Below are 48,595 nucleotides of genomic sequence, written 5' to 3'. Positions count from 1 at the left end.
CTTGACTTCGCTCGCGGGCCGTTCCGTCGCTGCGCGCCGGGCCCTGCGCGGGCGCGCCCGACAACGCGGGCGGCCGGCGGTCGCCGGCTCGGCCCTTGGCCGGAATGTCGCGCCTTGCCTGCGGTTTGCTGCTGTCCATTGCCCATGCTCCATCGCTGCCACGCCCGCCGAAGCGTCTGGCCATTGCGGTCGGGAGACGGCGGCCTTCGGCTCGCTCGCCTTTGCATTTCGTGCGATCCGAAGACCGCCGCCCGGCGTTTTTTCGTCCGCGTCCGTTCCGCTTCCGCCGTCCCTTGAGGGACGGACCGAGTGCACCGTCCGGCACGCGCGGGTCGTCATGCCCGCAGGGGAACCCTTGGACGCGGCCGCCCCGGCGCCGGCTTACGAGGCCGAAACGGAGGCGCCGGTTCCCCTCCGCGCAATCACCGTCATGATCGGCGTTCCCGCGAGAAGAACTGGGCAAAGGGTAAGCGAGGCGGCGAGGGGCGTGGATGAAAAAAGCGTGGGGAATGGGGAAGGGGGTTGGGGAGAGGGGGGTGGCGGGCGGCGGCGGCGGTTGGCGCGGGCGATTTGTCCGCGTGGTTCCGTCTCTCCGTTGCCATTTCGGTCAGGGGTTTTTGCGACCGCGCGCCGGGTTTTGTGCCGGAACGTCTGTGATCTGCGCCAGTTTCGCGGCATGGAGCCTGGACAGGCCGCGCTATCGCGTGGCTGTTGGGGTGGTTGCTGAGGTAGCTAAATTAGTTCAACAAAAAAAGACTTGTGTCCGACTGCTTGCGTAATCAATAATTCGAGGTGATATGCAAGAAGCACGGCCAAACTGACGAGGAAATTTTCTGATCGGGTTCCGGCCGATATTAAGATTTGTAGTGAAAAGCTGAAAATGTTGCTTGAAGGTGCGACGGCCAAGTGTGAGACAGTTGAAAGGGACAAGGCCAAGGAGGCGGCTGCGCGCATCAGCAAGGCGGCCAAGATGATGAAGCAGGCAAAGAGGAAAGAGCGGCGACGTCCTAAGCTTGTTCCTAAGGCTGCCTTGTGAGGCTATAGGAAAAGACCTTGTGGCACGTATAACAACCACGACGAATTACGTCGAACTCGATGGCCACCACGGAATGGTTGAGGGCGTCGAATTAACCTGCAATCGTTGCGGGCATACCGAGGAAAGCTACGGTACAGATGAGCCTTCAATACTCCGCTGCGCATATCTCCTACGTGAAAATTGTCCTCGTGGTGAGAAAAATTTCTATGACGTATCCCAGTAAATTTTTAGGTTCTGGTTAGTCGGCATGAGAAAGGAGGCCTGCAATCACACGGCTATCCATCACTAAAGACGCGGCCCCATATGCCTTTAGTAAAAACTCGCCAGTGTTGGATACATCTTTAAGAATGCCGATTTTCTCATATATTTTCCTTAAGGATCCATATGCCTTCTTGAGAACAGCTTCAGAATCGGGCGTTTTATTTGGAACGATCCCTCTTTCGAGTGCTAGATAAGCTCCTATGATGTCTCGCAACGAGGCAACGGTGTAACCCCATCCAAGCCATCCGATTCGCTCGAGGCGGAAACGAAATTGTCGGATTCCATCCAGTATCGCTTGTCTGATGAAGTCTTGTTCATTCAACTGATGTTTTGATAGCCATTTCTCAAGATCATCTGTTAATTTAAGTACCTCATCAATTTCTGAATCGTCAAGTTTAGGGTATGAAATTTTCTTCCTAACAAGAGGAGAAAGCATTTTTATTGGCTGGATATTTTCTCTGCTAAGGTATGTAATTCCTTGTTGATGCCATGTATGCATCATCGTTTCTCGAGAAAACGCCTTTTTTATATGCCTAATATGAATCAGAGCGTCCTTTTTGTAATCTTCGTCAATTTCTAGGTTATTTATAATTTCTCCTAATTGATCTGCTCGCTCGGAAAGGCAGAAGATAATCTGGAAAAATTCGGTAGACCATGTTGGTACAGAAAAGTGCTCTGCTAGATGGTCGTCACCACGTTTGTTGGAAGGTTTTGAGAGGCGTTCGCATGCGTCCGCAAGCTCACGCGCAGGGTCAGTCACTGATAGCATCAAAGCACCAATTTAGCATGTGTCATGTGTCGGTATCTTTGGCGAATTAACTTAGCGTGGATTACAGCACAAATTCAGCAGTTGGATAAGTACTTTGCGCTCTGCAGATTTGAAATAGCAGAGGAAAATTCTTCCGAAGTGGGAGTACCGGTCTTCGCCGCCGCTTGCCGCGAGCGGAACTCATTGGTGACCTGCCAAAATTTGGGGATGCTAAGCCTCGGCGAGCCTAGGAAGGCGTCGGCCTTAAACACGGCGATCACCTCGGCGGCGGCTCTCGTGGTGGCCAAGGTGATGGAAGAGGGCGCTTTCTGCACCAGCCTCGCCGCTGCTCATAGCGCCGTCGTCCTGCGGCCCTTCGACGGCGCTCAAGGCTCGGCATGCGGGTTCAGGCGGCGCTGGTCATGTCGCTGGCGGGCGCGGCGGCTGTGCCCCTTCGCACCCCTCTGTGCTGCCGTCGGCCGGGTCCCCGCTGCTCCACAGCGTGCCGGCGCTCGCCGGCCTTCCATCGTGGCGCCGGCACGATGGATACGCTCCGCGAACCGGCTGCGCGCCCCCTGCAAGGGGGGAGATCGGCCAAGCCGTCCCCATCCCCTCTCTTGCGTTTTCCAGGCACGTGCTCGGGGACAAGCCCCTCGCACATGCGGGAAAACGCTTTCTCTCCCGCAAGGGGAGAGACAGGGCGCCGGGCCCGGCCTTCGGCTATCCTGCCCGCAAGGGGAGAGGCTTAAAAATAATCCTGCAGCTTGCGGACCTCGAGCGAGCCGGCCTTCAAGGCGGCGATGGCTTCGGCGACGGCTTCGGCGCCGGCCATGGTGGTGTAATAGGGCACTTTCTGCATCAGCGTGGCGCGGCGCAGCGACTTGGAATCCGACACCGCCTTCTGGCCGTCGGTGGTGTTGAAGACCAGCTGGACCTGGCGGTTGCGGATGGCGTCCTCGATATGGGGGCGGCCTTCCAGCACCTTGTTGATCTTTTCGGCCTCGATGCCGTTTTCGCGCAGGAAGCGGGCGGTGCCGCCGGTGGCCAGCACCTTGAAGCCGATATCGGCAAGCCGCCTGACGGCCGGCAGCACGCCGGGCTTGTCGGCGTCGCGCACCGACACGAACACGGTGCCCGAGCGCGGCAGGTCGACGCCGGCGCCGAGCTGGGCCTTGGCGAAGGCGAGCGCGAATTCGCGGTCGAGGCCCATCACCTCGCCGGTCGACTTCATTTCCGGGCCCAAGAGGATGTCGACGCCGGGGAAGCGGGCGAACGGGAACACGGCCTCCTTGACGGCGATGTGGGCGAGCTTTTCGGGATCGGGCCTTCCGCCATAGGCGGCGAAGGTGGCGTCCAGGCTCTCGCCGGCCATGACGCGGGCGGCGATCTTGGCGATCGGCCGGCCGATGGTCTTGGCCACGAAGGGCACGGTGCGCGAGGCGCGCGGATTGACCTCGAGCACGAAGATCTCGCCGTCCTTGACGGCGTATTGCACGTTCATCAGCCCGCCGACCCCGAGCGCGCCGGCCAGGGCCGCGGTCTGGCGCTCGAGCTCGGCGACGGTGTCGGGACCCAGCGTGTGGACCGGCAGCGAGCAGGCCGAATCGCCGGAATGGATGCCGGCCTCCTCGATATGCTCCATGATGCCGGCGACATAGGTCGCGGCGCCGTCGGACAGGCAGTCGACGTCGACCTCGATCGCGCCGGCCAGATAGGTGTCGAACAAAAGCGGGTTCTTGCCGAGCAGGGTGTTGATCTGGCCGGTCTTGTCGTTGGGATATTTCTGCTTGATGTCCTCCGGCACCAGGCCGGGCACGGTGTCGAGCAGATAGGTCTGGAGCTGGCCTTCCTCGTGGATGATCTGCATGGCGCGGCCGCCGAGCACGTAGGAGGGGCGCACGACCAGCGGAAAGCCGAGCTCGCCGGCCACCAGCCGGGCCTGCTCGACGGAAAAGGCGATGCCGTTCTTCGGTTGCTTGAGGCCGAGCCGGGTCAGAAGCTTCTGGAAGCGGTCGCGGTCCTCGGCCAGGTCGATCATGTCGGGCGCGGTGCCCAGGATCGGGATGCCGGCCTTTTCCAGCGCCTCGGCGAGTTTCAGGGGCGTCTGGCCGCCGAACTGGACGATGACGCCGACCAGCCGGCCGGCGGCCTGTTCGGCGCGCAGGATTTCCAGCACGTCCTCGTCGGTCAGCGGCTCGAAATAGAGCCGGTCGGAGGTGTCGTAATCGGTCGACACCGTCTCGGGATTGCAGTTGACCATGATCGATTCGTAGCCGGCGTCGGCGAGCGCGAAGGCGGCGTGACAGCAGCAATAGTCGAACTCGATGCCCTGGCCGATGCGGTTCGGGCCGCCGCCGAGAATGACGACCTTGTCGCGGTCGGAGACTTTTGCCTCGTCGGCGGGCGCGCCGGCGAACGGCACCTCGTAGGTGGAATACATATAGGCCGTCGGCGAGGCGAACTCGGCCGCGCAGGTGTCGATGCGCTTGTAGACGGGGTGGACGGCGAGCGCGTGGCGCGCCTTCCTGACCGCCTCGGCGTCGAGGCCGGTGAGCGAGGCGAGGCGGGCGTCGGAAAAGCCCATCGCCTTCAACATGCGCAGGTTCTGCGCGTCGGCCGGCAGGCCGTGCTCGCGCACGCGGGCCTCCATCGCCACGATCGCGGCGATCTGTTCCAGAAACCAGGGGTCGATGGCGCACATGGCGTGGATGTCGGCGAGCGCCGTGCCCATGCGCATCGCCTGGGCGACCTGGCGCAGCCGGTCGGGCGTCGGCGTGCCGAGGGCGGCGCGGATGGCGTTGCGGGCGTCGTCGCTGTCGCTGCCGGGGCCGGCGCCCGGAATCTCGATCTCGTCGAGCCCGGTCAGGCCGTTTTCGAGCCCGCGCAGCGCCTTTTGCAGGCTTTCGGCAAAGGTGCGGCCGATCGCCATCACCTCGCCGACCGACTTCATCGCCGTCGACAGGACCGGCTCGGCGCCGGGGAATTTTTCGAAGGTGAAGCGCGGGATCTTGGTGACCACATAGTCGATCGACGGCTCGAAGGAGGCCGGGGTGGCGCCGCCGGTGATGTCGTTTTCCAGTTCGTCGAGCGTGTAGCCGACCGCCAGCTTGGCCGCCACCTTGGCGATCGGGAAGCCGGTCGCCTTGGAGGCGAGCGCGGAGGAGCGCGACACGCGCGGGTTCATCTCGATGACGACCATGCGCCCGCTCGCCGGGTCGATGGCGAACTGGACGTTGGAGCCGCCGGTCTCCACCCCGATCTCGCGCAACACCGCGATCGAGGCGTTGCGCATCACCTGGTATTCCTTGTCGGTGAGGGTGAGCGCCGGCGCCACCGTGATCGAATCGCCGGTGTGAACGCCCATCGGATCGATGTTCTCGATCGAGCAGATGATGATGCAGTTGTCGGCGCGGTCGCGCACGACCTCCATCTCGTATTCCTTCCAGCCGAGCACCGATTCCTCGATCAGCACCTCGGTCGTCGGCGAGGCGTCGAGGCCGCGCTCGACGATCTCGAAGAACTCGGAGCGGTTGAAGGCGATGCCGCCGCCGGTGCCGCCGAGCGTGAAGGAGGGGCGGATGATCGCCGGCAGGCCGACATGGTCGAGCGCGGTCGCGGCGACGGCCATGGCGTGGGCCATGTAACGCTGCTTGCGGTCGCCCTCGCCGAGATTCCAGCGATTCTCGAGCTCGTCGAGCGCGGCGTCGAGCGCGTCGCCCGACAGCGTCTCGCGCAGGCCGGCGCGCTCGGCCTCGTGGGTCTTGCGGTCGGCGTCCTTGACCTCGGTGGCGTTGGCGAGCACCGATTTCGGCGTTTCCAGCCCGATCCTGGCCATCGCCTCGCGAAACAGCGCCCGATCCTCGGCCATGTCGATCGCCGCGGCGTCGGCGCCGATCATCTCCACGCCGTAGCGTTCCAGCACGCCCATGCGCCGCAGCGACAGGGCGGTGTTGAGCGCGGTCTGGCCGCCCATGGTCGGCAACAGCGCGTCGGGGCGCTCCTTGGCGATGATCTTGGCCACCACTTCCGGCGTGATCGGCTCGATATAGGTGGCGTCGGCCAGTTCCGGGTCGGTCATGATGGTGGCCGGATTGGAGTTGACCAGCACCACCCGGTAGCCCTCGTCCTTCAGCGCCTTGACCGCCTGGGTGCCGGAATAGTCGAACTCGCAGGCCTGGCCGATGACGATCGGCCCCGCTCCGATGATGAGAATGGAGGCGATGTCGGTGCGTTTGGGCATGGCGATCTGTCCGTTCGAACGTTCTTGCGCGAGGACCCGGCGCGGGGCGTCTCCGGGGTGCGCGTGTGGCGCATCGCGGAGCCCGGTCGGTGCGCAAGAGAAAATCTTGTCAGGCTAGGCGGGCCTTATAGGGGAGAGAAAACCGCGAGGGAAGAGCCGAAAGCGGCCGCAACGACGCAATCCAACACACAAACCGGCCACACGGCCATGCGGGCCTATGCCGTTTCGCCGGCGCTGCGCCGCGTGGCCGGGTTTTCGCGGACACGGAAGCGGGGCGTTGGCATATTTCTTGGCGCCGCGCACGGAGCGCGCCATGCCGCGGCGGCCGTTGGAAAGGTCGAATTCGGCGGCCGCATGGATGCGCCTGTCGGCGAGCACGCCGTGTTTGGAAAAACCCCGTGCCGCCCTTGTGACGACGCGTGCCGGCCGGCTTTCGCCGGCGCATGTCCGGCGTATTTTTGCCGATCGCCGGACCGGACGGGTCGCGAATCGGGGGCGCGGGCTTTAGGACAAGGCTGTCGGCCGGCGCGTCCGGCCCTTTCAGACGAGAGCGAGGTGGGTCGTGACCCAAAAAACCGTCGGTGCGTGTTTGTGCGGCGCCGTCGCATTCGAGATCAGCGGCGCGTTCGAGGCGTTTTTCCTGTGCCATTGCCGGCGGTGCCGCAAGGATACCGGCTCCGCGCACGCGGCCAATCTGTTTTCCTCCACCGCGACGATCGCCTGGCTGTCGGGGCACGACAAGATCAGGACCTACCGGGTGCCCGGGACCCGGCACGAAAAGAGCTTTTGCACCGAATGCGGCTCGGCCGTTCCAACGCTACAGGCAGACGGCGCCCTGCTGGCGGTGCCGGCCGGAAGCCTCGACAGCCCGGTGGAGATACGGCCGACCGCGCATATTTGCTGCGCGAGCCGGGCGGACTGGGATACGGGGCTCAGCGCGGTTCCGACACTCGATGGGCTGCCGGGATAGGGCTTTCGAGCCGGCCGGACGCCTATTGCGCGGCGAGCAACGCGATTAGCGCTTTGGCCCGGGCGACGGCTTTTTGCGCAGTCGCGACCGCTTCGGCGTCGTCGATGATTTCGAGCTTCGCCAGACCGCTTTCGCACAACGCCAGGGCCTGGCGCGCGGCCGCCAGGTCGGCGTCGTGGCGGGCCTTTTCGGTGTGCACCTCGCAGGCGGTGTTTTCGAAATAGCCGGCAAAGGCGGGCAAAGCGGGCGCCCGCGCCAGGGCGGCCGCGGCCATCTCCTCGGCCAGCGCCAGGCGGCCGGCGTCGAAATCGGCGCGCAGGCCCTGGACGATGACGAAGGCCAGCGTGTTGGCGGTGAGCGCGATCCCCTGCTGGTTGTCGAAATCTTGCATATGGCGGTTGATCCGGGTTCCGGCCGCGACCGCGCGGTCGATGTCGCCGGGGCTGCCGGTCGCGATCGCCAGCCTCGCGGCCGCGTCGGCATAATGCGCGAAAAGCTCGACGAACGGGACCGGGTTGGTCGCCGGCGCCTGCCACGCCTCGTACTGCCCGATCGCGGTTTGCAGCAGGTCGACGCTTTCGCGCAGACCCTCGGCATCGCCATTAAGGGCCGCCAGCGCCTGCACCGCCTTGCCGAGCTCGGCCTGCGCGAAGGTCGCCAATTGCGGCTCGCCGGCCGGGTCGAAGCCCTCATGGGCGGCCCTGAGCCCGGCGACGGCCTCGTCCAACGTGGCTGCATCGCCCTGGCGCCGGCCGATGCCGGCGCGCACCCGCGCCTTTTGCAGCCGGACCAGCCGGAGCTGTCGCGGATTGGAACCGGCGAGAGGGTCGCGTTCGACGGCGTCGAGCGCGTCCAGTGCCGCGGCGAGGTGCCGCGTGCCGTCCTCGCGCAGGCCGATCGCCACCAGGGTCAGCGCGCGTTGCCACGCTGCGTCGAGGGCGGCGGCCCGCGCGCCGGCCTGGCGGAAGATCGCCAACGCGGCCTCGTGCGCCTCCAGCGCGGCGGAAAGCCCGGAGAGGTCGCCGAAACGGTCCGCCCATTCCAGGCCGATCCGCCCGCCGGTGGTGGCGATCTCGGCCCAGAGCAGGGGAAAACGCTCGCGGTCGAACAGGCCGGCGGTCATGGCGTTCATCTCGGTTGCCGTCGACAGGGCCTCGGTCGTGTTCAGGCGCATGGCGAGATCGAGCGCGATCTGCGGCGCGCGCACCGCGTAGCGCGCCGACACCGGATCGATGTCGCCGTCGGTGTCGAGCATGGCGACAAGCGTGCCGAGCTCGCCCTGCAAGGCGGCGAAAAGCATCAAAGAGGGCGCGGCCGCCCAGCGATAATAAAGCGCCTGCACGTGCCGGAAACGCGCCTCGGCCTCCGTCGCCCGATCCCCGGCCTGGCGGGCGAGGGCGGCGGCCGCGGCGAATTTCGTCCCGGCGTCGGCCAAGGCGGCGGCGTCGCCGGCCGTCAACGCGATTTGCCCGCCGGCGCGCCCCGTATCGAGCAAAAGCCTGGCGCGCTCGCCGGCCGGCAGCGCCTCGGCGTCGGCGCCGGCCGTTTCGAGCACGCCCAGCGCTTCGCGAACGGCGGCGTCGTCGCCGGTTTTGGCGCCGCGCAGCATCAGGGCGCGGGCCAGGCCATGCGCGAAACGGGCCCGCTCGCCGGCGGGCAGGCCATCGCCATCGAGCAGCGTCTCGCGCGCCAGGCGTTCGGCGGCGGCGAGCGAGGATCGCGATCCCTTCAACTCGGCGTCGGTCAGGCGCGCGGCGATTTCCGCGCGGCGGTAGTCCAGCGCTTTTTTGTCGTCCCAATCGGCGAGGATGGCGCGGGCCTCGGCATAGTCGTCGGCGGCCTCGGCGTGGCGGAAGAGCAGTTTTTTGGTCTCCGCGCTGCGGGCAAAGACCGCCGCATCCTCGGCAATGCGGTCGCGCAGGGCGGCGATCTGCCGGTCGCGGGTCGAGCGCAGCGCCGCGACACGCTGCTTGGCGCCGTCGCGCAGCCGATCGGCGGTTTCGAGCGCGCCTTCCAGTTCGGCCTCGTCGGCCAGGCGCGACAGGCGCTCGATCTCCGGATCGGGATTGGCGAGCGCCGCGTTTGCCCGGCGGTTTTCGGCGAAGCGGCCGATTTCGGCGCGCAGCCGCGCCTCGACGGCGGCGGGGTCGCCGGTCGCCTCGACGCCGAGCGCCTGCATCATGGCGAAGACGACGCTCATCGGCACCTCGCCGCCGCGGGCGAGGTTCTCGGCCTGGGTGCGCCGCACCGCCGGCAGGTCGGCGATGGTCAGGAGCAGGCGCCGGCGCTCGGCGAGGATCTCGCCCGGCGGTCCTTCGACCGGCGCGGGCGCCTCGCCGAAATAAAGCAGGCGGCGCAGACTGGCATTCGTCCACGGAAGCTGTCGGCCGTCGGTCTTCAGATAGACCTCCTCGGCCACCATGCGCATGACGGTGCCGAATTCGGTGCCCGCCATGGCGGAGACGTGGCGCAGCAGCGCGGCCGCGTAGGGGCTGTTGTCGCCGGTGCCGTCGAGGGCCGGGCGGCCCGGCTCGGCGGCGAAGCCGATCACCATGCCGAGCGGGCCCGTGGTCGTCCCGGCCGGCGTGTCGGCAAGGGCGCGGGCGCCGCGCGTCTCGGCCAGGCCGCCGGCCGAGACCGGCACCGGCTGGGCGCCGGCGGTGCGTTTCAGCGTCGCGCCGGGCGGGAACGGATTGTCGCGGCAGGCGTCGAGCAGCAGGATGGTGACGGCCACGCTCTCGCGCAGCCGGGCAAGAATCTCGTTGAGCGGCACGAGGCGCTCGGACGCCGCGCCAAGGGCCGACAGGTCCGCGTCGACGGGGATCAGGAAATTCTCGCCGCCGGCCTCGATGCCGTGGCCGGCATAATAAAACACCGCCACATCGGCCTCGGCGGCGTCTTCCACGAAGCGGTCGAGATCGCGGGCGAGGTCTTTTGCGTCGCGGTCGGTGCGGCGCACGGACTCGAAACCGAGATCGGCGAGCAGCTCCTCGATCGCGTCGGCATCGTTTTCGGGATTGGCGAGCCTTGGCAGATGGGCATAGTCGCCATTGCCGATCACCAGCGCCACGCCGCGCAGGGCGCGCGCGTCGTTCTGGGCGGCGGCGACCGCCGGCAGGGTGAAAAGGGCACACACCAGCGCCAGGCCCGCACAAAGGAGCCGCAGCCGCATGCCCGAGACAGAACCGCCCATCAAGGACCCCGGTTTGCGTTCACAGGCACTGTGCCGGGCGGCTGCGGCAAGAGCAAGGCGGCGGGGGCGGGACCGGCGCGGGCGGGCGCACCCACACGCGCCCCGCGCCGGCCGTCATCGGCCCGCCGCCGGTCGCGCCCGCTCAGGGGGCAGGCTGGCGCGCGCGGCCGAGGGCCGGCAGGATGCGGGCGAGGATGCGGTCGCGCTTGACCAGCTGGTGATAGAGTGCCGCGGCGACATGAAGGCCGGTGAGGACGATCAGCGCCCAGGCCAGAAATCCGTGCGCGCGGCGCGGGGCCAGGCCGGAAAAATCGGGCAGGGGAGCCGGGTCGCCGAAGAACAGCGGGCCGGCCGCGCCCGACACGGCGATGGTGGCGATGCCGCTGGCGGCGGCGAGCAGGATCACCGGATAAAACAGCCGGTGGACGAGGCGCGCGGCCCTGGCCTGCCAGGCGGCGCCGCCGCCGACGGGCTCGGGATGGCGGTCGGCGAAGACCCACCACAGGATGCGCGCCAGGGTGAGCGCGAAGACGATCACCCCAAGGCTAAGATGAAGGCGCAAGAGAGCGGCCGTGCCGGAGGCGCCGGCCATCGCCTCGAGCCGCAGGCCGCTCGCGACGAGGGCGAAAAGCACGAACGCGGACAGCCAGTGCAGGCTGGCCGCGACGCTGCCGTAACGATGTTTGGTGCTGGTGAGAGCCATTGCGATCGTCTCCTTGATCGACGCGGGAACTGCATGTTATATAGCATACGATGTAACTAAATAGCAAGCTATGTAATATGGATTTTGTCCGCAACCGATCGGCCGGCTACATGACCAACTGGGCCGCGCGGCTTTTTGCCCGCGCCATCGACCGGCGGCTGAAGCCGCTCGGGCTCGCGTCCGGCCATTTGCCGGTGTTTTTTGCGCTCGGCCAAGGCGCGACCATGACCCAGAAGGCGCTGGCCGCGGCCGCCGGCATCGAGCAGCCGACCATGGCGGCCACGCTGGCGCGCATGCAGCGCGACGGGCTGATCCGCCGCGACCCCGACCCCGCCGACGGGCGCAGCGCGCTGGTGTCGCTGACGCCGGCGGCGCTCGACAAGGCGCCGGCGGTGCGCGCGGCGGTGGCCGCGGTCAACGGCGCGGCGCTGGCTGCGCTCGACGAGGCCGAGCAGGCGGCCTATCTGGCCGCACTCGCCAAGATCGTGGCCGCGCTGGAGCGGGCATGACAATATGGGCCGCCTGTTGCCGTTGCGGCTTTCTTGCCGCCGCACGGCGTCGTAGGATCGGCGCGCGCTTCGACGGATTGACCCGGATCAAGGGCGAGCGGGCGCAAAGGGGGCATGAAACGGGGCGCACGCACGGAGGGTTTGCGATGTTCTTGACACGACGTGTTCTTATGGCCGCGATCGGCGCGGTGTTGGTCGCGGCTTCGGCCTCGACGGCGTCGGCCGATACTTATCTCGGCTCCTACGTGGCGCGGCTTTCGCCCCATGATCACGAGGCGAGCGACGGCTATCCGCTCGACAACGCCGCGCAGGTCGTGCGCCAGGATCGGGCCAACTACCACAAATTCGGCTGGATCGATGCGGAGGACACCGGCGATTCGTGGTTCGCCTCCGCCAACGCGCGGGCGCGTCTGCAAGCCATGCTCGAGCGGCGCGGGGCGATGGATGCGCGCACCCGCCGGGCGATCATGAACGGCACGCCGCTGATCGAGGTCGAGGTCTACCGGCGCAGCGTCAAGGTGTTCCTGCTGCGGTGATGCCGGCCCGTCCTGCCGCCGGAGGGGAGGCGTGACCAGCCGTCGACCGCTTGACCGGGCGCGCTTGCGCCTCACGGCCCTGCTCGCCGTCGCCGCGCTGTTGGCGGCCTGCGCCCATGCGCCCCAAAACGCGCCCGGCGATGCCGGGACCGGGCCGGACAACCCGCTGGCCGGGTGCTGCGAGACGCCCGAGCGCTCGCCCGCCTGGCTGGTGGCGCTCGCCGAGCCGGCGGCGCCCTTGATCGGAAACGTGATCGGCCGGATTGCCTGGCGCGGCGGCTACCTGGCCGGCGACGACGAGGCGCTGCGCCTGCTCGGCGAGCGGATGCGGCCGCTCGACGTCGTCGTTGTCAGTTCCAAGGGCCGGCTGTCCGGCAACACCCTGCCGGGCCTGTTCGTGCACGCGGTCACCTATCTGGGCACCGAGGCGGAGCTGCGCCGGCTCGGCGTGTGGGACCACCCGGCGGTGCGGCCGCACCAGGCCGCGATCCGCGCCGGCGCGGTGTTCGTCGAGGCCGACTATCGCGGCGTGCACCTGTCGCGGCCCGAGGCGGTGCTCAACACCGACCGGCTGGTGCTGCTGCGGCCGAACCGCACCGGCAAGGGCGGGCGCGCGGGCGCGGCGGCGCGGCTTGCCGGCCATGTCGGCGGGCCGTTCGATTTCAATTTCGACGGCGACGATCCCGACCGGCTGTTCTGCACCGAGCTCGTCGGTCACGTCATGCCGCAACTCGCGCTGGCGTCGCGCCACGCCTATGGGCGGCGCATCATCCTGGCCGACGAGATGATCGCCGACGCGCTGGCCGGGCGCAACGGCTTGCGGGTGGTGCTTTATCTGAAGGGCGATCGGCAAGGCGTGCTCAAGCCGGGCCGGGCCGCTTTGGCGCGCGATATCGGCGCGGCCTGGAACGGGCAGCGCCCGACCGGGAGACGATGCGCCTTCGGGCGTTGAGGGGCGGACGGCACGCGAGGCGAGACGAACACGACTTGATGGGTTAAAACCGTCGCGAAAGCATGCGTTCCCCCTTGGCGGCGGGCGCGGCGGACTGGCTGGGAGGGTCGACATGCGTTGGCGCGGCAGACGACAAAGTTCCAATGTGGAAGACCGGCGCGGCCGCTCCGGTGGCGGCGGGTTCGGACGCGGCGGCGGCGGCGTGCGCATCCCGGTCGGCCGGATCGGCGGCGGCGGCGGGATTTCGGGCATCATCGTCCTGGTGGTGCTGTTCTTCGCACTCAGGGCCTGCGGCATCGACCCGCTGGAAATATTGTCGCAAGACACCGGCGGCGCGCCGGCCGGCCAGCAGCAGACGCGGGCCAGCGACGAGGCGGCGCAGTTCGCCGGCGTGGTGCTGGCGGAGACGGAAGACGTGTGGAAAGGCATTTTCCAGGCCGAGGGCGCGACCTATGCCGAGCCGAAAATGGTGTTGTTTTCGGGCCAGGTGCGCTCGGCCTGCGGCTTCGCCTCGGCCGCGTCGGGACCGTTTTATTGTCCGGGCGACAAGAAACTCTATCTCGACCTGAATTTTTTCGACGAACTCGCCCGCCGTTTCGGCGCCTCCGGCGATTTCGCCCAGGCCTATGTGATCGCGCACGAGGTCGGCCACCATGTGCAAAACCTGATCGGCGTGCTGCCGAAATTCAACGCGATGCGCCAGACAATGAGCCAGGCCGAAGCCAACCAGATGTCGATCCGCGTCGAGCTGCAGGCCGACTGCTTCGCCGGCATGTGGGCGCATTTTACCGCGCAGAAGGGGCTGCTGGAGGCCGGCGATATCGACGAGGCGCTCAACGCCGCCAACCAGATCGGCGACGACACGCTGCAACGGCGCACGCAAGGGTATGTCGTGCCCGAAAGCTTCAACCACGGCACGTCGGCGCAACGGCGCGCATGGTTCTCGCGCGGCCTGGAGAGCGGCCGGCTCGACGCCTGCGACACGTTTAACGGTCCGGTCTGAGGCCGAAGCCGAACGCCGCGCCCAAGGCCGGGAAACCGCCCCGGTCCGGGGCCGTTCGCCAAAATTCGTTATGAAGCCGTTAAGCCTGCCGGTTATCCGCGCATTAATGCGGCTGTCCTACACTTGCCCCTTGCAAATTGCCGAGGGGGTTTGGCATGGCACGGTCTCTGCTTCAGCTTTTTTGCCGTGACGAAAGCGGCCATTACGGCATGATGATGGCGCTGGCGATGCTGCCTTTGCTGCTCGCCGGCGGCACGGCGCTCGACTTTGCCTCGATCAGCGCCAGACAGGCGCAGCTGCAGCAGGCGATGGATTCGGCCGCGCTGGCGATCGCGCGCGAGGGCGAATCGCTCTCCGACGCGGAAGCCAACACCATCGCCAATCAGTTCCTGACGACGAATTTCGACCCGCGCTTCGCGGAACTGGATATCAATCGCAGCGGCACCAAGGTCGACATCAAGGCGACGGCGCGTGCCAACCTGACCTTCGGCTCGCTGCTGGGCTACGAGAACTGGAAAGTGTCGGCGCGATCGGCGGCCGACCTTGCCTATACCAACTACGAAATCGCGCTGGTGCTCGACACCACCGGCTCCATGGCCGGCGGCAAGCTGACCGCGATGAAGGATGCGGTGCTGGGATTGGTCAACACCATGTCGGCCCAGGTCAAGGGCAAGGACAAGCTGAAATTCGCGGTGGTCCCGTTTGCCAATTTCGTCAATGTCGGCCCGCATTACGGCCCGCAATTCAAAAAGAACGGCAAGGTCAAGAACAAGACCGGCGCGAAGTGGCTCGATCTCAAGGGGGACGCGGAGCTTCCGCAGGTCGAGCTGCAGAACGGGCTGAGCCGGTTCGAGCTGTTCAACCATCTCGGCGAAAAATGGGCAGGCTGCGTTGAGACGCGCTACGGCGGCGGCAAGGTGGCGCATGACGTCGAGGACAGCGCGCCGAACAAGAAGGACGCGGCAAGTCTGTTCGTGCCGGCCTTCTCGATCGACGAGCCCGACGAGAAGGGTTATTCCAACAGCTATATCAACTCGGATGCGGACCCGCTCGACAAGAGCGCTGCCGGCAAGGCCAAGAAGCTCCTGAAATACGGGGTGACCGTGCCTGACCCGCTCGATCCCGGGCTCGAATGGCTGCCGGCGGATGCCGAGATGTCGGGCGGACGCGGGCCGAACCGCGATTGCGTCACCCAGCCGATCATGCCGCTGAACACCGATTTCAGGGCGATCGTCGACAAGGTCGAATCGCTGACGGCCAACGGCAACACCAATATCATGGAAGGGGTGGCCTGGGGCATGCGGGTGCTGTCGCCGCACGAACCGTTCACCGAAGGGCGCGATTCCAAGCAGATCGGCGTCGAGAAGATCATGATCGTCCTGACCGACGGCTCGAACGTGTTCGGCAACACAAGAAACGCGCTCGGGTCGCGCTATTCCAGTCAGGGCTATCTGGTCGACGGGCGGCTGGGCATCACCGCCGGTTCGTCCTCCGACACCAACCGGCTGATGAACGAAAAGACGCTGGCGGCGTGCGATAACGCCAAGGCGCAGAACATCATCGTCTACACGATCAGGCTCGAGGAGCCGGATGTGAAGACCGGCATGATGCTCAAGGATTGTGCCTCGAGCTCGGCGCATTTCTTCGACGCGCCGTCGCGCTCGCAGCTCGACGAGGTGTTCGAGGAAATCCGCGACCGGGTGGTGCGGCTGCGGTTGACATCGTAGCGCGAGGAGGCACGAACGGAGCGGGGCCGGGCGGCTTTCGGGCCGCCCTTTTCTTGTTTGCGGTTAAATTTCGCCCCAGCCCGCAATCACCGCATCGGCCTCGAATTCAACAAGCCATTCCGGGTTCACGAAACGGTCTATCGCCATGATCGTGTCGACGGGCCGCACATCCTTGAAATATTGCTTGCGGACGTCGATGGCCGCTTTCCAGTTGTCGATATCGGTGAGGATGACGCGCGTGCGCACGACGTCGTGAAGCCCCGATCCGGCGCGCTCGAGCGCGTCCTTGATGATTTCGATACACTGGCGGGTTTGCGCGGCAACATCTGCGATGCCGACGGTCTTGCCGTCGGCGCCGACGGGCGCGGTACCGCCGATCGAAATGAACGGGCCGACGCGCACCGCGCGCGAAAACCCGACGATCGCCTCCATCGGGTTGCCGTTGGATATCAGTTCCCTGTCGAATCGCATGGCTCGGTCCTCCAACACCTGCCGAAGCAGAATGCGGAGCCGGAGGCCGCGTTGCAATCGTCTTCGGTGCTAGCGCTCGGCGAGCGCGGGCTCGCCCTTGCGCGCGCGGATCAAATTGACGAAGCGGCGGAAGAGGTAATGCGAATCCTGCGGGCCGGGCGAGGCCTCGGGATGCTGCTGGACCGAAAACACCGGCCGGCCCTTGACGGCGATGCCGCAATTCGACCCGTCGAACAGCGAGACATGGGTCTCTTCCACCGTGTCGGGCAGCGAGGCCGAATCGACGGCGAAGCCGTGATTCATCGACACGATCTCGACCTTGCCGGTGGTGTGGTCCTTGACCGGGTGGTTGGCGCCGTGATGGCCCTGGTGCATCTTGACCGTGCGCGCGCCGAGCGCCAGCGCCAGCATCTGGTGTCCCAGGCAGATGCCGAACACCGGGATGTCGCTTTTCAGAAGCTCGCGAATGACGGGCACGGCATAGTCGCCGGTGGCGGCCGGATCGCCGGGGCCGTTCGACAGAAAGATGCCGTCGGGATGCATGGCCAGCACGTCCTCGGCGGTGGTCGTGGCCGGCACCACGGTCACCTCGGCGCCGAGACCGGCCAGAAGCCGCAATATGTTGCGTTTGACGCCATAGTCGATCGCCACGATATGCATGGTCGGCGCGTCCTGGCGGCCGTAGCCGTCGCCGAGCCGCCACGGCGTCTCGGTCCAGGTCGAGCTCTGGCCGGAGGTGACCTCCCTGGCCAGATCGAGCCCGACCAGGCCCGGCCACTCGGCGGCCCGCCGCTTCAACTCGGCGCGGTCGAACACGCCGTCGCGCGCATGGGCGATCACGGCGTTGGGCATGCCCTTTTCGCGGATCAGCGCCGTCAGCGCGCGGGTGTCGATGCCGCACATGGCGACCATGCCGCGGCGTTTGAGCCAGGCGTCGAGATGCTCGCCGGCGCGATGGTTGGACGGGTCGGTGAGATCGGATTTGAACACGGCCCCGACGGCCCCGGCGCGCGCGGCCGGCGTCAGGTCTTCGATATCCTCGTCATTGGCGCCGACATTGCCGATATGCGGAAAGGTGAAGGTGACGATCTGGCCGGCATAGGAGGGGTCGGTGAGGATTTCCTGATAGCCGGTCAAGGCGGTGTTGAAGCAGACCTCGCCGACCGCGATTCCCTCGGCGCCGAGGCCGGTCCCCTCGATCTCCGTCCCGTCGGCCAGAACGAGCAGGGCCGTGGCGGGCGTCACGGTCCAGGCCGCGGTCGATTGCGTCATCTCTACTCTCCGTCAGGTCGGCCGCCCGGGCTTGAAAGACGAGCGGCCAAAGGCCATATGGCGCGAAGAAACGCACGCGACCCACGGCAAGCCGTCGATCCGTGCGAACAGGTATACGTCCATGCAAGGCGCGGACAATAGGCGAAGCGCGGGCGCCGGTCAATCGGTGAAGATTGACGCAAGGGTAAAAGTTTTATCCAATAAAACCAATAACTTAAACTTTCACAAACGGTTTGCCTCAGCCGAGTCGGGGCGCTATGGTGCATGGCCGCGAATGGAGATGGATCCGATGCGCGAAAAACTCGCGTGCGCACTCAGGGACGCGCAAAAGACCCAAGACAAACGCCGGCTGTCGACGATCCGGCTGATCCAGGCGGCCGTGAAGGATCGCGACGTCGCGAACCGCGCGGCCGGCAAGGACCCGGTCAGCGACGAGGACATCACGGCGATCCTGGGCAAGATGCTCAAGCAGCGCGTGGAATCGGCGCGCACTTTCGAAGAGGCCGGCCAGCTCGAACTGGCCGAGCAGGAGCGCCAGGAGATCGCGGTGATTCGCGGCTTCCTGCCGCGGCCGCTGGAGGACGAGGCGGTCAAGCAGGCCTGCAAGCAGGTCATCAACGAGGTCGGCGCCGGCGGCCTGCGCGACATGGGCAAATGCATGAACGCGCTGAAGCAGAAATTCCCCGACCGGATGGATTTCGGCAAGGCGAGCGGCATCGTCAAGGGCATGCTGCGCTGAGTTCTCGGCGCGGGGCCTATCCCGCCTTCAGGCGCGTGTCGCTGAGCATGCCGTGTTCTTCCAGAACCGGGTAGGCGATCGAGGCGAGCAGCGAATTGATCTGCTTCAGGTCGCGCAGCGTGTCGAGATGGATCGAACTCGTTTCGAGGCTTTTCACCGTGCCTTCGCGCAGCCGGTCGAAATGGCTCTGGTTGGACGCTTTTTCCTCGTCGCGCAGCCGGTCCTTCTCGGCGACGAGCTGGCGCGCGGTCTCGCTGTCGCGCGACACCAGCACGTTGAAGGCCAGCCTGGCATTGGCGGCGACGGCGGCGTGGAAGCCGGTCAGTTCGCGCCAACCCTCATCGGTGAATTCCAGGCCGCGCTCCATCTTCTTGCGCACGTGAACGAGCATGTTGCGCACGATGATGTCGCCGACCTGCTCGAGTTTCACGCAGGCGCCGATGAGTTCCTGGCAGCGTAGCGCCTCGTCCTCGGTCAGCGGGTGGACGGTGGTTTTGGCCAGATAGAGCTTGATGGCGGCGTGGCGCCTGTCGACCCGGTCGTCGAGGGCGGCGAGCGCGTCGATGCCGTCCTTGTCGGCATGGGCGTAGAGCTCGATGATGCGCTGGAGCATGATCTCGACGATCTCGCATACGCGCACCACTTCGCGCGTGGCGTTGGCGAGCGCCTGGGCCGGTTTGTCGAGCGCGCTCTCGTTGAGCGCGCTGAGTTCGGTGGCGGCCATGAGGTCCGCGGCGGGGGCGGCGCGCGCCGACATCAGCGCCGTCGCGGCACGCACGACCAGGCCCGCGACCGGAACGCCGAGCACGGCCAAAAGCCCGTTGAACAGCAGATGGGCGTGGATGAGCTGTTCGGGCGCCGTCGCGCCCAGCCGCTGCAGCGGCGCGCCGAGGAGCGTGACCGCGACCAGGGCCAGGATCGCGCCGGTGGCGCGCACGACAAGATTGCCGACCGGCACGATGCGCGACAGCGGCGGCATGGTGCGCGCCAGCATGGCCGCGATGACGCCGCCGCCGAGATTGGCGCCGAGCACGAAGACCAGCCCGAGCTCGGCCGGAACCAGGCCGCGGCCCGCCAGCGCCACCACGAGCAGGACCGCGGCGACGGAGGAGTGAAACAGCCAGGTGGTGAGGGCGGCGACGATGAAGGCGGTGACGGGGTCGCCGGCGAGATAGTCGACGACGACCGGCAGCAGGCGGCTGTCGCGCAACGGTTCCGACGCCTCGCCGATCATGCGCAGCGACAGGATCAGCAGGCCGATCCCGATCAGGATGCGGCCGAACTGGCGCCAGCTGCGCGCCTGGGTGGCCAGAAACATGGTCGTGCCGGCGACCAGGCACACCGGCACCAGAAGCGCGAGATCGAAGGACAACAGCTTGACGACCAGCGCCGAGCCGATATCGGCGCCCAGAACGGCGATCAGTCCGGCGGTCGGCGACACGATGCCGGCGCCGGCGAACGAGCCGACCAGAAGGCTGACCGCCGTCGCGCTCTGCAGCGCCACGGCCAGGCCGGCGCCGGCCAGAACCGCCAAGAGCGGGTTGCGCAGGGTGGCGCGCAGCCGGTGGCGCAGAATGTTGCCGTAGGCGCGCTCGACGCCGGTGCGCACCATGCGGGTTGCCCACAACAGCAGCGCCACGGCGCCGGCCAGATGCAGCAGAACCAGCGAGCCGCTCATCGCGCCGCGTCAGAAGATGCGCTGTCGCTCGGGACCGGGAAAAACGGCGAGCTCATGGATTTCCACTCCGTGCCGGCGCGCCGCCCGGGGGCCGATCGTTTAGCCGGAGAACGGACGGGCGGGCGCACGATACGCCGCGCGGCGGCGTCGCGCAACGTGGCCGCGAGGGGCGTTTTTCGGCGGTTTTGCGCGCTCAGGCGGCGTCGGATTCGCGCCGGTCTTCGACATCGGGCCTGTCGTCGAGCGCGGCGACGGGGTCGGGACGACCGAGCAGGTAACCCTGGCCGATCTGGCAGAACTCGCCGGCCAGGAACTGCAGCTCCTCCGACGTTTCCACGCCTTCGGCCAGCACCGGCAGGCCGAGGCCGCGGCCGATGCCGAGCACCGCCTTGACGATGGTGGCGGCCTGTTCGTTGGTGTCGACCTGCTTGATGAAGGAGCCGTCGATCTTGATCTTGTCGAACGGGAAGGCGCGCAGGTTGGACAGCGAGGAATAGCCGGTGCCGAAATCGTCCATGGCGATGTGGACGCCGAGCGCCTTGAGCTGGCGCAGCGTCGTCAGGGCGCGGGTCATGTCGCGCACGAGCGCGGTCTCGGTGATCTCGATCTCGAGCCGGCTCGGCGCGAGACCCGTCTGCAGCAGGATCTCGTGCACGGTCTGCACGAAGCTCGGGCTGTGAAGCTGGATCGGCGACACGTTGACGGCGATCGTCACCGGCTTCTGCCAGGTGACGGCCTCCTTGCAGGCGGTGCGCAGAACCCATTCGCCGATCGGCACGATGATGCCGCTTTCCTCGGCGATCGGGACGAAAAGCGCCGGCGAGACATTGCCGCGGGCCGGATTGGACCAGCGCAGCAGCGCCTCGAAACCGATCGTCTCGCCGGTGTCGAGCCTTTTTTGCGGCTGGTAGACCAGGCGGAATTCGTTGCGGGCGACGGCATGGCGCAGCTCGTGCTCCATCAGCCGGCGGGCGCGCGCCTCCATGCCCATCGCCTCCTCGTAGAAGCGCCAGGTGTCGCGGCCTTCCGACTTGGCCCGGTAGAGCGCGGCGTCGGCGTTGCTCAACAGCGTCTCGCGGTCGCAGGCATCGTCGGGAAACAGCGCGATGCCGATGCTGGTCGACATCAGACCCTCATTGCTGGCGTCCTCGTTTTCCTCGCGGAACGCGCCCAAGACCGCCTCGGCGATGCGCGCGGCGTCCTCGGGGCGCGCCAGGCGCGGGGCGATGACGGCAAATTCGTCGCCGCCGAGGCGGGCCAGCATCTGTCCCTCGCCGAGCGCGCCCGACACGCAGCGCGCGACCTTCTTCAGCATCACGTCGCCGGCGGCGTGGCCGAACAGATCGTTGACCTCCTTGAAGCGGTCGAGGTCCAGGCACAGCAGCGCCAGATGGCCGCCCGTGTCGCCGATGGCGAGGATTTCCTCGTCCAGCCGGGCGGAAAAGGCGCGCCGGTTGGGTAGGCCCGTCAGCGCGTCGTGCAAAGCGAGCCGGCGAATGTCGGCCTCGGCCGCCTTGCGCTCGCGGATGTCGCGCACGGCGACCACGAGATGCGGCTTGCCGCCATAGTCGACGAAGCGCGACAACAATTCGACGGGCACGCTGTTGCCCTCGTTGATGACCAGCTCGGTCTCGAAGATTTCCTGCGAGCCGTCGAGCAGGGAACTGCATACGTCTTCGTCGGGAAACAGATCGGTGAGATGGCGGCCGGCCAGACTGTCCGGCGTCCAGTCCGTCAGCGCCATGAAGCTGGCATTGGCCGTGACCAGACGGGTGCCGCGGCACAGCAAAAGCCCCTCGATCGCCGCGTCGGCGAGATTGTGCATGCGCGCGGCTTCGCGCTCGGCATAACGATAGTCGCGCACGTCGATCCACAGCGCGGTGCAGACCAGAAGCAGGATGATGAAGCTTGCGGCCGCGATCGCACCGGCAAGCAGCGGCGCGGGGATGGCGCTTGCCGGCACGGCGACCGCGGCGTCGGGCAGGATCGACACCGCGCCCATGCCGGTGAAATGCATGCCGCAGATGGCCAGCGTGAGCACCAGCGCGCCGGCGACACGGGCAAGAATGGTCCGCGAGCGCAGCGCCACGAACACCGCGAGCGCGCCAAGACCGACGCCGGCCACGAGCGAGGCGGCGACGAAAAGCTGGTTCCAGGCGACCACGCCCTGGACCTGGAAGGCGGCCATGCCGACATAGTGCATGGCGGCGATGCCCGCGCCGATGATCGCGCCGCCGACCAGGCGGTTGTCGATGTCGGGGCGCGCGACGGCAACCGCGATGCCGGCGCCGGTGACCAGGATGGCGACCAGCAGCGACACCAGGGTCAGGCCGAGATGATAGCCGTTGGGCACGCCGGGCTGGAAGGCGAGCATGCCGATGAAATGGGTGGCCCAGACGCCCGAGCCGGTGGCGGTCGCCGCCACGGCCGTCCACACGTGGCGCATGACGCCGCGGGCCCGGCCGACATGGTGAAGAAGATTGACCGCGGTGAGCGACGCGATCAGGCAGGTCACGGCGGCAAGCAGCACAAGCCGCAGATCGTGCTCGGTGAGGATGCAGTTATAGACCGTCAACATATCGTGCCCCCGCGTCGATATCGGCGCATGGTCTAGCAGGTCGGGCTTGAAAAAGGATGAATCGCGCCGTTTTCGCCGCGATCAAGGCCTGGCGGCCGAACCCGCGACCGGGCCGAAGCTGTGAAAACCGGGTATGGCGGGCGATTGCGCTCGCGCGCGTCGCGGGGCGCGCCTATATGGGGGACGGAGACAGGTTTATGCGCTTTTCACCCTCCTTCCTCGACGAGATACGCGACCGGGTGTCGATTTCGGCCGTCATCGGCCAGCGCGTGACGTGGGACCGCAAGAAGACCAACGCCTCGCGCGGCGACTACTGGGCGTGCTGCCCGTTCCACGGCGAAAACACGCCGAGCTTTCACTGCGAGGACCGCAAGGGCCGCTACCATTGCTTCGGCTGCGGGGTGTCGGGCGACCATTTCCGGTTTCTGACCGAGCTCGACGGCCTGTCCTTCCCCGAAGCGGTCGAGCGGGTCGCCGACATGGCCGGTGTGCCGATGCCGGCGCGCGACCCCGAGGCCGAGCGCCGCGAGAAGAAGCGCGCCAGCCTGAGCGAGGTGATGGACCTGGCGGCGGCGTTTTTCCAGGAACAACTGCAGTCGGCCGCCGGGGCGGCCGCGCGCGCCTATCTGCGCGAGCGCGGCGTCAGTTCGGCCACCCAGCAGAATTTCCGGCTGGGCTACGCGCCCGACAGCCGCAATGCGCTGAAGAGCTATCTCGCGGCCAAGGGCGTGGGCAAGGATCAGATCGAGGCCTGCGGCCTGGTCGTGCACGGCGACGACATCGCGGTCTCCTACGACCGGTTCCGCGACCGCATCATGTTTCCGATCGAGGATGCCCGCGAACGGGTGATCGCCTTCGGCGGCCGGGCCATGTCGCCGGCGATCGCTGCCAAATATCTCAATTCCAACGACACCGAGCTCTTCCACAAGGGCAACGTGCTCTACAATCTCGCCCGTGCCCGCAAGGGGCAGGGGCGCGAGGGCACCGTGATCGCGGTCGAAGGCTATATGGACGTGATCGCGCTCGCCCAGGCCGGTTTCGCCAATGTGGTGGCGCCGCTGGGCACGGCGCTGACGGAAAACCAGCTCGCCTTGTTGTGGCGGATGTCGCCGGAGCCGATCCTGTGTTTCGACGGCGACCAGGCCGGACTGAAGGCGGCGTGGCGGGCGGCGGACCTGACGCTGCCGGAAATCGGGCCCGGCCGCAGCCTGCGTTTTGCCCTGCTTCCCGAAGGCCAGGACCCCGACGACCTGGTCAAGGCGGGCGGTAAGGAGGCGTTTTCGGCGGTTCTCGCCGATGCGCGGCCGCTCGCCGACATGCTGTGGCAGCGCGAAACGGCCGGCGGCGTGTTCGACACGCCCGAACGGCGCGCCGAGCTGGAAAAACGCCTGCGCGACCTCGTCGGGCGCATTCGCGACGAAAGCGTGCGCCGACATTACGGCCAGGAGATGCGCGAGCGCGTGCAGGGCTTTTTCGGCACGCCCGAGCGCGGTCGCCACCGTGGCGACGCGCCGGGCGGGTCCGGCCAGGCCGGGCGCGGCCGGGGCGCGCAGGCGGCCGGCCGTCTCGCCGTCTCGCAAAGCCTGGCACGCTCGGCGCTGGTGCGCCAGTCGGCCGGCATCATGTCGCTGCGCGAAACCGTTCTGGTCGTGTCGCTGATCAATCACCCGGCGCTGTTCGACGGCCATTTCGATGTCGCCGAACGGCTGGACCTGACCCATCCGGACCTGAAACACCTGCACGCGGCGCTTCTCGACGCCGTCGCCCACGGCGTGGCGGCCGATCGCGACGCGGTGGTCGGCTGGCTGGAAAAGGCCGGTCTGGGCGAAGCCTGGAAGCGGGCCGAGACGCTGGTGCGGCGGGCGCGGCAATGGCCGGCGCTTGCCGACGCAGCGCTCGACGACGCGCGCGACGCCTTCGAGCAGGCGCTGCACTTGCACCTTTCGGCGGGCACCCTACATAAGGAACTCAAGGTGGCCGAGGCGGCGCTCGCCTCCGACCCGACCGACGAGAATTACCGGCAACTGCTCGAAATCCAGGCCCAGTTGCGCAATGCTCAGGCGACGGAAGCGCTCATTGAAGGATTTGGTCTCTTGTCCGGCAAAACAGCCCGAAGCTGACGCTTGCGGGCTTTTTTCGCGCGAAGTTGCGCCGCACGGCTTGACCTCGCCGGGAAATGACGGAATCAGGGCGGGTTGAATTCGTTAACGATGGCCCCGCCCTCCCGGCCGGGGACCCCGACAGGGCGATGTCAGGGTTAAGCGGGCTTTAACGCGAGACGGTTACTCGCTGACGGGATAACGGACGGGCGCATCCGATCCCCCGAACGGAAGGCGGCAGACGACCTTCCGTGCAGTTGGAGACACACGCATGGCGACAAAAGAAAAGGAAGAGGCCGAGACCGAGCGCGAAGGCGGTCCGGACGGCCCGCTGCTCGATCTCTCCGACGACGCGGTCAAGAAGATGATCAAGGTCGCCAAGAAGCGCGGCTACGTGACCATGGACGAACTCAACGCCGTCCTGCCGTCGGAAGAGGTGACGTCCGAGCAGATCGAGGACACGATGGCGATGCTGTCCGACATGGGCATCAACGTCGTCGAGGACGACGAGTCGAGCGAGGACGGCGAGGGCGAGCGCGCCAATGCCGGCGGCGAGGAGGAATCGACCGAACTCACCGAACAGGCCGGCACTGCGGTCGCGGCCACCACGACCAAGAAGGAACCGACCGACCGTACCGACGATCCGGTGCGCATGTATCTGCGCGAGATGGGCTCGGTCGAGCTTCTGTCGCGCGAGGGCGAGATCGCGATCGCCAAGCGCATCGAGGCCGGCCGCGAAACGATGATCGCGGGGCTGTGCGAAAGCCCGCTGACCTTCCAGGCGATCATCATCTGGCGCGACGAGCTCAACGAAGCCAAGATCCTGCTGCGCGAGATCATCGATCTGGAAACCACCTATGCCGGCCCGGAAGCCAAGCAGGCTCCGGCGATCGAGCGCAAGGACGAGGACGACGCGGCCAAGAAGGAAGACCCGAAGGCCGCGCGCCGGGGCCGCGACGACGACATCACCAATGTCGGCGGCGAGGGCCAGCCCGAGGAAGAGGACGACGAGGAAGACGAGGCCAATCTGTCGCTGGCCGCGATGGAGGCGGAACTGCGTCCCCAGGTGATGGAAACGCTCGATTTCATCGCCGACACCTACAAAAAGCTCAGGAAGCTGCAGGACCAGCAGGTCGAAAACCGGCTGGCGGCGTCCGGCTCGCTGTCGCCGAGCCAGGAGCGCTCCTACAAGAAGCTCAAGGAAGAGCTGATCAAGGCGGTCAAGTCGCTGTCGCTCAACCAGAACCGCATCGAGGCGCTGGTCGAGCAGCTTTACGACATCAACAAGCGGCTGGTGCAGAACGAGGGCCGCCTCCTGCGTCTGGCCGAGAGCTACGGCGTGCGCCGCGAGGAGTTCATCAAGGAATATCAGGGCTCGGAGCTCGATCCGAACTGGATGAAGCGGATCGCCAACCTGTCCAGCCGCGGCTGGAAGGAATTCACCAAAGGCGAGGGGCAGGGCATTCGCGCCCTGCGCACCGAGATCCAGAATCTGGCCCAGGAAACCGCGATCTCGATCTCCGAGTTTCGCCGCATCGTCAACCAGGTGCAAAAGGGCGAGCGCGAGGCGGCGATCGCCAAGAAGGAGATGGTCGAGGCCAATCTGCGCCTGGTGATCTCGATCGCGAAAAAATACACCAATCGCGGCCTGCAGTTCCTGGACCTGATCCAGGAGGGCAATATCGGGCTGATGAAGGCGGTCGACAAATTCGAATATCGGCGCGGCTACAAGTTCTCCACCTATGCGACGTGGTGGATCCGGCAGGCGATCACCCGCTCGATCGCCGACCAGGCGCGCACCATCCGCATTCCGGTCCACATGATCGAGACGATCAACAAGATCGTGCGCACCTCGCGCCAGATGCTGCACGAGATCGGTCGCGAGCCGACGCCGGAGGAACTGGCCGAAAAACTCGCCATGCCGCTGGAGAAGGTGCGCAAGGTGCTGAAGATCGCCAAGGAGCCGATCTCGCTCGAAACGCCGGTCGGCGACGAGGAGGATTCGCATCTCGGCGATTTCATCGAGGACAAGAACGCGGTTCTGCCGATCGACGCGGCGATCCAGGCCAATCTGCGCGAGACGACGACGCGCGTGCTGGCCTCGCTGACGCCGCGCGAGGAGCGCGTGCTCAGGATGCGCTTCGGCATCGGCATGAACACCGACCACACGCTGGAAGAGGTCGGCCAGCAGTTCTCGGTGACGCGCGAGCGTATCCGCCAGATCGAGGCCAAGGCGCTCAGGAAACTGAAGCACCCGTCGAGAAGCCGCAAGCTGCGCAGCTTCCTCGACAGCTGACGTCCGACCCTGCGTCGAAAAAAGCCCGGCCACGCAAGGCCGGGTTTTTTGTTGGGAAAAGGGGAAAACCGCGCAGCCGGGTTTTCAAACCCGGCCGGCGATAAGGGCTGGCAGTTGCAAAGGTTCCGCTACATCGCCCGCGCGCATTCGCGGCAGAATGGTGTGTGCGGCAGGGCGTCGAGCCTTTCCTCGGAAATCTCCGCGCCGCATTTGACGCATTCGCCATAGGTGCCGGCCTCGATGCGCTTGAGCGCGGCCTCGATGGCGCGCTGCTCGTCCTGGCCGCTGGTGCCGAGCTGTTCGAGTACCTCGTCGCCCTCGCTCTCCACGGCGCTGTCTTCCCAGTCGGGATTGGGGGCGTCGTCGAGTTCGTCCTCGATGCGGGTGAGGCGGTCGTCGAGCTCGGCCAGCCGGCTGAGGAGCTGTTTCTTGCGCGTGTCGATATCGGTCATGGTCGCGTCCTTTTGCAGGTTCCAGGCACTGTACCGGCCAGATTGCGGCAACAGCTTGATTTCGGTCAAGAAACGGTCGAAGACGGTCGCGATTTCCGTCGCTCGGCGCCTGTCCACCATATCCGGCCTGCCCGCCCCTTGACAGGGCGTATCGTCGCCGCGCACGAAAACGCATGGCGCTGACTTTGATCATCATCGAGACCGCCGGGTCCGGCCTTTACGAATTCACCGACCGCGCGGCCGCGTTCGTCGGCAAGACCGGCGTCGGCGAAGGGCTTTTGACCGTATTCGTGCGGCATACGTCGTGCTCGCTGGTCGTCCAGGAAAACGCCGATCCGGACGTGCGGCGCGACCTCGACGGGTTTTTCCGCCGGCTGGTGCCGCCGGCGGACGACCCCGCGATGGACTGGATCGCGCACACGGCCGAGGGAGCCGACGACATGCCCGCCCATATCAAGGCGGCGCTCACCCAGACCTCGCTCGGCATTCCGGTGGCCGAGGGGCGGATGCTGCTGGGGACCTGGCAGGGGCTCTACCTGTTCGAACACCGGGCGCGGGCGCACCGGCGCGAAATCGTGCTACATGTGGCCTCAGGCTGACTTTCGAACCATGCCGCGCCGGCGCCACGCCGCGCGGCTTTCACAAGGCGGAGACGACGATGTCCTTTTTCAAACGGCTTTTCGGGCTCGGCGGCGGCGGGGATGCGCAGCCGGCCGCGGCCAAGGTGGCCGCCGAAATCGAGCACAACGGCTACGTGATCAAGGCGATGCCCTTCAAGGAGGGCGGCCAGTTTCAGACCTGCGCGCTGATCGCCAAGGAGATCGACGGCGTTGTGAAGGAACACAGGCTGATCCGCGCCGACCGTTTCGCGGCCGAGGAGGACGCGGTCGCGGTGTCGCTGCGCAAGGCCAAGCAGATGATCGACGAGCAGGGCGAGCGGCTGTTCGGGTGAACGGCGGCGCGACCGGCCGGTTGAACTTCGCGGGCCGGCATGTACATCTGACCCCCGACAGGCGGGCGGGGCGTCCGCAGGCGGGTGAGCGGGGATAGGCCGGTCTTGGAACGCAATCTGCTCAAATTCATCTGGCAGAACTCCCGGCTCAAGCAGGTCTGGCTCCTGATCGTCATCGTCGCCTCGATGCCGCTCTATTTCCTGACGCTGGAACTGCCCAAGCAGATCGTCAACGGGCCGATCCAGGGCGAGGGGTTTTCGGCCGCCGGCGCCGAGCAGCCCTTCCTGCGCCTGCCCCTGCCGTTTGCCGAACAGGTTTTCGGCCGCGAGATCGTGCTGTTCGAGGGGTTTTCCCTCGACCGGCTGGCGATGCTTTTCGCGCTCGGCCTGCTTTTCTTGGCCGCGGTCGTCGCCAACGGCGCCTTCAAGCTCTACGTCAACACCTACAAGGGCAAGCTCGGCGAGACGCTGCTCAGGCAATTGCGCTACACGCTGCTCGACCGGGTGCTGCGCTACCGGGTGGTGCGGTTTCGCAACTTGAAGGGGGCGGAGGCGGCCTCGGTGATAAAGGACGAGGTCGAGCCGCTGGGCGAGTTCGTCGGCGACGCGTTCTCGCTGCCGCTTTTTCTGGGCGGGCAGGCGATCACCGGCCTGTTGTTCCTGTTTCTGCAGAATTTCTATTTCGGCATCCTGACGATCGCGATCGTCGGCTTCCAGGTCTGGATCATTCCGCGCCTGCGGCGCAAGCTGATCCAGCTCGGCCGGCAGCGGCAATTGCAGGCGCGCCGGCTGTCGGGCCAGGTGGCGGAGACGGTGGAGATGGCGCCCGACATCCACGTCAACGACATCTCCAACTACACGCGGGCGCGCCATTACGGGCTTTTGTCCACGATCCTCGATATCCGCTTCGAGCTCTATCAGCGCAAATTCGCGGTCAAATACATCAACAATCTCTTGATGCAGTTCCTGTCGTTCCTGTTCTACGTGCTCGGCGGTTATTTCGTCATCACCGGCCGGCTCGACATCGGACAGCTCGTGGCGGTGATCGCCGCCTACAAGGATCTTCCCGGGCCGATCAAGGGCCTGATCGACTACGATCAGATCCGGCTGATCAACGAGGCCCGCTACGAGCAGACGATCGACAGTTTTCGCGATGACGGGCTGCTGCCGGCCGCGATCCAGCAAATGCCGGGAGAGGCCGTGCCGCGGCTGCGCGAGGGGTTCCGTGCCGAGCGCGCCAGGCTGGAGGACGAGACCGGCCGCGTGGTGCTGGAAAATCTCCATGCCGCCATCGCGCCGGGCGAACGGGTGGCGATCGCGACCGGCGGCAACGACGCCGCGCGGATCGCGGCGGGTGTGTTGTGCACGGCGCTGGCGCGGCTGACGACGCCGGTTTCCGGCACGATCACGCTCGACGGCAAGCCGCTCGACGATCTGCCCGAAAGCCTGACCGGACGGCGCGTCGCCTATGTCGATGCCGGCACGTTTTTTCCCGCCGGCACGATCCGCGACAATCTGACCATGGTTTTGAAGAACCAGCCTGTCGGGTTTGCCGAGAAGACGACGCCGCCGACCCCGCCCAAGGGCAGCGGCGGGCTGTTGCACGATGCGCCGCCGGACGAGACGCTGGACTGGATCGACCTTGCGGCGCTGGGTCTTGCCGACAAGCGGGCCTTCGACCGGCACGTGGCGGCCGTGCTCGACCTGGCGGGCCTGTCGCGGCAAATCCAGGATCTGGGCCTGCGCGGCACCGTCGATCCCGAACACAATCCCGCCTTTTGCGACAAGATCGTCGAGGTGCGGCGCGAATTCCGCGACAATGCGGCCGGGTTCGGCGTCGCCGGCATCGTCGAGCCGTTCGACCCCAAGCGCTACAACGCCCAGGCCGCGATCGGCGAAAACCTTCTGTTCGGCACCGCGCGCGTCCCCGGCTGGGAGCTGGACGCGCTGGCCACCAATCCGGTGCTCTTGGCGATCCTCGACCGGCACGGGCTGCGCGAGCGGTTTTTGGAGATGGGCCGGCGCATCGCCGAAGCGCGCATCGAACTGTTCGGCGACCTGGCGCCCGACAGCAAGATCTTCGAGACGGTGGCCGATGTCAGCTACGAGGAAGTGGCGCGGCTGAAGGAGATGATGGCCAGGCTGCGCATGGGCCGTCAGGCCAAGCAACAGCCCGCGCAACGCCGCCCCAAGGCGGGGGCGAAAGCGCTTTCCGACCGCGAGGAACTGCTGCGCATCACCTTCAATTATTGCGAGGCGCGCAGCCGTTTCGGCGTGCTCGACGCCGAAACCGAAAGCGACATTCTGGCCGCGCGGGCGGATGTGCGCGAGACCGTTTCGGAGATGGAGGCCGCGCCGGTGTTTTTCCACGATCCGGACCTCTACAATCCGACCGCAACCGTGCTCGACAACATCCTGCTGGGGCGTGTCAGTTCCAGCGCGGTCGATGGCCGCGAGAAGGTGCTGGCGGCGGTCCAGGAGCTGATCGCGCGCACCGGGCTTTCGGACGGCCTGCTCGATGTCGGGCTCGATTTCGAGATGGGCAATGGCGGGCGGCGGCTGTCGGAAACGCAGCGCCAGAAGCTGCATCTGGCGCGGGCGCTGATCAAAAAACCTGATATCATCATCTTCAACGAAGTGCTGGGCGCGCTGGACGTGGCCAGCCGGCAGGCGACCATGCGGCGGGTTCTCGCGCTCCCGCTTCTGGGCGACGAAGACTGGAAGCCGGGGATCCTGGCGGTGCTTCTCGACGACGAGCTTGCCGGCCTTTTCGACCGCGTCCTGGTGTACGGCAACGGCACGCTGGTGGAAGACGAGCCGGACGAGATCGCCGCGCGCGCGGGCGATGGCGGCGATGGCGAGGCCACGGCAGACGAGAAAGGGGCGGAAGACGATGCGCACGCTGAATGACGAGGTCGAGGTTCTGCGGCGGATTCCGCTGTTCGCCTCGATCGAGCCGTCGAAACTGAAACTGGTCGCCTACGCCGCCGATCGGGTCGAGCTGAACGACGGCGAGGTGCTGTTTCGGCAGGGCGACGCCGGCGACAGCGCGTTCATCCTGGTCAGCGGCGTCGCCGACATCGTTTCCGAAACGGAGGGCGCGCAGGTTGTGGTGGCGCAGTTGCGCGACCATGCGCTGGTCGGCGAGATGTCGGTGTTTTGCGACGTGCCGCGCTCTGCCACGGTGCGGGCCAACGGCAAGCTGATCGCGCTCAAGATCGGCAAGGATTATTTTCTCGAGCTGATCAAGGAGTTTCCGGAACTGGCCGGACGCATCATCCGCGAACTCGCCTTCCGGCTGGCCAAGACCACCGCCGATCTGGCCGCCAGCGAGCGTGCGGTGCGCAAATAGGCGCAGATCACGGGCCGCGTTCACGATCGGGCGCGGCCAGGCCGTCGACAAAGGCGGTAAGCACCGTCATGAAATCCCCGGGATCGGCGCCGGCCTCCACGGCCAGGGCGGCCCTGTCATAGGCCGACGACAGCAGCAGCGTGACGGCGCCGAGCGGCATGGGGCGCAGGGCGCGGGCGGCCATCGCCGCGGCCAGACCCTCGCGCAGGGAGCGCATGGCGCCGATCTCGGCGTCGATGGCATCCATCCCGGCGCGCCCGAGCACGGCCGGGCCGTCGAGCAGCAGGAGACGGGTGCGTCCGGGTTCGCGCATGGCGCCCAGAAACGCCCGGCCGCCGGCGATCAGCGCCTCGCGCACCGGCATGTCGCCCGATGACGCGGTTTCGATCTCGGCCGCGACCCGACTGGATTCCAGCTCCACAACGGCCCGGAACAGCGCCTGCTTGTCGGCGAAGTGGTGATAAAGCGCGCCGCGCGTGACGCCGGCAGCCGCCACGATCTCCGGCGTGCCGGTCTCCGCATACCCCTTGTCGACGAACAGCCGGCGCGCGGCCGCGATCAGCTGCGCGCGCATGGTCCGCGAGCGTTCGCGATTGGAGCGTCGTTTCGTTTCCTGTTGCATACATGCAGCCTGTATGTTAATTCAAAAATACCTACAGACTGTATGTGTGGTGCTGCGAAAAGGAAAGCCCGATGAAAACCACCTCCTATTATCCCGTGCTGATGAGCGACGACGTGGCCGCAACCGCGGCCTTTTACGTCGAGCATTTCCGCTTCCAGGCGCTGTTCGAGAGCGACTGGTACGTGCATCTGCAGTCGCGCGAGGACAAGCGGGTCAATCTCGGCATCGTTCGGGGCGACCACGAGACGGTGCCGCCGCAGGGACGGGGCACGACGTCGAACCTGCTGCTCAATTTCGAGGTTGCCGATCCGGACGCCGTTTACGAGCGGGTGCGGGCGGCGGGGCTGACAATCCTGCGCAGCTTGCGAGACGAGCCGTTCGGCCAGCGCCATTTCATCACCGTCGATCCGAACGGGGTGATGATCGATGTCATCAAGCCGATCCCGCCGAGCGCTGAGTTCGCCGCGCAATATCTGGGCGAGGTCGACGCGGGCTGAGCGTTATCGCCGTGGCGCCGCGTGCGGTTGACCTCGAGGGCGTGCGCCTCCATCTAAGCAAAGCCGGACCAGGGTGCCGGCTTTGCGGAGGAAAGAATGGCGCGGCGCGGATCGTCGATCGGTTTCATGGGACGGTTCGGACGCTCCGCCGACCTGCGTCAGCTCGACGGGGCGCTGCGCACCCTCGACCTGCATCCGGCGCTGGTGCCCGAAGGCGTGAAGCTGACCATCGCCAATCTCCTAAAAGACCATTTCGACGCCGACGAACCGCCCGCGCACGCCTATGCGCCGGCCGCCGCGCTGGTGGCCTATTGCGCGCTCGGGGCAGAGGCGTTTGCGGCCGCCAACGGCGCCGAACCGGCGGCCGGGGTCGAAAGGCGCATCGAGGCCGCGATCGCGGCCGGCGCGGGCCACGACGCCGACCTGGTGCTGCTTTGCCTGCATGCCGGCCTGATCCAGCCGGCGGTGGTCGCCCGCTTCGACCTGTCGGTCGAGGAAGGCTGACGGCCTGCCGTCAGCCGCCGACGATTTCCACAACCTCGATGTCGAAGACCAGGTCCTGACCGGCGAGCGGATGGTTGGCGTCGACCGTGACGGTGTCCTCGGTCAGCTCGACCACGGTAAGCGCCACCGGGTGGCCCTCCGGCGTGCTGGCCTGCAGCCGCACGCCGACCTCCAGTTCGATCGTGTCGGGGATCTGGGTGCGCGGCAGCGCCTGGATCTGGTTCTGGTCGCGCGGGCCGTAGGCCTCCGCCGCTGGAATGGTGACGCTGGACTTGTCGCCGACGTTCATGCCGTTGACGTGATTGTCGAGGCCGGGAATGATCTGGCCCGAGCCGACCTCGAATTCGAGCGGCTCGCGGCCGGCCGAGGAATCGAATTCCGTGCCGTCGGTGAGCTTGCCGGTATAGTGAATGCGAACGACATCGCCGCTCTTGACTTCGGCCATTGATTTGTCTCGATCTTGCTTGAGGAGATTTGCGGCGGCGAACCGGTGCTTGCGGTTGCGCGGCCGGACGGGAGGCGGACGCCGCGCGCCCAGCCTCAAGGACATCTGCAAACTTAGCGACCGGAGCGCGAATGTAAACCGCGCGCGGGGCCGCGCGGGCGATTTTACCGTGCGCGAACATCGGCTACAGTCCGGCCGCAATCATCAGGAGGTCTCGATGTCGCTCAAGGGCAAAACCATTTTCGTTTCGGGCGGGTCACGCGGCATCGGGCTGGCGATCGCGCTCAGGGCGGCGCGCGACGGCGCCAATGTGACCATCGCGGCCAAGACCGCCGAGCCGCATCCCAGGCTGCCCGGCACCATCCATACCGCGGCCCAGCAGATCGAGGCGGCCGGCGGCAAGGCGCTGCCGGTCCTGTGCGACATCCGCAACGACGAGCAGGTGGCCGAAGCCATCGAGGCGACGGCGAGCGCCTGCGGCGGCATCGACATCTGCATCAACAATGCCAGCGCGATCCAGCTCACCGGCACGCTGGAGACCGACATGAAGCGGTTCGACCTGATGCACCAGATCAACATGCGCGGCACCTATATGGTCTCCAAACTGTGCATTCCGCATCTGAAGAAGGCCGCGAACCCGCATATCCTGACCCTGTCGCCGCCGCTCGACATGCAGGCGAAATGGTTCAAGAACCACGTCGCCTACACGATGGCGAAATACGGCATGTCGATGTGCACGCTCGGCATGAGCGCGGAATTCGCCAAGGACGGCATCGCGGTCAATTCGCTGTGGCCGCTGACGGCGATCGACACGGCGGCGGTGCGCAACCTGCTCGGCGGCGAGGCGGTGGCCTCGATCAGCCGCACGCCGGAAATCATGGCGGATGCGGCCTATGCGATCTTGAACCGGCCGGCGCGCGAGTGCACCGGTAATTTCTTCATCGACGAGATGGTGCTGCGCGAAGAGGGCGTGACCGATTTTTCGCCCTATGCCCCCGGCGCGAAAGGCGCGCTGGCGGCCGATTTCTTCGTGCCGGACGCGGTGTTCGACCAGACCGACACCAAGGTGACCGGAAGGCTGTGAGACCGGGCTGGCGAGGCGAACGGGGGAGCGCATCGACGCCCATGCCGCGCGCAGGCTGACAAAAGGCCCGCATGGGCGCCTTGAGCCCGACCGGCAACGGCGGTTGCGCCGCCAGCCGCCTCGGCCCGGCTTGCCGCCTGCCTCGGCCGGCGGCCGCCCTAGGCGAACATCAGCGTGCGCGCGATTTCCGGCGCGAGCCGGGCCCGCTTCAGCGCCGTCTTCAGCGCGGCGCGCTCGTGGCGGGTCAGGGCGGCGATCTCGACCCGGTTCGAGACCGCCACGCCGGCCAGGAGATCGCGTGCCTGCTGGGCGAGCATCAGCCGCACGACAAGCGCGTGGGCCTCGATCAGCGCCCGCAGATCGGCCTCGCCGCCGATCTTCTTTGCGATCAGCCCTTCCAGTCGCTCGCGCGTGCCGCGCAGGCGCAGATCGTGGCGGATCGCCAGCGTGCGCGCCAGCGAGACGACCGGAAACAGCCCGTGCATCTTCAAGTCGATACGTCCGGCCACGGTGGCGAAACCGCCGAGCAGGGTGAAGGGGTCCGGTCCGCCGAGCAGGCGTTCGCCCAAAAGCTTGGCGAAGCCGATATTCGCGCTTGCCAGCCGAAAGGCGTGGTCGAACAGCGCGGTTGCCAGGTGCGCCGCGCCGTACACCGGCACCATGTCGAAAAAAATGTCGACGTTGAGCAGATCCTGCGGCCGCGAGTGCGCCACCCAGCCGGCGACGCGTTCGCGCCAGACCGCCTCGGAGCCGCGCCATGGCGGGTTTTTGGCCATCACGCCGCCGCTGCACAGCGGCACGCCGGCGGTATCGAGCAGCGGGGCGATCTTTTCGCCGAGTGCCGAAAACCAGGCGTCCTCGGGCCCGTCGGGCGCGCCGCGCGCGAAGACGATCGCATTGTCCTGGTCGGGCGCGAGCAGGCTTTCGCCGCGCCCGGCCGAACCAAGCACGATCAGCGCGTAGGGGCAGGGCGGCGGCCCCCGGCCCTCGGCCAGCATCGCGGCCTCGGCGATCTGGGCGGCGCGGCGGGTCAGCGCGCGCAGTTCCTCGCTGACGATCGCCGCGACCAGCCGGGCGTCGATCTCCTCGCCGATCAGGGCCTGGGCGACGGCAGGCAGGCCCGACCAGGCGGCCGCCATCGCCGTCGCGTCGCCGGCGGCCTCGATCGCGTCGTCGAGCCCGATCGCCGCGCCGGCCCGCAGGCGCAGCAGGTCGCGCGCCGAAACGATGCCGGCAAGCCGCCCGTCCTCGTCGCGCACCGCCAGATGGCGTATGCCGAGCCGGTCCATGCGCCCGACGGCGCGATAGGCGAAGGCGCCGGTTCGCACGCTGTGCAGCGGCCGGCTGGCGATCGCGCCGACCGGCACGGAGAAGGCGGCCGCGCCGCCGCCGGCGATCCGGCGCATGACGTCGCGCTCGGTGAGGATGGCGTAGTCGTCGAGCGGGCCGCCGGCGACGCCGTCGTCGGAGACCAGCAGCGCGCCGATGCCGTTTTCGACCATCAGCGCGATCGCCGCCTCAAGCGTCTGATCCGTGCGCATGACGACCGGCGGCGCGCTCATCAGGGCCGAGACCCGGTGGCGATAGGCGAAGGGGTCGAGCGCGCCGAGGGCGCCGGGCCCGGCAAACCGTTCGGGCCGCGACACCGGCGCGGCCCAGCCGGCGCGCTGGTGGCGCTCCAACTGGCCGGTGAGCGCCAGGCAGGCGCGCTCGGCCTCGGCCAGCGTCCTGATGCCGCGTTCGGCAAGCCGCGGCACGAGACGGACGAAGATCGCGCCGGCCGCGCGCGCGTCGCCGAGGGCGGAATGGCGGTCGGCGATCGGCACCTCGAGCCATTCGGCGAGCATGTCGAGCGACTGATCGGGAAGCTGCGGCGCCACGAGGGCGGCCAGGAGCCGGACGCACAGCGTGCGCGGCCTTGCCCAGGCGAGCCCGGTCCGCTCCGCCTCGGCCGCGATCACGGCCAGGTCGAAGCCGACCGCGTAGCCGATCACCACCCGCCCGGCGGCGAAGTCGTCGAACGCCCGCAGCGCGGCGTCGGCTGCGGGCGCGCCGGCGACCATGGCGTCGGTGATGTTGTGGATGGCGGTCGTTTCGGCGGGGATCGGCACACCGGGATCGACCAGGGTCTCGAAGGTCGCGTCGTCGCTCACGCGTCCCGCCGCAAGCGCGACGGCGCCGATCTGCACGAGGCGGGCGCTCGTCGTGTCCAGGCCCGTCGTTTCCGTATCGAGCGCCACCGCGTCGAGCGATACGAGCGGTGTCGCGCCGCTGGCCTTGCGCATGAAACCCTCCACGCCCGCTTCTTATCATGCCGATGTCGGCCCCGTCATTGATCCGGATCAGGCAGGTGCGGGCGCGTCGGCGGCAAAGAAAGGCCCGGCCGGAAAACCGGGCCGGGCCTCGACAGGCGCGCGGGCCGCCGTCAGTTCGCCCGCGCGACCGGCGTCACCAGCGGCGTGATGCGGCGGATGGCGACACGCCGGTTCTCGCGTTCGCGCTCCTCGGTGGCGACCTTCAGGTAGCGCTCGCCGTAACCCTGGGTGACGAGGTTTTCCGGCGGGATGGCGAACACCCGGGTCAGGGCGCTGGCGACCGCTTCGGCACGTTCGTCCGACAGGGCCAGATTGGCGAGGTCGGAGCCGACCGCGTCGGTGTGGCCCTCGATCAGGAAGGTCTCGCCGGGATTGTCCGCCAGCAGACGGTCGATAGCCGTCGCGACGCCTTCGAGCCTGGCGATCTCGCTTTCGGGGATCGAGGCGGAGCCGAACGCGAAGGTGATCGTGTCCAGGTCGACGCGGCGCACCGTGTCGCGAATGCGGGCGGAACGCTTGACCTCGTCGATCGAATAGAGCCGGCGGACCTTTTCAACCGGGGGCTTGTCGAGGAACTCGTAATAGATTTCCGGCCCCTCGGCCCGGCGCGCGTCGAGAATATAGTCGCGGGCCGGGATCGTCAGCCGCAGCGGCGGCAGGTCGGCGCCGGGATCGCGCCAGTCGCGCACACGCTCGTAATCGCGTTCGTCGACATAGGCCAGCACGATCTCGCGCCCGTCCGGCGTGATGCGCGAGCGCCGCACCACATCGCCGTAGCGGTTGCGGATGGTGACGATCTGCGAGCCGTTCGGCCGCACGATGGTCTCGCGTTCGCGGCCGCGCGGCAGGGTCTCGTAATAGACCTCGCGCGCGTCGCGGCGCAGCCGCGGGCGATCGGAACTCTCCACGAAGGTCTGGTTGTTGAACTGGATCACGAAGCGGTCGCCGAACTCCTTGACCACCTCGGCGCCTTCGGGACGCGCGCGCCGGGCGCGACGCTCTTCGCTGCGTTCGACCCGTTCGCCCTTTTCGGCGATGGCGGATTCGAGCGTTCGCGGTCGCGCTTCGGCATCCTGGGCAGCCGCGTCGGTCTCGGGCGGCGGCGCCGCCTCGCCGGCCGCGTCGGCGGGCTGTTCGATCGCCTGATCGTCCGTCGCTTCGCCGGCCGGCCGTTCGGCGCCGCCGGTATCCGGCGCCTGCTTGGCGCTGTCGAGAACCGGCGCGGTCTCCTCCGGCGGGGTTTCGGTCTGCCCGCCGATCGCCTGGTCGGGCGCCTCGTTCTCGGCTTGCGGCTTATCGGCCTCGGTGTCCGGTTTCGGCTCGGGAACCGGCGCGGCCTCCTCCGTCACGGGCTCGGGAGCGGGATCCGGCGCGGCCGCGTCGGGGGCCTGGTCGGCGGTCTCCGCGTCCGGCTTCGGCTCCGGTACCGGTGCGGCCTCCTCCGTCACGGGCTCTGGCACAGGCGCGGGCTCGGGCGCGACGGCCTCGGGTTTCGGCTCGGGTTCCGGGGCGGCTTCGGGCGTCTTCTGCTCGGCTTGCGGTTCCGGCTTGGGTTCCGGCTCGGGGGCAACCTCCGGCGTCTTCTGCTCGGCCGCTTCCGGCTCCGGCGCGGCGTCCGCCGCAGCCGGTGTTTCCGGCTCGGGTGCCGGCTGTTCCGCCTTGGGCGCAGGTTCGGGCTTGGGCGCAGGCTCGGCCTCCGGCGCCGGTGGTTCGGCGGCCTCGGGCTTTGGCGCGGGTTGCGCCTCGGGCTCGGCTGCGGGGGCTTCCGCCTCGGGGGCGGGCGCGGCCTCGGGTTCGGGTTTCGGGGCCGGCTCCATCGCGGCCGGCTCCTCGGTCGCCGCGCTGTCCTTTGTCGGCTTGGGCTCTTCCTCGGTTTGCTCCGCGTCCGCGGGCTTGTCCTGCACGAGCCGCAACAGGGGCGCGGCTTCGCGATCGGGCTTGGCGCCGACCGCTGCGGGGCCGGCGGCGTGGCCCGGCGCGGCGCCGAGCAGCAGGCCGAGCGCGGTGCCGGCGAGAATGCGTGCGTGAAGCTTCATCGGATCTGAATCCTCTTGTGATGCCCCTTCACGGGCTAAAACCCCCGGCGCGGCTTATGGTTCCGCGGCGCGCCGGCGCGCGGCGCTTGACGGGGCGCGCGCAAACGGCGAAACCGGCGCGATGACGAGCCGGTTCTGGAAAGACAAGACCCTGGAGCAGATGAGCGCGACGGAGTGGGAATCGCTCTGCGACGGCTGCGGCAAATGCTGCCTGGCCAAGCTCGAGGACGAGGACACGGGCGAGATCTACTGGACCAGCGTGGCGTGCCGGCTGTTCGATGCCGGACGCTGCCGCTGCCGGGACTACGACAACCGCCTGGAACGGGTGCCGGACTGCGTGCGGCTGACGCCGGACAATGTGCGCACGCTGTCCTGGCTGCCGGAGACCTGCGCCTATCGACTGGTCGCGGAGGGGCGTGACCTTTACGATTGGCATCCGCTCGTGTCGGGCCGGGCCGACAGCGTGCACGAGGCGGGCGTGTCGATGCGCGGGCGGGTAAGCGCGTCGGAGGACGAGCTTGCCGAGGTCGAGGCCTATTTCAATCACATGCTGGAACACGAGCCGTGACGACGCGCGCGACACGCAAGGCGGCGCGGCAGGCCGGCGGGACAGACTGCAAACCGAGACGGGAAAGACCATGAGCGAACACCAGAGCCGGGCGCTTATCGAGCGCTATTTCGACGCCTTCAACGCCGCCGACGACGAGGCGATGCTGGCGCTGCTTGCCGAGGATGTCGCGCACGACATCAACCAGGGCGGGCGCGAGATCGGCCTGGAAAAATTCCGCTGGTTTTTGGGCATGATGGCGCGCCATTATCGCGAGCACTTGTCGGACATCGCCATCATGGTCGCCGAGGGCGGCGGCCGGGCGGCGGCCGAGTTCACCGTGCGCGGCACCTATCTGGCGACGGCCGAAGGGCTGCCGGAAGCCAAGGGCCAAACCTATACGCTACCGGCCGGGATCTTTTTCGACATCGACGACGGCCGCATCTCGCGCGTGACCACCTATTACAATCTCGAGGACTGGATCGCGCAGGTGTCGGCGGGATGACGCTCGTCGTGCGCCGGCTGGATATCGCGGAGGCGCGCGCGCGCTTCGACGAGCTCGCCCGGCTGCGCATCGCCGTTTTTCGCGACTATCCCTATCTCTACGAGGGCGACGCCGCCTATGAACGGCGCTATCTGGCGACTTATTTTGCGACCGACCAGGCGGCGGTGATCGGCGCGTTCGACGGCGACAGGCTGGTGGGCGCGGCGACCGCCGCCCCGCTCGCCCAGCATTTCGACGCCTTCGCGCAGCCTTTCGCCGAGCGCGGGCTCGATGTCGCCACGTTTTACTATTTCGGCGAATCCGTGCTCTTGAAACCCTATCGCGGGCAGGGGGCGGGCGTGCGTTTCTTTGCCGAACGCGAGGCGGCGGCGCGCGGGTTCGGGTTCGGGGCCTGCGTGTTTTCCGCCGTCGTGCGGCCGGAAGACCATCCGCGCCGCCCGCCCGACTATCAACCGCTCGACGGCTTTTGGCGCAAGCGCGGCTACCGGCCGATCGACGGCCTGGTGACGGAATTTTCCTGGCGCGAGATCGGCGCGGCGGCCGAAACCCCGAAGCCGATGGCATACTGGATGCGCCGGCTCTAACGCCGTTCCGCTTTTCACACCATCGCGAACCGGCGTTCCTCTCGCCTGCAAACGCCCGTTGCCTTTGGCGATTTTTGGCGATGACGGGCCCGCCTTCCGGCGGGCGAACGCCGCATCGCATCCCCTCGTCGGCCACCGCGTCACGCAGGCCCGGCGTGCCGACCCCGGCGCGTTCGGGGCGGGCAGTCGGTGCGGCCCCGCGCGATCTTCTGCGTTTTGCCGGCCGGTGGGGTGCCATGAACGCGGCATGAACGGACGGTTCTCGTCCGGTTCAGGCAGGGGCGGCCAGTATCCGGGCATCGCTTCGGCGAGCAGACATCCGAACCCCGCTCACAGGAGACATCCCATGTTCACCTTCCTCAAAACCGCCGCTCTTGCATCCCTGATCGGCTTCGGCGCCATCGGCGCGACCTCCACCAGCGCGCTGGCCGACGGCATTTCGATCGGCATTGGCGGTTCCGGCGGCCATGTGTCGATGCGCTTCGGCGATGGCGGCCGCCACTGGCGCGGTGGGCGCCACTGGCGCGGCGGCCGCGATTTCCGCCGGCCGGCCTGCACCACCCAGCGTGCCGTGCGCAAGGCACGCGGCATGGGCGTGCGCCGGGCGCATGTCGTGCGCGCCAATCATCGCGTCATCAAGGTGCGCGGCCGCAAGTTCGGCCAGCGCGTCGCGGTCACCTTTGCCCGGGCGCCGCGTTGCCCGATCGTCGCGATGCGCTGACGCCGCGATGCACTGAGATGGGAACCAAAAAGGCCCGCGAACCGGTTTCGCGGGCCTTTTGCATGCGATCCGGCGGGCCTAATCTTGCGGGCCGATGCCGAAGGTGACGTTGACCTGGACGCGATAGCTGTTTTCGCCGGCTTCGACCGGCGCCGCCCCGGAGGCCATCTCGGCGCGCGCCATATAGGGCATCGGGCGCGGGGTATAGGCCTGTTCGGAAATCTCGATGATCTGGCCGAGTTCCACGCCGGCGGCCGCGGCCAGGGTTCCGGCCTTGGCGATCGCGTCCTTGACGGCGGCCGTGCGCGCCTGCGTCAGGGCGGAGGAGGGGTCCTCGTTGCCGAACAGGATGCCGCCGCCCTGGTTGACGCCGAGCGTGACGGCCTGGTCGAGAACGGCGCCGACGGCGGCGATGTCGCGCACGCGCACGCTCAGCGTGTTGGCGACCTGATAGGCGGCGATCTCGGAGGTCTGGCTGCCGTCGGCGTGTTTTTTGGCCTCGTAGCGCGGGTTGATCTGCAGGCCGGCGGTCTGCAGGTCGCGGGCGGCGATGCCGGCCTCCTTCATGGCCGCGATTACGGCCTCCATCGCCTGGTTGGCGGCGCTCATCGCCTCGCGCGCGCTGTCGGCCTCGCGCATCACCGACAGGGTCAGGACCGCGAGATCGGGCTTCAGCGTCGCCTCGCCCTCGCCGGACACCTGGATGCGCGGCGAGGGCTGGTCGGCGGCGATTGCGGGCACGGCGCAAAGCGACAGGGCGGCGGCCAGCGGCAGGACGGTGCGGATCATTCAGTTCACTCCGAGTTTGTCTCCCGCCGCAAGCGCTAGGGGGCGAATGTGGGTGGATTGCGGCGCCTGCTTGTGCAGGCGTCAAAAAGCCACTAAGTCACGCAGCCGGTGGGGCCTGTAGCTCAATGGTTAGAGCCGGCGGCTCATAACCGCTTGGTTGGGGGTTCGAGTCCCTCCGGGCCCACCATTTTCCCGATTTCACGGCAGTTGGCGTCGCGCGCGCCCGGGGTTGTCCCGTGCCGCCGGCGTTTCGCCTGCGTCGGGCAATTTTGCGTCGATCCTTCGCAGTCTGCCGCTTGCCGACGACGTCGCGACGGCCATGGCCCATCGGACAGGCGGGACTGCGCTCTGGTCAGATGCCGGCGGTGCGCCTAGCCTGTCGTCACGCAGGGCGGGACGCCGGAACGCACCAGAAGTCCCGCCGAAGCGGTCATCCACGCGCATGAGAGGAGCCATCCCGACCATGAACAAACCAGCCGAAATTTCCACCGCGCCGCGGCGCAGCGTCGTCGTGCAGGGATTTACCAACAGCGTGCTCGACCCGGACGCGCCGATGCTCGGCCCGGTCGAGAACGGCGGCACCATCATCGCCAACACCGCGCCTGGCTGCTGGGGGCCGATGATCACGCCGCGCCTGCGCGGCGGCCACGAGGTGACGCAGCCGGTCCATGTCGACGGGGCCGAGCCCGGCGACGGCATCGCGATCCGCATTCGCGACATCACCGTGACCGCGCTCGCCACCGCGTCGGGCCACGATTCCTCGCCGGAGGGGTTCTGCCTCGGCGATCCCTATGTCGCCGCGCGCTGCCCGACCTGCGACGCGCTGTGGCCGGAAACCCATCTCGAGGGGATCGGCCAGGACGCGGTCAAGTGCGACCGCTGCGGCAACGCGGTCAAACCGTTCGAGATCGTGCACGGTTACACGGTGGTGTTCGACGAGACGCGCCAGGTCGGCGTTACGGTGCCGAAGGCGGCGGCCGAGACGATCGCGCGCAACGCCCATCACTACGCCGCGCTGCCCGACCGCTCGGTGCAGCATCCGATCCTCGCCTTCGCGCCGTCGGACATGGCCGGCGTGATGGTGCGCATGCGCCCCTTCCTCGGCCAGCTCGGCACCACGCCGTCGCACGCTCTGCCGGATTCGCACAATGCCGGCGATTTCGGCGCCTTCCTGGTCGGCGCGCCGCACGACTACGCGATCACCGCCGAGCAACTGGCGGCCCACAAGACCGACGGCCATATGGATATCGATGCCGTGCGGCCGGGCGCGATCCTGATCGCGCCGGTCAAGGTGAAGGGGGCCGGCGTCTATATGGGCGACATGCACGCCGCCCAGGGCGACGGCGAGATCGCCGGCCACACGATGGACGTCGCCGGCAGCGTGACGCTGCAGGTCGAGGTGGTGAAGGAGTATCCGATCGACGGGCCGGTGCTGTTTCCGCTGCTGGAGGACCTGCCGCCGCTGGCGCGCCCGTTCAGCGCCGACGAGCGCGCCCGCGCGCTGCGGCTGGCCAAGGGGTGGGGCATGGATACGGTCGAGGAGCTGGCGCCGGTCTCGGTGATCGGCACGGCGGCCGACATGAACGCGGCGATCGACAACGGGCTGCAGCGGGCGGCGACGCTGCTCGGCCTGAGCGTTGCCGAGGTGCGCAACCGGGCGACGATCAACGGCGCGATCGAGATCGGCCGCGCGCCCGGCGTCATCCAGGTCACCTTGCTCGCCCCGCTCGCCCGGCTCGACGCCGTCGGTCTGGGCGGCTACGCGCGCGAGCAGTACAATCTGTGAAGCCGGCCCCGGCCGCGCGGGTCGCATCGCGCGGCCCGCGCGCCGGCGCCATCGCCGGTTTGTCCGGGCGGGCGCGATGCGGTGACCGCGCCCAAGCCGGACGATCGCATGCCGACCCCTGATTTTTCGCTTGCGCGCCGCGACCGCGCGGGTTAGACGACCGCAAGTCGAAATATCCGGATTTCTGGAATTATGGATAAGATAGCCGCTCTGGACGCGCTGGCCGCGCTCGGCCAGGAGACCCGGCTGGAGGTGTTTCGCCTTCTGGTGCGCGCCGGGCCCGACGGGCTTGCGGCCGGCGAGATCGCGGCGCGCCTGTCGACGGTGCAAAACACCATGTCGGCGCATTTGAAGGTGCTCGACCGGGCCGGGCTGATCGCGGCGCGGCGCGAGGGCCGCAGCGTGTGCTACGCCGCCGACATGACCGGGTTTCGCGACCTGCTCGCCTTCCTGATGGAGGATTGCTGCAACGGCGCGCCGGACCTGTGCCGGCCGGCGATCGCGGCGGCGACCTGCTTGCGGCGGGACGAACACGAAGCAACCGAACACGATGCGTGGACAGGGGTGTCATGAGCGAACGGATCTACAACGTCCTTTTTCTGTGCACGGGCAACTCGGCCCGTTCGATCCTTGCCGAGGCGATCCTCAATCGGGTCGGGAACGGGCGCTTCAGGGCGTTTTCGGCCGGCTCGCAGCCGAAAGGCGCGGTCCATCCGGCCACGCTGCGACTGCTTGAGGCGATGAACCACGATACCGGCTTCGCGCGCTCCAAAAGCTGGGAGGAGTTTTCCGGACCCGACGCGCCGACCTTGGATTTCGTCTTCACGGTCTGCGACAGCGCGGCGGCCGAAAGCTGTCCGATCTGGCCCGGCCAGCCGATGTCGGCGCATTGGGGCGTGCCCGACCCGGCCGCGGCCGAGGGCACGGAGGCGGAGAAAAACCTCGCCTTCGCCGACGCCTACCGCATGTTGTCGAACCGCATCGCCGTCTTCACCAGCCTGCCGCTCGCCTCGATCGACCGACTGACGCTGCAAAAGCGGCTCGACGCCATCGGTGGCGATGTCGCCGAGGCCGGATGACCCTCGACCGAACCCCGCAGGACAAGCGCATGACAGACCAGGTTTTCAACCGCGCCGCGGCTTCTGCCGGCGGCATCGGCTTTTTCGAAAAATATCTGTCGGTGTGGGTGGCGCTGTGCATCGTCGCCGGCATCGCGCTCGGCAATCTGGTGCCCGGCCCGTTCGGCCTGCTCGCCGGTCTGGAATACGCTTCCGTCAACCTCGTCGTCGCCGTGCTGATCTGGGCGATGGTGTTTCCGATGATGGTCAATGTCGACTTTTCCAGCCTCGGCCAGATCGGCGACCGGCCGAAGGGCTTGGTGCTGACGCTGGCGGTCAACTGGCTGGTCAAGCCCTTCACCATGGCCGCGCTCGGCGTGTTGTTCTTCGAGCACGTGTTCGCGCCCTGGATCGAGCCGGCCGATGCGCAGCAATATATCGCCGGGCTGATCCTCCTGGGGGCTGCGCCATGCACGGCGATGGTGTTCGTGTGGAGCCAGCTCACGCGCGGCGACGCCACCTATACGCTGGTGCAGGTGTCGCTCAACGACGTGGTGATGATCTTCGCCTTCGCGCCGATCGTCGCGCTGCTGCTCGGCGTCACCGACATCGCCGTGCCCTGGGAGACGCTGCTTCTGGCGACCGGGCTCTATGTGGTGATCCCGCTTGTCGCCGGCGCGCTGACGCGCCATTGGCTCACCCGGCGCGCCGAAGGCAGGGCCGCGCAGGAGGCCGTTTCCCGTTTCACGGCGTCGCTGAAACCGGTCTCGGTGATCGGCCTTCTGGTCACGGTGGTGCTGCTGTTCGGTTTCCAGGGCCATGTGATCGTCGCCCGGCCGATACTGATCGTGCTGATCGCCGTGCCGCTGCTGATCCAGTCCTACGGCATTTTCTTTCTCGCCTATGCGGCGGCGAAGGCGTGGAAAATACCGTTCAACGTCGCGGCGCCCTGCGCGCTGATCGGCACGTCCAATTTCTTCGAGCTGGCCGTGGCCGTCGCCATCAGCCTGTTCGGCTTGAATTCGGGAGCGGCGCTTGCCACGGTGGTCGGCGTGTTGGTCGAGGTTCCGGTGATGCTGTCGCTGGTGGCCTTCGCCAACCGCACCCGGCACTGGTTTCCGCCGGGGCCCGATAGCAAATAGAACGACGAGACACGCATGACGATCACCATCTACCACAACCCGGCCTGCGGCACGTCGCGCAAGACACTCGCCGCCATCCGCGAGGCGGGCGTCCAGCCGGTCGTGGTCGAGTATCTCAAGACGCCGCCGACGCGCGAGAAACTGGTCGCGCTGATCGCGGCGATGGGCGTGGCGCCGCGCGCCGTCCTGCGCGACAAGGCCGCGCCCTATCACGAGCTCGGCCTGGGCGAGGGCGCCTGGAGCGACGACGCGCTGATCGATGCCATGGTCGCGCACCCGGTTCTGATCAACCGGCCGATCGTGGAAAGCCCCAAGGGCACCGCGCTCTGCCGGCCCTACGAGCGCGTGCTGGCGCTCTTGCCGGATGCCGGGCCCGGCGCTTTCGAGGGCCTGGACGGCGCGACGGCGGCCGCCGGTGCGGACAGACATGCCCGCGGTTGACGGGCCCGCGCCGGCGGCCGCGTGTGCCGGCCGCCTGCCGGTTCGGGCGGCACGTTTCCGCGGGGCGGCGGCGATTTTGCGCCTGGCGCGGATGTTTTTGCCGTGATCGCAATGCCGCGGCGCCGCCGACGCGGGGCCTGCGACAGTGTTGCAGCGAGATCGTTGCACGCCCCCCTTGCAAGGCCGGCTTTCATGACGAGACTGGGCACGCAAGCCGGCCGCGGCTTGCGGCGACGCTGCTGTTTCCTTGCGCCGTCGTCATGTTCTAGTGTGTGTAAGGGTGTGACCGATGCCGGCAACCGCCGGATTGTCCGGTCGCGCCCCTGGGGAGGCTTTATTTGGCCGACGAATTGATGCTGGCGTTCGGCGTGCTTGCGTGCCTGCAGGCCAAGCATTTCATTGCCGATTATCTGCTGCAGCCACGCTGGGTCATCCGCGCCAAGGGGCATTTCGACCAGCCGGGCGGCTATTGTCACGCCGGCGTGCACGCGCTCGGCTCGGTGCCGGCGCTGCTCCTGGCCGGGCTTGGACTGCCGCTTTTGGCGGCCTTCATGGCGGCGGAGTTCGCCGTGCATTTTCTGATCGACCACGCCAAGGCCCGCCACGGCATGAAAAGCTGCAAGGGCCCCGATACGGCCGCCTTCTGGGCCATGCACGGCTTCGACCAGTTCCTGCATCATATGACCTATCTGGCGATGACGGCGGGCGCGCTGCGGCTGGCGGCACGGTCCGTGGTCTGACAGGCGGCGCGCCGGCGCGCGTGCCGCAGGCGCCTTTCGGCGTGAAACCAAAAGCGGCCTGTCGCGTTTGAAGGAACATGTCCTTGAGTTCGAATGACGAGTATCGCCGCCCCGGATCACTCTTGCTGCTGGCGGCGTTTCTGGCCGTCGTCATCGGCGTCGGCACTCTGATCGGTTCTGCGACGGTGCCGGGCGCCTGGTATGCGGGCCTGCAAAAACCGCCCTTCAGCCCGCCGAACTGGATCTTCGGCCCGGTCTGGTTCACGCTCTACGTGCTGATCGCCATTGCCGGCTGGCGGACCTTCCTCGCCGACCATGACGGCACCGCCATGAAACTTTGGTACGGGCAGATGGCGCTGAACTGGCTCTGGTCGCCGGTCTTCTTCGCGCTGCACCTGGTCTGGCCGGCATTCGTCGTGATCGTCGCCATGGCGCTGCTGGTCGTCGGCTTCGCGGTCAATCGCTGGCGCGCCGACCGCCTGGCCGCCGCCCTGTTTGTGCCTTATGCGGCCTGGGTCGGCTTCGCCGCCCTCCTCAACCTGTCGATCGCGATCCTCAACTAAAGCGTTTCCAGGCGAAGTGGAAGCCGGTTCGCCGTTCGGAAACGCGTCAAAACAATAGGTTGGAGCCGGTCTGCGATTCCGCGGAAAGCAGAACGGTTCGAGCCGGCCGTCAAAACGCCGGCGCGCCGTCGCCGGCTCAGCGCGTCACGATCTCCGGGCCCATCAGGCTGTAGGGCAGCCAGGTCGACAAGACCGGCACATAGGTGACCAGGATCAGGAAGGCGAACAGCACCGCCACGAAGGGGGCGGCGGCGCGCACCACCTGGATCAGGCTCATGCCTGTGATGCCGGAGGTGACGAACAGGTTGAGGCCGATCGGCGGGGTGATCATGCCGATCTCCATGTTGACCACCATGATGATGCCGAGATGGACCGGGTCGACGCCGAGTTCCATGGCGATCGGAAACACCACCGGCGCCACGATCAGGAGCAAGCCGGAGGGTTCCATG

General features: G+C 67.5%; 43 protein-coding genes and 1 tRNA gene (1 of these 44 cut by a window edge). 28 read left to right on the top strand and 16 right to left on the bottom strand.

Features of this window, described 5'->3' with window-relative positions:
• Window positions 1-1,274: 1,274 nt before the first annotated feature.
• The 3 genes from EP380_RS14535 to carB all read right to left on the bottom strand — a co-directional run bounded on the left by EP380_RS14535 (window position 1,275) and on the right by carB (window position 6,285).
• Window positions 1,275-2,057 carry a hypothetical protein gene (locus tag EP380_RS14535; RefSeq protein WP_127599098.1) on the bottom strand — a complete coding sequence of 261 codons (783 nt, stop codon included), beginning with the start codon at window positions 2,055-2,057 and terminating at the stop codon, window positions 1,275-1,277.
• A gap of 83 nt (window positions 2,058-2,140) precedes the next feature.
• Window positions 2,141-2,380: a hypothetical protein gene (locus tag EP380_RS14530; RefSeq protein WP_127599097.1), complete on the bottom strand. Its 240-nt coding sequence runs from the start codon at window positions 2,378-2,380 to the stop codon at window positions 2,141-2,143.
• A gap of 410 nt (window positions 2,381-2,790) precedes the next feature.
• Window positions 2,791-6,285, bottom strand: coding sequence for a carbamoyl-phosphate synthase large subunit (carB, locus tag EP380_RS14525; protein ID WP_127599096.1), 3,495 nt, complete (start codon window positions 6,283-6,285; stop codon window positions 2,791-2,793).
• Between the two features lie 562 nt (window positions 6,286-6,847).
• On the opposite strand from carB, the gene EP380_RS14520 reads away from it, so the two are divergent.
• Window positions 6,848-7,255, top strand: a complete 408-nt coding sequence (locus EP380_RS14520) for a GFA family protein (protein WP_127599095.1) — start codon at window positions 6,848-6,850, stop codon at window positions 7,253-7,255.
• Window positions 7,256-7,277: 22 nt separating this feature from the next.
• Here the strand turns inward: EP380_RS14520 and EP380_RS14515 are convergent, their stop codons facing one another.
• Entirely contained in the window at window positions 7,278-10,448 is a 3,171-nt protein-coding gene (locus EP380_RS14515) for a caspase family protein (RefSeq protein WP_127599094.1), read from the bottom strand.
• A gap of 142 nt (window positions 10,449-10,590) precedes the next feature.
• Window positions 10,591-11,151 carry a cytochrome b gene (locus EP380_RS14510; protein WP_127599093.1) on the bottom strand — a complete coding sequence of 187 codons (561 nt, stop codon included), beginning with the start codon at window positions 11,149-11,151 and terminating at the stop codon, window positions 10,591-10,593.
• A gap of 110 nt (window positions 11,152-11,261) precedes the next feature.
• Here EP380_RS14510 and EP380_RS14505 point away from each other — a divergent pair, with 110 nt between their 5' ends.
• The 5 genes from EP380_RS14505 to EP380_RS14485 all read left to right on the top strand — a co-directional run bounded on the left by EP380_RS14505 (window position 11,262) and on the right by EP380_RS14485 (window position 15,878).
• Window positions 11,262-11,660, top strand: coding sequence for a MarR family winged helix-turn-helix transcriptional regulator (locus EP380_RS14505; RefSeq protein ID WP_238719868.1), 399 nt, complete (start codon window positions 11,262-11,264; stop codon window positions 11,658-11,660).
• A 146-nt stretch (window positions 11,661-11,806) separates the two neighbouring features.
• Window positions 11,807-12,196: a hypothetical protein gene (locus EP380_RS14500; RefSeq protein ID WP_127599092.1), complete on the top strand. Its 390-nt coding sequence runs from the start codon at window positions 11,807-11,809 to the stop codon at window positions 12,194-12,196.
• 31 nt (window positions 12,197-12,227) lie between these two features.
• A complete protein-coding gene (locus tag EP380_RS14495; protein ID WP_127599091.1) occupies window positions 12,228-13,148 on the top strand; it encodes a hypothetical protein in 921 nt (306 codons plus the stop codon).
• 112 nt (window positions 13,149-13,260) lie between these two features.
• Window positions 13,261-14,151, top strand: a complete 891-nt coding sequence (gene ypfJ / locus EP380_RS14490; RefSeq protein ID WP_127599090.1) for a KPN_02809 family neutral zinc metallopeptidase — start codon at window positions 13,261-13,263, stop codon at window positions 14,149-14,151.
• 155 nt (window positions 14,152-14,306) lie between these two features.
• Entirely contained in the window at window positions 14,307-15,878 is a 1,572-nt protein-coding gene (locus EP380_RS14485; RefSeq protein ID WP_238719867.1) for a pilus assembly protein, read from the top strand.
• A gap of 63 nt (window positions 15,879-15,941) precedes the next feature.
• Here EP380_RS14485 and EP380_RS14480 read toward each other — a convergent pair whose 3' ends face one another.
• Both EP380_RS14480 and carA read right to left on the bottom strand, forming a co-directional pair.
• The gene (locus tag EP380_RS14480) at window positions 15,942-16,349 is read right to left on the bottom strand and encodes a Rid family hydrolase (RefSeq protein WP_127599089.1); all 408 of its coding nucleotides are present in this window, start codon (window positions 16,347-16,349) and stop codon (window positions 15,942-15,944) included.
• 69 nt (window positions 16,350-16,418) lie between these two features.
• Window positions 16,419-17,621, bottom strand: coding sequence for a glutamine-hydrolyzing carbamoyl-phosphate synthase small subunit (gene carA / locus EP380_RS14475; RefSeq protein WP_127599088.1), 1,203 nt, complete (start codon window positions 17,619-17,621; stop codon window positions 16,419-16,421).
• A 289-nt stretch (window positions 17,622-17,910) separates the two neighbouring features.
• On the opposite strand from carA, the gene EP380_RS14470 reads away from it, so the two are divergent.
• The gene (locus EP380_RS14470; protein WP_127599115.1) at window positions 17,911-18,360 is read left to right on the top strand and encodes a GatB/YqeY domain-containing protein; all 450 of its coding nucleotides are present in this window, start codon (window positions 17,911-17,913) and stop codon (window positions 18,358-18,360) included.
• Window positions 18,361-18,376: 16 nt separating this feature from the next.
• Here the strand turns inward: EP380_RS14470 and EP380_RS14465 are convergent, their stop codons facing one another.
• Window positions 18,377-20,038: a Na/Pi cotransporter family protein gene (locus EP380_RS14465; protein ID WP_127599087.1), complete on the bottom strand. Its 1,662-nt coding sequence runs from the start codon at window positions 20,036-20,038 to the stop codon at window positions 18,377-18,379.
• A gap of 193 nt (window positions 20,039-20,231) precedes the next feature.
• Complete coding sequence (locus EP380_RS14460; protein WP_127599086.1) at window positions 20,232-22,616, bottom strand: bifunctional diguanylate cyclase/phosphodiesterase; 2,385 nt, start codon at window positions 22,614-22,616, stop codon at window positions 20,232-20,234.
• Between the two features lie 197 nt (window positions 22,617-22,813).
• On the opposite strand from EP380_RS14460, the gene dnaG reads away from it, so the two are divergent.
• Both dnaG and rpoD read left to right on the top strand, forming a co-directional pair.
• Entirely contained in the window at window positions 22,814-24,736 is a 1,923-nt protein-coding gene (gene dnaG, locus EP380_RS14455) for a DNA primase (protein WP_127599085.1), read from the top strand.
• Between the two features lie 250 nt (window positions 24,737-24,986).
• Window positions 24,987-27,011, top strand: a complete 2,025-nt coding sequence (gene rpoD / locus EP380_RS14450) for an RNA polymerase sigma factor RpoD (protein ID WP_106573553.1) — start codon at window positions 24,987-24,989, stop codon at window positions 27,009-27,011.
• A 128-nt stretch (window positions 27,012-27,139) separates the two neighbouring features.
• Here the strand turns inward: rpoD and EP380_RS14445 are convergent, their stop codons facing one another.
• Window positions 27,140-27,463 carry a TraR/DksA family transcriptional regulator gene (locus tag EP380_RS14445; RefSeq protein ID WP_106573568.1) on the bottom strand — a complete coding sequence of 108 codons (324 nt, stop codon included), beginning with the start codon at window positions 27,461-27,463 and terminating at the stop codon, window positions 27,140-27,142.
• A gap of 173 nt (window positions 27,464-27,636) precedes the next feature.
• Here EP380_RS14445 and EP380_RS14440 point away from each other — a divergent pair, with 173 nt between their 5' ends.
• The 4 genes from EP380_RS14440 (at window position 27,637) to EP380_RS14425 (ending at window position 31,767) form a co-directional block, all read left to right on the top strand.
• A complete protein-coding gene (locus tag EP380_RS14440; RefSeq protein ID WP_127599084.1) occupies window positions 27,637-28,062 on the top strand; it encodes a secondary thiamine-phosphate synthase enzyme YjbQ in 426 nt (141 codons plus the stop codon).
• Window positions 28,063-28,121: 59 nt separating this feature from the next.
• Window positions 28,122-28,415, top strand: coding sequence for an HlyU family transcriptional regulator (locus EP380_RS14435; protein WP_127599083.1), 294 nt, complete (start codon window positions 28,122-28,124; stop codon window positions 28,413-28,415).
• 105 nt (window positions 28,416-28,520) lie between these two features.
• Window positions 28,521-31,325 (top strand): ABC transporter transmembrane domain-containing protein, encoded by a 2,805-nt coding sequence (locus tag EP380_RS14430; RefSeq protein WP_127599082.1) that lies wholly within the window; start codon window positions 28,521-28,523, stop codon window positions 31,323-31,325.
• Window positions 31,309-31,767 (top strand): cyclic nucleotide-binding domain-containing protein, encoded by a 459-nt coding sequence (locus EP380_RS14425; RefSeq protein WP_106573549.1) that lies wholly within the window; start codon window positions 31,309-31,311, stop codon window positions 31,765-31,767. The genes EP380_RS14430 and EP380_RS14425 overlap by 17 nt, the downstream gene beginning before the upstream one ends.
• Window positions 31,768-31,774: 7 nt before the next feature.
• On the opposite strand, the gene EP380_RS14420 is transcribed toward EP380_RS14425, so the two are convergent.
• On the bottom strand, window positions 31,775-32,389 hold the full coding sequence (locus tag EP380_RS14420) for a TetR/AcrR family transcriptional regulator (RefSeq protein WP_106573548.1): 615 nt from the start codon (window positions 32,387-32,389) through the stop codon (window positions 31,775-31,777).
• Window positions 32,390-32,460: 71 nt separating this feature from the next.
• Here EP380_RS14420 and EP380_RS14415 point away from each other — a divergent pair, with 71 nt between their 5' ends.
• Together EP380_RS14415 and EP380_RS14410 are read left to right on the top strand one after the other, a co-directional pair.
• Window positions 32,461-32,886 (top strand): VOC family protein, encoded by a 426-nt coding sequence (locus tag EP380_RS14415; protein WP_127599081.1) that lies wholly within the window; start codon window positions 32,461-32,463, stop codon window positions 32,884-32,886.
• A 96-nt stretch (window positions 32,887-32,982) separates the two neighbouring features.
• Complete coding sequence (locus EP380_RS14410; protein WP_106573546.1) at window positions 32,983-33,390, top strand: hypothetical protein; 408 nt, start codon at window positions 32,983-32,985, stop codon at window positions 33,388-33,390.
• A 10-nt stretch (window positions 33,391-33,400) separates the two neighbouring features.
• Here the strand turns inward: EP380_RS14410 and EP380_RS14405 are convergent, their stop codons facing one another.
• Window positions 33,401-33,835, bottom strand: a complete 435-nt coding sequence (locus EP380_RS14405) for an FKBP-type peptidyl-prolyl cis-trans isomerase (RefSeq protein WP_106573545.1) — start codon at window positions 33,833-33,835, stop codon at window positions 33,401-33,403.
• 217 nt (window positions 33,836-34,052) lie between these two features.
• Between EP380_RS14405 and EP380_RS14400 the strand changes: the two genes are divergently transcribed.
• Window positions 34,053-34,919, top strand: coding sequence for an SDR family oxidoreductase (locus EP380_RS14400; RefSeq protein WP_106573567.1), 867 nt, complete (start codon window positions 34,053-34,055; stop codon window positions 34,917-34,919).
• A gap of 158 nt (window positions 34,920-35,077) precedes the next feature.
• Here the strand turns inward: EP380_RS14400 and EP380_RS14395 are convergent, their stop codons facing one another.
• Window positions 35,078-37,204 (bottom strand): DUF294 nucleotidyltransferase-like domain-containing protein, encoded by a 2,127-nt coding sequence (locus EP380_RS14395; protein WP_127599080.1) that lies wholly within the window; start codon window positions 37,202-37,204, stop codon window positions 35,078-35,080.
• A gap of 140 nt (window positions 37,205-37,344) precedes the next feature.
• Window positions 37,345-39,270, bottom strand: coding sequence for an OmpA family protein (locus EP380_RS14390; protein WP_127599079.1), 1,926 nt, complete (start codon window positions 39,268-39,270; stop codon window positions 37,345-37,347).
• Between the two features lie 121 nt (window positions 39,271-39,391).
• On the opposite strand from EP380_RS14390, the gene EP380_RS14385 reads away from it, so the two are divergent.
• The 4 genes from EP380_RS14385 (at window position 39,392) to EP380_RS14370 (ending at window position 41,627) form a co-directional block, all read left to right on the top strand.
• Window positions 39,392-39,838 carry a YcgN family cysteine cluster protein gene (locus tag EP380_RS14385; protein ID WP_127599078.1) on the top strand — a complete coding sequence of 149 codons (447 nt, stop codon included), beginning with the start codon at window positions 39,392-39,394 and terminating at the stop codon, window positions 39,836-39,838.
• 70 nt (window positions 39,839-39,908) lie between these two features.
• The gene (locus EP380_RS14380) at window positions 39,909-40,322 is read left to right on the top strand and encodes a ketosteroid isomerase-related protein (protein ID WP_106573541.1); all 414 of its coding nucleotides are present in this window, start codon (window positions 39,909-39,911) and stop codon (window positions 40,320-40,322) included.
• Window positions 40,319-40,906 carry a GNAT family N-acetyltransferase gene (locus tag EP380_RS14375; protein ID WP_127599077.1) on the top strand — a complete coding sequence of 196 codons (588 nt, stop codon included), beginning with the start codon at window positions 40,319-40,321 and terminating at the stop codon, window positions 40,904-40,906. Before EP380_RS14380 ends, EP380_RS14375 begins: the two co-directional genes overlap by 4 nt.
• A 346-nt stretch (window positions 40,907-41,252) precedes the next feature.
• Complete coding sequence (locus EP380_RS14370) at window positions 41,253-41,627, top strand: hypothetical protein (RefSeq protein ID WP_127599076.1); 375 nt, start codon at window positions 41,253-41,255, stop codon at window positions 41,625-41,627.
• Between the two features lie 78 nt (window positions 41,628-41,705).
• Here EP380_RS14370 and EP380_RS14365 read toward each other — a convergent pair whose 3' ends face one another.
• On the bottom strand, window positions 41,706-42,416 hold the full coding sequence (locus EP380_RS14365; protein WP_106573538.1) for an SIMPL domain-containing protein: 711 nt from the start codon (window positions 42,414-42,416) through the stop codon (window positions 41,706-41,708).
• A 111-nt stretch (window positions 42,417-42,527) separates the two neighbouring features.
• Here EP380_RS14365 and EP380_RS14360 point away from each other — a divergent pair.
• The 8 genes from EP380_RS14360 to EP380_RS14325 all read left to right on the top strand — a co-directional run bounded on the left by EP380_RS14360 (window position 42,528) and on the right by EP380_RS14325 (window position 48,146).
• Window positions 42,528-42,603 (top strand) — tRNA-Ile (locus EP380_RS14360).
• Between the two features lie 276 nt (window positions 42,604-42,879).
• Window positions 42,880-44,202, top strand: coding sequence for an acetamidase/formamidase family protein (locus tag EP380_RS14355; RefSeq protein WP_106571444.1), 1,323 nt, complete (start codon window positions 42,880-42,882; stop codon window positions 44,200-44,202).
• A 192-nt stretch (window positions 44,203-44,394) separates the two neighbouring features.
• Window positions 44,395-44,775, top strand: a complete 381-nt coding sequence (locus EP380_RS14350; RefSeq protein WP_106571445.1) for an ArsR/SmtB family transcription factor — start codon at window positions 44,395-44,397, stop codon at window positions 44,773-44,775.
• On the top strand, window positions 44,772-45,281 hold the full coding sequence (locus EP380_RS14345; protein WP_127599075.1) for an arsenate reductase ArsC: 510 nt from the start codon (window positions 44,772-44,774) through the stop codon (window positions 45,279-45,281). The genes EP380_RS14350 and EP380_RS14345 overlap by 4 nt, the downstream gene beginning before the upstream one ends.
• A gap of 29 nt (window positions 45,282-45,310) precedes the next feature.
• Window positions 45,311-46,402 (top strand): ACR3 family arsenite efflux transporter, encoded by a 1,092-nt coding sequence (arsB, locus tag EP380_RS14340; RefSeq protein ID WP_127599074.1) that lies wholly within the window; start codon window positions 45,311-45,313, stop codon window positions 46,400-46,402.
• A 15-nt stretch (window positions 46,403-46,417) separates the two neighbouring features.
• Window positions 46,418-46,843, top strand: coding sequence for an arsenate reductase (glutaredoxin) (gene arsC / locus EP380_RS14335; RefSeq protein ID WP_127599073.1), 426 nt, complete (start codon window positions 46,418-46,420; stop codon window positions 46,841-46,843).
• Between the two features lie 338 nt (window positions 46,844-47,181).
• Window positions 47,182-47,583, top strand: coding sequence for a DUF3307 domain-containing protein (locus EP380_RS14330; protein WP_238719866.1), 402 nt, complete (start codon window positions 47,182-47,184; stop codon window positions 47,581-47,583).
• 83 nt (window positions 47,584-47,666) lie between these two features.
• Window positions 47,667-48,146, top strand: coding sequence for a TspO/MBR family protein (locus tag EP380_RS14325; protein ID WP_338036304.1), 480 nt, complete (start codon window positions 47,667-47,669; stop codon window positions 48,144-48,146).
• A 136-nt stretch (window positions 48,147-48,282) separates the two neighbouring features.
• Here EP380_RS14325 and EP380_RS14320 read toward each other — a convergent pair whose 3' ends face one another.
• Window positions 48,283-48,595, bottom strand: the final stretch of a protein-coding gene (locus EP380_RS14320) for a TRAP transporter large permease (protein WP_127599072.1). Its footprint extends 1,307 nt past the window's final position; 313 of the gene's 1,620 nt are visible here — the last part of the coding sequence; its start codon lies off the right edge, out of view — the gene reads right to left on this strand; it ends in the stop codon at window positions 48,283-48,285.

Origin of the sequence: Nitratireductor alexandrii (assembly GCF_004000215.1) — a bacterium.
Taxonomy (GTDB): domain Bacteria; phylum Pseudomonadota; class Alphaproteobacteria; order Rhizobiales; family Rhizobiaceae; genus Mangrovimarina; species Mangrovimarina alexandrii.
Note: the sequence above shows the minus strand (reverse complement) of the source record. Positions and strands in the feature narration are given on the sequence as shown.

Bases quoted from the DNA above. Each gene is read 5' to 3' on its own strand.
- EP380_RS14420 (WP_106573548.1), bottom strand. From the start codon at position 32,389: ATGCAACAGGAAACGAAACGACGCTCCAATCGCGAACGCTCGCGGACC.
- EP380_RS14415 (WP_127599081.1), top strand. From the start codon at position 32,461: ATGAAAACCACCTCCTATTATCCCGTGCTGATGAGCGACGACGTGGCC.
- EP380_RS14395 (WP_127599080.1), bottom strand. From the start codon at position 37,204: ATGCGCAAGGCCAGCGGCGCGACACCGCTCGTATCGCTCGACGCGGTG.
- EP380_RS14480 (WP_127599089.1), bottom strand. From the start codon at position 16,349: ATGCGATTCGACAGGGAACTGATATCCAACGGCAACCCGATGGAGGCG.
- arsC (WP_127599073.1), top strand. From the start codon at position 46,418: ATGACGATCACCATCTACCACAACCCGGCCTGCGGCACGTCGCGCAAG.
- EP380_RS14435 (WP_127599083.1), top strand. From the start codon at position 28,122: ATGTCCTTTTTCAAACGGCTTTTCGGGCTCGGCGGCGGCGGGGATGCG.
- EP380_RS14465 (WP_127599087.1), bottom strand. From the start codon at position 20,038: ATGAGCGGCTCGCTGGTTCTGCTGCATCTGGCCGGCGCCGTGGCGCTG.
- carA (WP_127599088.1), bottom strand. From the start codon at position 17,621: ATGACGCAATCGACCGCGGCCTGGACCGTGACGCCCGCCACGGCCCTG.
- EP380_RS14370 (WP_127599076.1), top strand. From the start codon at position 41,253: ATGTTCACCTTCCTCAAAACCGCCGCTCTTGCATCCCTGATCGGCTTC.
- ypfJ (WP_127599090.1), top strand. From the start codon at position 13,261: ATGCGTTGGCGCGGCAGACGACAAAGTTCCAATGTGGAAGACCGGCGC.
- EP380_RS14505 (WP_238719868.1), top strand. From the start codon at position 11,262: ATGACCAACTGGGCCGCGCGGCTTTTTGCCCGCGCCATCGACCGGCGG.
- EP380_RS14485 (WP_238719867.1), top strand. From the start codon at position 14,307: ATGGCACGGTCTCTGCTTCAGCTTTTTTGCCGTGACGAAAGCGGCCAT.
- EP380_RS14470 (WP_127599115.1), top strand. From the start codon at position 17,911: ATGCGCGAAAAACTCGCGTGCGCACTCAGGGACGCGCAAAAGACCCAA.
- rpoD (WP_106573553.1), top strand. From the start codon at position 24,987: ATGGCGACAAAAGAAAAGGAAGAGGCCGAGACCGAGCGCGAAGGCGGT.
- EP380_RS14410 (WP_106573546.1), top strand. From the start codon at position 32,983: ATGGCGCGGCGCGGATCGTCGATCGGTTTCATGGGACGGTTCGGACGC.
- EP380_RS14440 (WP_127599084.1), top strand. From the start codon at position 27,637: ATGGCGCTGACTTTGATCATCATCGAGACCGCCGGGTCCGGCCTTTAC.
- EP380_RS14500 (WP_127599092.1), top strand. From the start codon at position 11,807: ATGTTCTTGACACGACGTGTTCTTATGGCCGCGATCGGCGCGGTGTTG.
- EP380_RS14365 (WP_106573538.1), bottom strand. From the start codon at position 42,416: ATGATCCGCACCGTCCTGCCGCTGGCCGCCGCCCTGTCGCTTTGCGCC.
- EP380_RS14380 (WP_106573541.1), top strand. From the start codon at position 39,909: ATGAGCGAACACCAGAGCCGGGCGCTTATCGAGCGCTATTTCGACGCC.
- dnaG (WP_127599085.1), top strand. From the start codon at position 22,814: ATGCGCTTTTCACCCTCCTTCCTCGACGAGATACGCGACCGGGTGTCG.
- EP380_RS14375 (WP_127599077.1), top strand. From the start codon at position 40,319: ATGACGCTCGTCGTGCGCCGGCTGGATATCGCGGAGGCGCGCGCGCGC.
- EP380_RS14345 (WP_127599075.1), top strand. From the start codon at position 44,772: ATGAGCGAACGGATCTACAACGTCCTTTTTCTGTGCACGGGCAACTCG.
- EP380_RS14390 (WP_127599079.1), bottom strand. From the start codon at position 39,270: ATGAAGCTTCACGCACGCATTCTCGCCGGCACCGCGCTCGGCCTGCTG.
- EP380_RS14425 (WP_106573549.1), top strand. From the start codon at position 31,309: ATGCGCACGCTGAATGACGAGGTCGAGGTTCTGCGGCGGATTCCGCTG.
- EP380_RS14400 (WP_106573567.1), top strand. From the start codon at position 34,053: ATGTCGCTCAAGGGCAAAACCATTTTCGTTTCGGGCGGGTCACGCGGC.
- EP380_RS14350 (WP_106571445.1), top strand. From the start codon at position 44,395: ATGGATAAGATAGCCGCTCTGGACGCGCTGGCCGCGCTCGGCCAGGAG.
- EP380_RS14460 (WP_127599086.1), bottom strand. From the start codon at position 22,616: ATGTTGACGGTCTATAACTGCATCCTCACCGAGCACGATCTGCGGCTT.
- EP380_RS14355 (WP_106571444.1), top strand. From the start codon at position 42,880: ATGAACAAACCAGCCGAAATTTCCACCGCGCCGCGGCGCAGCGTCGTC.
- carB (WP_127599096.1), bottom strand. From the start codon at position 6,285: ATGCCCAAACGCACCGACATCGCCTCCATTCTCATCATCGGAGCGGGG.
- EP380_RS14445 (WP_106573568.1), bottom strand. From the start codon at position 27,463: ATGACCGATATCGACACGCGCAAGAAACAGCTCCTCAGCCGGCTGGCC.
- EP380_RS14405 (WP_106573545.1), bottom strand. From the start codon at position 33,835: ATGGCCGAAGTCAAGAGCGGCGATGTCGTTCGCATTCACTATACCGGC.
- EP380_RS14515 (WP_127599094.1), bottom strand. From the start codon at position 10,448: ATGGGCGGTTCTGTCTCGGGCATGCGGCTGCGGCTCCTTTGTGCGGGC.
- EP380_RS14385 (WP_127599078.1), top strand. From the start codon at position 39,392: ATGACGAGCCGGTTCTGGAAAGACAAGACCCTGGAGCAGATGAGCGCG.
- arsB (WP_127599074.1), top strand. From the start codon at position 45,311: ATGACAGACCAGGTTTTCAACCGCGCCGCGGCTTCTGCCGGCGGCATC.
- EP380_RS14510 (WP_127599093.1), bottom strand. From the start codon at position 11,151: ATGGCTCTCACCAGCACCAAACATCGTTACGGCAGCGTCGCGGCCAGC.